Annotated in this window: 34 protein-coding genes, 1 tRNA gene, 2 pseudogenes and 1 riboswitch (2 of these 38 only partly in view); of the genes and pseudogenes, 11 read left to right on the top strand and 26 right to left on the bottom strand. The window is 57.3% G+C overall.

Annotated elements, in window-relative coordinates; translation table 11 throughout:
• From infB to A3224_RS04035, 4 genes are all read right to left on the bottom strand, one after another.
• Positions 1-340 carry the beginning of a translation initiation factor IF-2 gene (gene infB, locus A3224_RS04050; protein WP_067151840.1) on the bottom strand. 2,489 nt of this gene lie to the left of the window's left edge, so the window shows 340 of its 2,829 coding nt (coding positions 1-340); the start codon lies at positions 338-340; its stop codon lies beyond the left edge, outside the window.
• 137 nt (positions 341-477) lie between these two features.
• Entirely contained in the window at positions 478-1,983 is a 1,506-nt protein-coding gene (gene nusA / locus A3224_RS04045; protein ID WP_067151838.1) for a transcription termination factor NusA, read from the bottom strand.
• Positions 1,984-2,037: 54 nt separating this feature from the next.
• Positions 2,038-2,502, bottom strand: a complete 465-nt coding sequence (gene rimP / locus A3224_RS04040; RefSeq protein ID WP_067151837.1) for a ribosome maturation factor RimP — start codon at positions 2,500-2,502, stop codon at positions 2,038-2,040.
• Positions 2,503-2,736: 234 nt separating this feature from the next.
• Positions 2,737-2,813, bottom strand: a tRNA-Met gene (locus tag A3224_RS04035).
• A gap of 648 nt (positions 2,814-3,461) precedes the next feature.
• Here A3224_RS04035 and A3224_RS04030 point away from each other — a divergent pair.
• The 3 genes and pseudogenes from A3224_RS04030 (at position 3,462) to A3224_RS16760 (ending at position 7,755) form a co-directional block, all read left to right on the top strand.
• The gene (locus tag A3224_RS04030; protein ID WP_067151835.1) at positions 3,462-5,558 is read left to right on the top strand and encodes a TonB-dependent receptor; all 2,097 of its coding nucleotides are present in this window, start codon (positions 3,462-3,464) and stop codon (positions 5,556-5,558) included.
• Positions 5,559-5,561: 3 nt separating this feature from the next.
• Complete coding sequence (locus A3224_RS04025) at positions 5,562-6,701, top strand: PepSY-associated TM helix domain-containing protein (protein WP_067151833.1); 1,140 nt, start codon at positions 5,562-5,564, stop codon at positions 6,699-6,701.
• 367 nt (positions 6,702-7,068) lie between these two features.
• Positions 7,069-7,755 (top strand): annotated as a pseudogene (locus A3224_RS16760) (IS5 family transposase).
• 324 nt (positions 7,756-8,079) lie between these two features.
• Here A3224_RS16760 and moaE read toward each other — a convergent pair.
• From moaE to A3224_RS03985, 7 genes are all read right to left on the bottom strand, one after another.
• A complete protein-coding gene (gene moaE / locus A3224_RS04015) occupies positions 8,080-8,532 on the bottom strand; it encodes a molybdopterin synthase catalytic subunit MoaE (RefSeq protein WP_067151830.1) in 453 nt (150 codons plus the stop codon).
• A gap of 4 nt (positions 8,533-8,536) precedes the next feature.
• A complete protein-coding gene (moaD, locus tag A3224_RS04010) occupies positions 8,537-8,782 on the bottom strand; it encodes a molybdopterin converting factor subunit 1 (protein ID WP_067151827.1) in 246 nt (81 codons plus the stop codon).
• Entirely contained in the window at positions 8,775-9,266 is a 492-nt protein-coding gene (gene moaC, locus A3224_RS04005; RefSeq protein WP_074903614.1) for a cyclic pyranopterin monophosphate synthase MoaC, read from the bottom strand. The genes moaD and moaC overlap by 8 nt, the downstream gene beginning before the upstream one ends.
• Before the next feature lie 4 nt (positions 9,267-9,270).
• Positions 9,271-9,813 carry a molybdenum cofactor biosynthesis protein B gene (gene moaB, locus A3224_RS04000; protein ID WP_067151820.1) on the bottom strand — a complete coding sequence of 181 codons (543 nt, stop codon included), beginning with the start codon at positions 9,811-9,813 and terminating at the stop codon, positions 9,271-9,273.
• 35 nt (positions 9,814-9,848) lie between these two features.
• Positions 9,849-10,403: a molybdenum cofactor guanylyltransferase gene (gene mobA, locus A3224_RS03995; RefSeq protein ID WP_067151818.1), complete on the bottom strand. Its 555-nt coding sequence runs from the start codon at positions 10,401-10,403 to the stop codon at positions 9,849-9,851.
• A 59-nt stretch (positions 10,404-10,462) separates the two neighbouring features.
• Positions 10,463-11,440, bottom strand: coding sequence for a GTP 3',8-cyclase MoaA (gene moaA / locus A3224_RS03990; protein ID WP_067151815.1), 978 nt, complete (start codon positions 11,438-11,440; stop codon positions 10,463-10,465).
• Positions 11,429-11,572: riboswitch (molybdenum cofactor riboswitch) on the bottom strand. It overlaps the preceding gene by 12 nt.
• Positions 11,573-11,650: 78 nt before the next feature.
• Positions 11,651-12,859, bottom strand: a complete 1,209-nt coding sequence (locus A3224_RS03985) for an alginate export family protein (protein WP_067151812.1) — start codon at positions 12,857-12,859, stop codon at positions 11,651-11,653.
• Between the two features lie 578 nt (positions 12,860-13,437).
• Between A3224_RS03985 and A3224_RS03980 the strand changes: the two genes are divergently transcribed.
• The 4 genes and pseudogenes from A3224_RS03980 (at position 13,438) to A3224_RS03960 (ending at position 19,453) form a co-directional block, all read left to right on the top strand.
• Positions 13,438-14,913, top strand: coding sequence for a NarK family nitrate/nitrite MFS transporter (locus A3224_RS03980; RefSeq protein ID WP_067151809.1), 1,476 nt, complete (start codon positions 13,438-13,440; stop codon positions 14,911-14,913).
• Positions 14,914-15,351: 438 nt separating this feature from the next.
• Positions 15,352-16,221 (top strand): universal stress protein, encoded by an 870-nt coding sequence (locus A3224_RS03975; protein ID WP_067151806.1) that lies wholly within the window; start codon positions 15,352-15,354, stop codon positions 16,219-16,221.
• A 344-nt stretch (positions 16,222-16,565) separates the two neighbouring features.
• Positions 16,566-18,842 (top strand): annotated as a pseudogene (locus tag A3224_RS03970) (ribonucleoside triphosphate reductase).
• Positions 18,839-19,453: an anaerobic ribonucleoside-triphosphate reductase activating protein gene (locus A3224_RS03960; protein WP_067151797.1), complete on the top strand. Its 615-nt coding sequence runs from the start codon at positions 18,839-18,841 to the stop codon at positions 19,451-19,453. The pseudogene A3224_RS03970 and the gene A3224_RS03960 overlap by 4 nt, the downstream one beginning before the upstream one ends.
• 118 nt (positions 19,454-19,571) lie before the next feature.
• Here A3224_RS03960 and A3224_RS03955 read toward each other — a convergent pair whose 3' ends face one another.
• The 8 genes from A3224_RS03955 to A3224_RS03920 form a co-directional block, all read right to left on the bottom strand.
• Complete coding sequence (locus tag A3224_RS03955; RefSeq protein WP_067151794.1) at positions 19,572-20,450, bottom strand: U32 family peptidase; 879 nt, start codon at positions 20,448-20,450, stop codon at positions 19,572-19,574.
• Between the two features lie 10 nt (positions 20,451-20,460).
• Entirely contained in the window at positions 20,461-21,456 is a 996-nt protein-coding gene (gene ubiU / locus A3224_RS03950; protein WP_067151791.1) for a ubiquinone anaerobic biosynthesis protein UbiU, read from the bottom strand.
• 70 nt (positions 21,457-21,526) lie between these two features.
• Positions 21,527-21,916: a ubiquinone anaerobic biosynthesis accessory factor UbiT gene (gene ubiT, locus A3224_RS03945; RefSeq protein ID WP_197463044.1), complete on the bottom strand. Its 390-nt coding sequence runs from the start codon at positions 21,914-21,916 to the stop codon at positions 21,527-21,529.
• A 299-nt stretch (positions 21,917-22,215) separates the two neighbouring features.
• Complete coding sequence (locus A3224_RS03940) at positions 22,216-23,025, bottom strand: peptidylprolyl isomerase (RefSeq protein WP_067151785.1); 810 nt, start codon at positions 23,023-23,025, stop codon at positions 22,216-22,218.
• A gap of 15 nt (positions 23,026-23,040) precedes the next feature.
• Complete coding sequence (gene narI / locus A3224_RS03935) at positions 23,041-23,736, bottom strand: respiratory nitrate reductase subunit gamma (protein ID WP_067151782.1); 696 nt, start codon at positions 23,734-23,736, stop codon at positions 23,041-23,043.
• Positions 23,733-24,473, bottom strand: a complete 741-nt coding sequence (gene narJ, locus A3224_RS03930) for a nitrate reductase molybdenum cofactor assembly chaperone (protein ID WP_067151779.1) — start codon at positions 24,471-24,473, stop codon at positions 23,733-23,735. Before narJ ends, narI begins: the two co-directional genes overlap by 4 nt.
• 12 nt (positions 24,474-24,485) lie before the next feature.
• Positions 24,486-26,033 (bottom strand): nitrate reductase subunit beta, encoded by a 1,548-nt coding sequence (narH, locus tag A3224_RS03925; protein WP_067151776.1) that lies wholly within the window; start codon positions 26,031-26,033, stop codon positions 24,486-24,488.
• Positions 26,030-29,791 (bottom strand): nitrate reductase subunit alpha, encoded by a 3,762-nt coding sequence (locus A3224_RS03920; RefSeq protein WP_067151773.1) that lies wholly within the window; start codon positions 29,789-29,791, stop codon positions 26,030-26,032. The genes narH and A3224_RS03920 overlap by 4 nt, the downstream gene beginning before the upstream one ends.
• Before the next feature lie 352 nt (positions 29,792-30,143).
• Between A3224_RS03920 and A3224_RS03915 the strand changes: the two genes are divergently transcribed.
• Together A3224_RS03915 and A3224_RS03910 are read left to right on the top strand one after the other, a co-directional pair.
• Positions 30,144-32,042 (top strand): histidine kinase, encoded by a 1,899-nt coding sequence (locus tag A3224_RS03915; RefSeq protein WP_067151770.1) that lies wholly within the window; start codon positions 30,144-30,146, stop codon positions 32,040-32,042.
• Positions 32,043-32,270: 228 nt separating this feature from the next.
• Positions 32,271-32,543 carry a hypothetical protein gene (locus A3224_RS03910; RefSeq protein WP_067151767.1) on the top strand — a complete coding sequence of 91 codons (273 nt, stop codon included), beginning with the start codon at positions 32,271-32,273 and terminating at the stop codon, positions 32,541-32,543.
• 93 nt (positions 32,544-32,636) lie between these two features.
• Here A3224_RS03910 and trhP read toward each other — a convergent pair whose 3' ends face one another.
• On the bottom strand, positions 32,637-33,941 hold the full coding sequence (gene trhP / locus A3224_RS03905; protein WP_067151764.1) for a prephenate-dependent tRNA uridine(34) hydroxylase TrhP: 1,305 nt from the start codon (positions 33,939-33,941) through the stop codon (positions 32,637-32,639).
• A gap of 288 nt (positions 33,942-34,229) precedes the next feature.
• Positions 34,230-35,843: an MFS transporter gene (locus A3224_RS03900; RefSeq protein ID WP_067151761.1), complete on the bottom strand. Its 1,614-nt coding sequence runs from the start codon at positions 35,841-35,843 to the stop codon at positions 34,230-34,232.
• A gap of 193 nt (positions 35,844-36,036) precedes the next feature.
• On the opposite strand from A3224_RS03900, the gene narL reads away from it, so the two are divergent.
• Together narL and moeA are read left to right on the top strand one after the other, a co-directional pair.
• Positions 36,037-36,690, top strand: a complete 654-nt coding sequence (narL, locus tag A3224_RS03895; protein WP_067151758.1) for a two-component system response regulator NarL — start codon at positions 36,037-36,039, stop codon at positions 36,688-36,690.
• 81 nt (positions 36,691-36,771) lie between these two features.
• Complete coding sequence (gene moeA, locus A3224_RS03890; RefSeq protein WP_067151755.1) at positions 36,772-38,010, top strand: molybdopterin molybdotransferase MoeA; 1,239 nt, start codon at positions 36,772-36,774, stop codon at positions 38,008-38,010.
• A 59-nt stretch (positions 38,011-38,069) separates the two neighbouring features.
• Here the strand turns inward: moeA and A3224_RS03885 are convergent, their stop codons facing one another.
• The 5 genes from A3224_RS03885 to A3224_RS03865 form a co-directional block, all read right to left on the bottom strand.
• A complete protein-coding gene (locus tag A3224_RS03885; protein WP_231902453.1) occupies positions 38,070-43,106 on the bottom strand; it encodes an OmpA family protein in 5,037 nt (1,678 codons plus the stop codon).
• Positions 43,107-43,216: 110 nt separating this feature from the next.
• Complete coding sequence (locus A3224_RS03880) at positions 43,217-54,763, bottom strand: DUF11 domain-containing protein (RefSeq protein ID WP_156481419.1); 11,547 nt, start codon at positions 54,761-54,763, stop codon at positions 43,217-43,219.
• Positions 54,764-55,163: 400 nt separating this feature from the next.
• Positions 55,164-56,543 carry an AgmX/PglI C-terminal domain-containing protein gene (locus A3224_RS03875; RefSeq protein WP_067151749.1) on the bottom strand — a complete coding sequence of 460 codons (1,380 nt, stop codon included), beginning with the start codon at positions 56,541-56,543 and terminating at the stop codon, positions 55,164-55,166.
• Between the two features lie 9 nt (positions 56,544-56,552).
• Positions 56,553-57,086 carry an ExbD/TolR family protein gene (locus tag A3224_RS03870; protein WP_231902452.1) on the bottom strand — a complete coding sequence of 178 codons (534 nt, stop codon included), beginning with the start codon at positions 57,084-57,086 and terminating at the stop codon, positions 56,553-56,555.
• Positions 57,083-57,671, bottom strand: the 3' portion of a protein-coding gene (locus A3224_RS03865; protein WP_067151744.1) for an ExbD/TolR family protein. It continues 2 nt past the right edge of the window; the window shows 589 of its 591 coding nt (coding positions 3-591); its start codon straddles the right edge of the window (only 1 of its three bases is visible, at position 57,671); it ends in the stop codon at positions 57,083-57,085. Before A3224_RS03865 ends, A3224_RS03870 begins: the two co-directional genes overlap by 4 nt.

Genomic DNA, 57,671 nt, shown 5'->3' with positions numbered 1-57,671 from the left:
TGGCCGCGGCCTGTTTGGCAGCCTCGGCCTCCAACTCTGCCTGCGGGCGCTTCACATAGGTGCGTTTCTTGCGTACTTCCACATTCACCGTCTTGCGACCGGCGCCAGAGCCGGTTTTCAGAGTGGTGGTGGTCTTGCGCTTCAAGGTGATCTTGCGCGGGCTGGCGCCCTGCTCCCCGTGACTACTTTTCAGGAAATTGAGCAGGACCTGTTTTTCCTCGTCCGACACCACCGCATCCGCGCTAGTGTGGGGCAAACCCGCTTCCTTCATCTGCTTGAGCAGACGATCCTCGGTGGCTCCAACCGATTTGGCGAGTTCGCTAACTGTTACTTCGGCCATTCTCTCTCCTAAAAGTCTCGATCGGCGGGGTCTATTCTATCGGTTTCCAAGCAGCTCTCGTGGAGCCTGCCCCGCCGGCAATACATTTTGCGCCCATCATACCGCCAGCGGGGGGGTGTCCCTCAGGACTCTTGCAATTATTCTGTAGTTTCGCCGCTGTCATCGGCAAACCAAGGTTCACGCGCTTTCATAATTAACGCTGCCGCGCGCTCCTGGTCCATACCTTCGATGTCCAGCAGATCGTCCACGGCCTGCTCAGCCAAATCGTCCATGGTGGCAATACCGCGGCTAGCCAGCAAGTAGGCCAAGTGGCGATCCATACCCTCCATATTCAACAGGTCTGCCTGGGGTTCGGCGGCATCCAGCTGCTCCTCCGAGGCCAGGGCCTGGGTTAACAGGGCATCTTTGGCACGGGCACGCAGTTCCTCGGCAATTTCCTCGTCGAAACCATCGATGGCGAGCATTTCCTCGATGGGGACGTAGGCCACTTCCTCCAGTGTGGTGAAGCCTTCCTCCACCAATACACCGGCAACATCTTCGTCAATATCCAGGCGATCCATAAAGGTCTGCATAATGTCGCTGGATTCTGCTTCCTGCTTGGCCTGCCACTCTTCAATGCTCATCACATTGATTTGCCAGCGGGTAAGCTCCGACGCCAAACGCACATTCTGGCCGCTGCGGCCGATCGCCATAGCCAGATTTTCCTCGGCTACCGCCACGTCCATGGAGCCCGCATCCTCATCCACAACGATGGACTCGATCTCCGCCGGCGCCATGGCATTGATAACAAACTGGGCCGGGTTTTCGTCCCACAACACAATGTCCACACGCTCGCCGGACAGTTCGTTGGACACCGCCTGCACGCGGGCGCCGCGCATACCGACACAGGCGCCCACAGGATCGATACGGCCATCGTTGGTGGTCACGGCTATCTTGGCGCGCAGCCCCGGATCGCGGGCAGCACCTTTTATTTCGATCACCTGTTCGGCGATCTCCGGCACTTCGATGCGGAACAGCTCGATCAGCATCTCCGGGCAGGAGCGGCTCAGCATCAGCTGCGGGCCCCTCGCTTCCGGCTGGATTTCCTTCAGAATGGCGCGCACCCGGTCACCGAGACGGAAAATTTCACGGCCAACCAGCTGATCGCGCGGCAAGCGCGCTTCGGCATTATTCCCCAAATCGACGGCGATAAAGTCGCGCGTCACCTTTTTTACAGTGCCATTGACCAATTCGCCGACGCGGTCGCGATACTCCTCAACCACTTTGGCGCGTTCGGCCTCGCGCACCTTCTGCACGATCACCTGCTTGGCAGTCTGCGCCGCTATGCGACCGAATTCCACGTTCTCCACTTTTTCGCGGTAGATGTCGCCGGCCTTCAGTTCGGGATCCTTTTCGTGCGCCTCTTCCAATGTAAACTGAGTACCCAGTTCGGCCAGGGTATCGTCATCCACCACTTCCCAGCTGCGGAAGGTCTCATAGTCACCTGTCCTGCGATCGATGATGACCTCGATAGTGGAATCCTCGTCGTAGCGTTTTTTGGTGGCCGTTGCCAGTGCCGCCTCGATGGCCTGGAAAATGACTTCCCGGTCCACGCCCTTCTCGTTGGATACCGCCTCGGCTACCAGCAAGATCTCTTTGTTCATGCAGCTGTGCCTCTAAATCGCCTGCTTCAGGCTCCTAACAGGTTATTTGACAAATCACTTGGTAAATTGGGGGATGACATTTGCCTTCTCGATACTGTCGATCGGCAAAAGGTATTCGTTCTCACTGTCCACGCGCAGCACTACTTCGTCGCCCTCGACACCGACCAGCAAGCCGCGCCATTTGCGCTGGCCATCCAGCGGCAGGCGCAGGCGCACTTCTATCTGGGCGCCAGCAAAGCGCTGGTAGTGCGCCAGTTTATACAGCGGTCTGTCCAGACCCGGGGAAGAGACCTCCAGGATGTACTTGCCGCTGATAGGGTCTTCCACGTCCAGCACCGCGCTCACCTGGCGACTGACTTTCTCACAGTCTTCCACGGTGACACCATCTTCAGAATCGATATAGATGCGCAGCAGAGCATTGCGGCTGTGCGTCTGGTATTCGATACCCCACAATTCACAGCCCAGGGACGCCACCACTGGCGCAAGAAGCTCTTCCAACTGTTCGCGCTTACCCGCCATTCAGTCTCCACACAAATCGGCAGGGACTGCCGATTCGCTCAGCCATCGGCCGCCCCGAAAGGGGTGAAGTGCAAAATGCACTCCACAAAAACAAAAAATGGGCCAGCGGCCCACTTCGAGTCGGTATCTGCCTGTTTCCCGCAGATACGAAAAAGCCCCTGACCGGGGCTTTGACCGCCTGCGGGAGCGAGCCCTGCTCGCGAATGCCTGCCCGGCAGGCTCCCACAGCAAATTTGGTAGCGGGGGCAGGATTTGAACCTACGACCTTCGGGTTATGAGCCCGACGAGCTACCAGGCTGCTCCACCCCGCAACAACTCTGGAAAACGAAGCCTGGTTTTCTTCGTTTTCCTGCGGTGGGTCACCCCAACCGCTTGAGAGGCTGCGCATTCTAGAGGCGACACTCCGGTGAGTCAACCCTCAGTTGGCATTTATTTTTACGCGGTTCCGATTCGGGAACTTCTGACTAATTCTCCCTCAAGATTTAATGTCCCCAGCAAGCGGGTAATTAGGGAACCTCTGATTAATTCGCGTGGACACTATGGTAGCTTCCGGGGCGCTCAGGCAATAGGACGGACATTTCGAAATCGCCGAATACGGGGCCGAGAGCCACAGCGGTTAACTTGTGCATTTTCAAAATGCCGCCCCATTACCGCCCCCCTTACTAACTGCTGGACTGACACCTATCAGGCAGGGTTTCTTTATTAGGCGAAAAGAGAACTGACAGAAGACCCAATGAGCAGTATAGAAGGATGCGGGAAAGCAGCCACCCAACCCCACACCACAACATTGATAAGCATTATCATTTACCTTAGTATCCGCCCAATTCGCAACTTCCCCCAGGAAGGAGCCTCTTTAAATAACCGGGAAACCATTACTCAACCACAGCGTTCACGCGGGTTAATCGGATTTCCCAAACGAGCTCCTCTCCTGCTCAAATGCCAATCCGAGAGTACCGAACATGCGCAGCACAAAACTCACTTTGACGTTGGCCATCACCTTCGCCGCCACAGCGGCCCTGGCAGAAGATAGGCGGATTGAAGAAGAAATCGTCGTCACCGCCAGTCGCACGGAGAAACCGCTATCCAGCATTCCCAACACCGTGACCCTAATTGACGGACAGGAGCTAAAGCAGCAGATGGGGGTCACTAACGACTTATCCACCATTCTCGGCAATTTGATTCCCAGCTTCTCCCCTAGCCGCCAGAAAATGACCAGCTCCGGCGAGAGTCTGCGCGGACGCAAGCCACTGTATTTGATCGACGGCGTACCTCAATCCAACCCACTGCGCAATGGCGGCCGGGACGGCCACACTATAGATCCGCTGATGCTGGAACGGGTGGAAGTCATTCACGGCGCCAATGCCATCCACGGTATGGGTGCATCCGGCGGGATCATCAACCTTGTGACCCGCACTCCCAGCGAAGAATTCCAACAGAGCCTGCGATTCGATTCCTCTCTACAAACTGAGTCAGTAAGCGACACCCTGGGCTATAGCGGCAGCTACAGTATCTCCGGCAAAGTGGACGCCGTAGATGTTTTGGCCAGCGTGAGCTACCGCGATAGCGGTATCAACTACGACGCCAACGGCGAAATTGTCGGCTTCGACAATACCCAAGGCGATACCATGGACAGCGACTCCATCAATGCCTTCATCAAGACCGGCTACAGCTGGGGCGACCAGCGGGTACAACTGACTTTCAACCACTATCTGATAGAGGGAAATAACAACTGGCTGAGCATTGACGGCGATATCGACGCGGGCATCCCGACTACAGCCATAGAGGCGGACGTACCGGGTAAATCACCATCCAACGAAGTCACCACCATTAACTTGCAATACACCGACGAAAACATTTTGGGGCACAAACTGCGTACCCAAATCTTTGTGCAGGATTTCGCCGGCACCTACGGAGGCACGCCGAGCAGCACCTTCCAAGATCCCGCCTATGGGGATTTAGTGTTCGACCAATCCCAGAACAACTCGGAAAAACACGGCCTGAAGCTGACCTTGATCAAAGATGGTATTGCTGGCGCACCGGTGAGTATCGCTTACGGTGTCGACCTTCTGGAAGATGAGACTTGGCAGCAGTTGATCCTGACCGGACGCGCCTGGGTGCCACCCACCCAGTACGAGAGCATTGCCCCCTACGTTCAAGCGGAATTCTCAGGGGGCGACCGCCTTACCATCACTGCCGGTGTGCGCCACGAAATTTCCGAACTCAAAGTAGACGATTTCACCACACTCTACTCATACAACGGTGGTCAATTTGTCAAAGGCGGCAATCCAGAGTTTAGTGAGACACTCGGAAATATCGGCGCCACCTATACCATCAATCACGCCTGGCGCATCTATGCCAACTACTCTGAAGGCTTCTCCATGCCCGACGTCGGACGGGTACTGCGCGGCATCGACCAACCCGACCAGGACGTGGAAAGCTTTTTGGACCTCCAACCCATCCTGACTCAAAACGAAGAATTCGGCATTGAGTTCAATTCGGAAAAATTTGCCGCCCAGCTGGCCTATTACACGTCTGACTCCGACTTCGGACAACGGCTGGCGCTGGGCAGTGACGGTATTTACAGCGTCAAGCGCGAGCAGACCGAAATCGACGGCGTGGAGTTACGTGGGCAATGGTTCGCCACCGACAGCGACATACTTGAAACCCGATACGCATACACCGAAGGTCGTTACGACTCCGATGCCGACGGCAAAGTGGATACCGACCTGGATGGCCGCAATATCGCCCCCAACCGCATCAACCTAAGCTGGGTACGCAATTGGAATGAAGTATTTAGCACTCGCCTGCAGGCCAACTGGTTACTGGACCGCGACTTTGAAAACAAAGCCGGCGAAGTAACTGCGAAGTTCGACGGGTACACCATCATTGACGCAAGCGCGCAACTAGAAGCACTGGGTGGCGAGTTTTCAATGGGTATCCAGAACCTGACAAACGAAGACTACTTCACCTATTACTCCCAGACCGCGGGCAATGATATCCGCAACTTCAAGGGCTTAGGCCGCAACGTGAATCTGTCTTACTCCAAGGTTTTCTGACCCGTGAGACGCGTTTTTTTCATTTTGCACAAATACGCAGGCCTGACCTTGGGCCTGCTGCTTTCAGTTATTGGAATTACCGGCAGTCTACTGGTATTCGATCACGCGCTGGATGAAAAACTCGCACCGGAAACCGTCACCTTCAAACCCTCACAACATCCGGCCAGCTACACGGAGATACTCGCCGCAGCGCAGGCGGCAGTCCCCGGCAACCCGGAGCCCACCCGCCTGATGACACCGCGTCAACCCGGCAGTCCATTTGTAGTCCGCTTCCCAAAACCCGAGGGTGCCCCCGGCCCTATTGAAGTCAGCGTTTCTCCCACCGATGCGGAAGTGTTGGCAGTGCGCGGCTGGGGCGAGTACCCCATGACCTGGATATACCGCCTGCACTACACGCTGCTAGCCGGCGACACTGGCAAAAAAATTGTCGGTTTTATGGGAATTGCACTAATACTTTTCTGCATCAGCGGCCTGGCGATCTGGTGGCCGCGCCCAAGCAGAAACGGAAAGCGCTGGAAACGCGCCTTTACCATCAAACGCGATGGCAACCGCTTCCGCTTTTATTTCGATATCCACAAAGTATTTGGAATCTACCTACTACCAGTGTTACTCGTGGTCGCCTTTTCGGGAGTTACCATTGTATTTCCCCTGCAGGTGGAAAAACTGGTGGGCTGGGTAATGCCACTGGAGCCGCGTGGCGTCTGGGGCCAATCGGAAAGTACCGGAGCTCCGCCACTAGACCCGGACAGTGCCGTCGCCATAGGTCGAAAGATTTTTCCACAAGGTGAGTTAAAACGCATCTACCTCCCCCTCGATGCCAGTGATAGCTATGGGCTAACCTTCAGGCAAGATGGCGAACCCTGGACCACTCACGGCACCAGCTTTATACGTATCGACCAGTACAGTGGCAATATTCTCATGGTATATGATTTCAACGAACTACCCGCCGGAAACCAGTTTCTCGCCTGGCAGTTTCCGCTGCACAATGGCGATGCCCTGGGGTTGTTCGGGCGCTGGCTAGTGCTGATCGCTGGTCTGTCGCCAGCACTACTATTCACTACCGGCATCTATCTATGGTGGAAAAAGCGGCGGCCAACCAAACTGACTAAGCGCTCCGTTATTGCTTTATTCACATCGAGCTGACCCCGACACAAACAGCGATATAACTTGCACCTGCACACATCACACCCGCTTTTTCCTCCACCCACCTCTTTCGCGGAGAGCGCTACTCTCACGTTTCAAACCTGATCGTTACTTAACAGGGGGCCAAAGATTCAATACACCTTCTCTTTGCCCAGGAAGGGTAAGGGGGTACGACCGCACCCACCTCAAAGACACTGAACGGGTTCTCCCGCGCAACCGATTTACTGCGTTGATAACCGCCTGAAAGACAGTAATTGCAGAGCCTTGAGGGAGATCAATGTTTAAACTATAGGCGGCATGGTCAAGTAAAAGCGGACATCCCGTTAAGCTAGGTCCCGTTTACACAAATTGTTATATAGTTTGCGTAATGGAATTCACAAAGCAACAATTCAAAATAATTGAATACTTACTGCCAATCCCTCTTGGCAGCGTGAAAAATATCTAAGCTGCGGCTCTTAAATGCCATTCTCTACGTGGCTGAGCATGGCTGTAATTGGCGCGCCCAGCCTAAATGGTTCAGTCGCCGACATAGTATCTAAATGCAAGCGAATCGATGAACCAAGCAGGGTGTATTGGATCGGGTATTTCTTGCGATTCAAGAAAATGACGTGATTAATATTCAGGTTGATCATGTTTCCCCCAAATCCACGGCTATAAAAGTACATCCAGGCGGCACAGACACATTAAAAAAACGGCCATCAATATATCGGCAAATCACGAGGAGGATGACCATCAAAATTCATATGGTTGCAGCAATCCACAATAGGCCGTAGCGTTTTCTCTTTCTCCAGGGCAAGCGCGCGATGCTCCAGAAGGGAGAATACTATGGCTGGGAAGGAATCAAAGTGATCATGGATATGGCCTATGAAGGAGATAAAACTCGACAGTTGGTATTTGCCCCTGGAATGGAATCCCTCGCCCCCAAAAGTGATCCCCTGAGCATCTGGGAATATGATCGTGAAATATACAAAAAAATGAAGTGGAGAGGCTATTCCGTCGACTGAAAGGATTCAGAAGAATTTTCTCTCGTTTTGGCAAATTAGGGAACCTCTGATTAATTCACTTCCTGACGGTAAAAATTATTTGGAGCTAGATGAGAAGCTCAGGTGATAGGATGGCCATTTCGAAACCGACAGATACAGGGAGGTATCCGTCGGAGCTACAGGGAAGTACTCGTGCGTTTTCGAAATGGCCATCCTATTGCCTGAGCGCCACGGAACTAACCAAAGCGTTCACGCGAATTAATCAGAGGTTCCTTAGATGTCTTTTCAAGTTATTTATCCATTTTACTTGGATAGTAGATACGCTGATTAGTGTAAACAATCTCTAGGGTCGCTATTACAAATTCAATAGAGCCTTAAAAACTTCCCAGCACAGGCTACCCCCACTTCTCCATCTCCCGTTTATCGCTTTCCCTGGCCGCCACCCAGCGGTCTCCGGTTTCGCTGGACTCCTGTTTCCAAAACGGCGCCTCTGTCTTGAGACGGTCCATAATGTACTGGCAGGCGGCAAAGGCCGCCTGGCGGTGGGGACTGGTCACGCCGACGAAGACAATATCGTCCTGCAGGGCGAGGGGGCCGACGCGGTGGAGCAGGCGCACCCGCCCCAGCGGCCAGTGTGCCCGCGCATCGGCGGTGATGTCCTGCAAACTTTTTTCTGTCATGCCCGGATAGTGTTCGAGCTTCAGCCCGCGGACGGCCGCCCCGGCGTTGAAGTCCCGTACGGAGCCGACAAACATTACGCAGGCGCCGTCTCCGCGGTTTTCCCGGCGCAGTGCCGCAAACTCCTCAGCTACGGAGAAGGCGCCTTTGCGCACTTCGATAAAATCCATCGGCTTACCCTCCGGTTACCGGAGGGAAGAAAGCCACCTCATCACCATCGGCAATTCGAGTGGATGCCAAAGCCATTTCCCGGTTGACCGCGGCCTGAAGGTCCGCAGCTTGCAGTGGCGCCTGCCAGTCGGGAAACTGTTCGCCGAGATATGTGCGCAATTCGGACACACTGCCGGAATAATTTTCCAGCTTGTACTCGGCCGTTCCCAACTGTTCGCGCAGACTTGCAAAAAACAGAATCTTAATCATGCCGCTCACCTCCGGGGCGCCAATGCCCCCGCTTACCGCCATTTTTTTCCAGCAGGCGCGTGGGGCCGATTTCCATCGCCGGGTCCACCGCCTTACACATATCGTAAATTGTCAGTGCCGCTACCGCCGCGGCGGTCAGAGATTCCATTTCCACGCCGGTGCGTCCGGCCAGGCGGCAGTAGCTGCGCACGCGCACGCAGTGGGCCTCCGGCTGCAGTTCAAACTCAATTTCCACCTTGGTCAGCGCCAGGGGATGACACAGGGGGATCAAATCGGCGGTTTTCTTTGCCGCCTGAATACCGGCAATACGCGCTACTGCCAGTGCATCGCCTTTTTTGTTGTTTCCCTCTGAGAGCAGGGCAAAGGCCTCGGCACTCATATGCACCGCGCTCTCGGCGCGGGCACTGCGTTCGGTCACGGCTTTGTCGGTGACATCCACCATGTTGGCTTCACCGCGCGCATTTAAATGAGTTAAACGTTGCACGGCTTCACCCCCTAGAGGCGCAGGGCATTTGTGCAGGGCGAATATGCGGCACAAAATTGCATGGGCGGTGACGCGCATCCAACTGTTCGAGCAGTATGCCCTCCCAAGCAGTGCGGCAGGCGCCTGTGGAACCGGGCATACAACAGATCAATGTGTGATTAGCCAGGCCCGCGACGGCCCGCGACTGCACGGTTGAGCTGCCGATGTCTGTGAAGGAAATGTGTCGGAACAGTTCACCAAACCCCTCCACGGTTTTATCGAACAGCGGCACCAGTGCCTCTGGCGTGGAATCGCGTTCGGTGAACCCGGTGCCGCCGGTAACCAGTATCACCTGCACCTCCGTATCGGAAATCCACTGCGATACCGTCGCGCGCATCCGGTAGATGTCATCCGGAACCAGGCACCTGTGTACCAGCCTGTGCCCGGCGGCCTGCAGGGCATCGACCAGATATTGGCCCGAGGTATCAGTGTTCTCGGTGCGGGTATCGGAGACCGTCAATACCGCAATATTGAGCGGCTCAAAGTTTTCTGCAGCGTGTCCAGCCATCTATTCTTCCGCCTGTTGAGTCTTGTGAATCGGTTTTAAAGAATGTTCCGCGCGCGGATGGTGCTCAAATGGCCCCGCGCTTGGGCCCCGTATTCCGGCTGAACATGCGCCGCGTACTCAGCCGGCGTATTGATATTGGCAAAACACTGCGCAGTGCCGGGTATTGCCAGTCGCTGCGCGCCGCATTGCCGCAGCAGTGCGCCGATGGAATTCGGTCCGCGTTTGCGCACCGCGGCATCCAGGAACTCACGCACTCCGGTATCCAATGGCAACCACAGCGGAAAATAAAAATCGCCGAAATAACTGGCTCGGCCACTGCGTTGCCCCGCCGCCAGCAGCTGCGCCAGTAGTTCGCCATGCAGCAGCGGCATATCCACGGGGATTACCAGCAATGCCCCGCTGTCCACGGCGCACGCGGTGCCGTAGAGGCCGCCCACGGGCCCCATGCCGGGTACCGGATCGGGAATACCGCCAGGGCGGTTGCCACTGATTAATACCTGCGCCAGCGGAAGCCCGCGCAGCAGCGCAACGGCGCGCTGTAGAAAGTGCTCACCGCCCGGCAGTGGCAGCCCGGCCTTGTCCCGCCCCATTCGACGCGACCGTCCGCCGGCCAGCACAACACCGCAACAATCCAACACCCGCGACACCGTCAACCTCCCAGCATCGCCAGATTGCGGGTCGCGCCAGTGAAGCCTCGGTCCAATTGATGACCGGCGCTCTTGCCGCACACTGCGCTGCGAATCAGCGCCGCCAAATCCCGGTGGTCGCCACTGGCAATCGCGCTGCGCAAATCTATCCCCGCCTCGGCAAACAGACACAGATGCAGGGCGCCCTGCGCCGACATGCGCAGGCGATTGCAGCCCGCACAAAAATCCCGACTATAAGGCATGATTAAACCGATGCGGCCAATATAGTCCGGGTGTGTATACTCTTTTGCCGGCCCGGCGTCGCGCCCCCGCGGCAACAGCTCCCAGCCGGTGTGCAACAGCCATTTTTCAATATCGCGCCCGGCCACATGGTTACTGGCAAAAAAGTCGCGGTTGTCTCCGGTGCGCATCAGTTCAATAAAACGCAAGCTGACGGGCGTTACCTTCACCCAGTCGAGAAACTGCTCAAATCCAGCCAGATTGTGCTCGCGCAACAATACCGAGTTGACCTTGGTTGACACCCCCAGCTCCAATGCGCGATCTATGCCGCGCAGGACATTCGCCAGCTTGTCGTGTCCGGTAATCGCCCTGAAGCGCTGCGGGTCCAGACTGTCGACGCTGACGTTGAGCTGGTCCAGACCCGCGCGCTGCCAGGCATCGATTTGTGAGGCCAGGCGGTAACCGTTAGTGGTGATGGCAACACGGCGGATACCATCCACATTTACCGCGGTTTCAATCAACTGCACCAAGTCTTTGCGCAGCGAGGGTTCGCCGCCGGTGAAACGCACTTTCTCGGTACCCAGGGAGGCAAAGGCGCGAACAACGGTGTTCACTTCAGCGACACTGAGCGGCTTCTCCCGCGCAATCGATTCACCGCACTGGTAGCCATCCGGCAGACAGTAATTGCAGCGGAAATTGCAGATATCGGTCACGGACAGGCGCAAGTAATAGAATCTGCGCCCATAGTTGTCTTTTAACATTAAACGCCTTTCCAAAGCCGGGAGGCAGGCCGGTTTCCCGGACGGCCCTGGTGTTGGAAAAATTTTCCAGCCACGGTTCCCGTTCCATACGCACAGCGCTTAGGTTGAGGGAACTCGGTGTTTAAACTGCGGGCAGTGTAACAGCGGAGCGGAAGATTGCCCGGGGGCAAAAGTGGTACTCCTTACGGCGTACCGCGCCCGTCCCACGGATCAAAAATCCGCGACCAGCTGTAGCCACAATTTGTCGGTATCGCTGCCGTAGTCCTCGGCACGGTAAGAGGCAAATTTCACCAGTGCCGACAAATTTTTGCTCAGTGCGCGCTCATAGCTGAGATCCCACTCACTCCCCCAATCACCAGATCCCTCCGCCGCACTAAAGCGGTGATAGGTTATCCCCAGCCGTCCGCCGGCCAATCCTGCGTTCGCGCCCAGATAAGCATCTTCCACCCCCTCGGCCGGCGTTGTGAGGAATTGGTCGGCGAACCCCTGGAATTTGTGCAGGGTTGCCAGCGGCGTGGCAAAGCCCACACCGTTGTCGCTGCCCAAAATCTCGTAACCCAGCTTGGCATTCACTGGCCCCAGCGCTGTAGACAGTTCCGCCAGGTAATAAGTCGCGCTGTAGTCGAGGCTGCTCTCGCCGCTTTCGCTCTGGCGGGCATAACTCAGGCGCGTTCCCAGTATCCCGACATCTGCGATATAGGTGAAACCGAGTGTTCGGCTGGAATTGTTTGTCGCCTGGTCCAAGTCAACATCCAGAAAAAAAAGATGCAGTTTTTGCTTCTCCGCAAAGGGATAAGTGGCATTGAAAAGATGAATGTCGCCATCCCAGCTTCCCTGATCGCTATCCTCACCAAAAATGCGATGAACTCTGTAGACGTAGCTGTAATCGATTTGCAGAGATTCTGAATTGCCGTAGCGAAAGCGGTATCCGTCAAACGTCTGCTCGTTCTGACGCCAGCCGACCCCACCTACAAAACGCTGATCGCCCAGGTTAATACGTTGACGACCAGCGGTAATGTCGTAGTTGTCGCGCGCGTAGCGAAGATAAGCCCGATTTACTTCGGTTCCCTCAGGATCAGCCACCAGTGGATATTCTGAGTTGCCATTAGTGGTGGAGTTATAACTGTCACTGCCAACGGCGGAGACATCGTCCATTTCAACGCCGATGACAAGGCCCCGATAGATTCCGCTTGTCCAGCTGAGACGGCTTCTCAAGGTCGATGCATTGGCCTGATCATCAAATCCCGCCTGATCGACACTTTCCAATCGGTAGCGCAGACTCAACCCCAGCTGGCCATTTTGCAGCGCATCGATCAGTGTCTGCGCTTCCCGGTCGGCGGCGAGCGGTTGCATTGCAGCAGTCAAAGTGGCGCAAAACAATAGCGCGCGGTTAGTATTGGTAGCGTTACCGGGGAGCATATTTTCTTCCTCTGGGACAGTATTTAGAAATCTCTGTTGAATGCACTTTCTGAGGGAAAGTTTTTTCAAGCGCCGACCGGAAACTCAAGTGATAAATTGCCTGAGTGCTCCAGGAGCAATTACAGCGTTCGCGTTACTCTTTAGAGGGGGCGCAACCTTTGCCCGAAAGTTACACCACGCACCATTTTCCGGGTACTGGCCAGATGGCGTACCACCTGCGCCCTGCCCGATTATTATCCGCGCCGAAGAGAGCAAATACCGAAAGATCAATACCTAAAAATCTACCTATAAAAACCTCATTACCTGTACCCACTAAGATCCGCTACTCCTATGGAATTATGCGGAACCACAGAGCCCCAGCGTCAGCAGCCAATGCTCAACGTAATTGAGCGCCCTGAAGCCTCAAAAGCGCTTGTGCAATTTCATCAGAGACCACTTAACCGCCCGGGGTAGATCCGATTTTCTGCACGCTTCCCCGCCCTCCCATTACCACTTTTACCAACTTTTCCAGTAACGGGGCCCGCTTATGATGGACTGCCGAGTGATTGGCAAAAACTACTGTGTTAAGAGGAGCTGTCATGCGTTCACAAAGCGGCCTCAACCTTTTCAATTGGCGCGACCCGAAAATTAAAACACTACATATCACTTGGGTTGCTTTTTTTCTAAGCTTCGTCGTCTGGTTCAGCCACGCACCGTTACTGGTATTTATCCAGGAGGCATTCGACCTCAGCAGCCAACAAGTCAAAGCGCTGCTGATTCTCAATGTGGCGCTGACGATACCCGCGCGCATTATCGTGGGCATGATGGTGGATAAATTCGGCCCCCGCTCTGTCTACAGCGCCCTGCTGATGATTTCCTCGGTAATCTGTATCGGCTTTGCCACCGCCGATAGCTATGTATCGCTGGCACTGTTCCGTTTTTTACTGGGCTTTGTCGGTGCCGGATTTGTTATCGGCATCCGCATGGTGGGCGAGTGGTTCCCAGCCAAGCAAGTGGGCCTGGCCGAGGGAATCTACGGCGGCTGGGGCAACTTTGGCTCCGCTGCAGGCGCAATGACCCTGCCGGGTATCGCACTGCTGATCGGTGGTGAAAACGGCTGGCGCTACGCCCTGGGCCTCACTGGTGTCATCGCCGGTCTATACGGCTTCCTCTACTACCGTGTCGCGCGCAATACCCCCGAGGGCGCCACCTATTTCAAACCGAAAAAAACGGGCGGGCTCGAAGTCACCAGCAGAAAGGATCTGTACCTTTATCTGTTGATGAATATTCCCATGTATTTGGCATTGGCATCTCTGGGCTACAAACTGTCACCGGCCGGCGTGCAGCTGTTGACCTGGCAGACCACCTATGTGCTTTGGGGATTACTGGTGCTGCTGTTTGCAGTGCAGTCCCGCCAGATCTGGCTGGTCAACCGGGAACACCTGCGGGCCGGTGTTCCGGAACTGGAAAAATATGAGTTCAAGCAGGTCGCCATCCTCGATCTGGCCTATTTCGTTACCTTTGGCTCTGAGCTGGCGGTAGTATCCATGCTTCCTCTGTTTTTCCTGGAAACCTTCGATGGGCTGAATGCGGTACAGGCTGGTTTGCTGGCTTCCGGCTTCGCTTTTATGAACCTGGTATCGCGTCCCACAGGCGGTCATTTCAGTGACAAAATGGGCCGCCGCAACAGTTTGATGTTCCTCGTCGGCGGCCTGGCCGTAGGTTATTTGGTACTGAGCCAAATCGACAGTGACTGGTGGATACCGGCGGCGGTGATCGCCACTATGGCCTGTTCCTTCTTCGTGCAGGCCGGTGAGGGCGCCGTTTTCGCCGTGGTGCCGCTGGTCAAGCGACGTATGACCGGGCAGATTGCAGGCATGGCCGGAGCCTACGGCAATGTGGGTGCCGTGGCCTATCTGACCGCGCTGTCGTACGTCGATTACAGTACTTTCTTCTTGATAATTGCGGGCTCCGCCGCGCTGGTATTCTTTATCTGCGCCTTTATGGATGAGCCCAAAGGCCGAATCGCGGAAAGATTGCCCGACGGGACAGTGCATCTGATCAGCGTGGAATAAGCGGCAGCTAGCGCGCTAGCCGGGCAATACGCTGATTCAGGAATCTCTGCCTTTTATATGGGAGCTACAGTGGACTTCGGCGCGCTCACCATAGTGTGCGCATTTCGAAAACGCACGAGTACATCCCTGTAGCTCCTGTCCATTTATCCGACAGTTTCGAAATACCCATCCCATCACCTGAACGTCTCATCCGGCCTCAAAGTATCTTTATCGTCAGCTTGGACTTTGTCAGAGATTTCCTGATCCCTGTCAGCATCGCTGCCTTGAACCCTCTGGTAATGATCTGGATCAAGCACCATACAGCAGCTAGCGTTAGATTATGGAGGTACTGGCCACCCGATATGCCCCGACGGGTTCAGGGTGCCCGGGCAATGACGCAGGCTTTGCGCATTATCGCAAGGGGCACCGCGATAATGCGCCCGTTATAAGGATGAAACCGTGAAAAATATTCTCGTCATTCTCGACAAACCCAAACACGAACAAATCGCACTGCAGCGGGCCTTAGCGCTGGCCAAGGCAACGGGCGCGCGCCTGCATCTGATCAGCTTCGTCTACGAACCACAGCTGACGATGGCCGGTATGTATGAGGCAATGGATGAGTTAATGCACACGATGCTGGGCGAGCGCAAACGCTGGCTCGCAGAACTGCGGGAGAAATACCAGCTTCCAGAGGACACCGAGACACAAGCAGTTTGGCACTACAACATCGCCTCCTGGATCCTGGAGATCTTAGAGCGAGAATTCTACGATCTGCTGATCAAAACCGCGCAGAAACAATACGGCCACGGCGGCTTTGGCTCTATCGACTGGCAGCTGATCGAACACGCGCCAATACCTTTGTGGCTCGCCGTCTCCACGCCGTGGATCAAGCGGGACCGCCTGCTGGCGGCCCTGGACCCGATGATGAACACCCCTCTGCACAGAGAACTCAACCAACGGGTGCTGACCACCGGCGATCATTTGGCTCGACTGTTAGGGGCGGAACTAGAGCCAGTGGCCTGCCTGCCAGGCGCCGGTGTCCTCGAGGAACTGGGGCTGGCCACGGGCCGAAACACCTCCGCGGAAGCGCGGCGCGCGGCGCAGGAACATCTGCAGGCAATCATCGCCAATAGCGGCGCGACTTGCGGTGAGCTGCACCTTGTGTCCGGGAAGCCGTCGCGAGAGGTCAACCGGATCGCAGACCGTCTCAAGGCGCGTCTGATGCTGGTAGGGCGCGGGGTGCGCAAGGGCGCCGCCGGTTTCCTGCTCGGCAATACCGCCGAACGCATTCTCGCCAAATCCAATACCGATGTAATGGTTGTGCCCTAAACCGGCACTCAACCGCCAGTGCAATAGATGTCCCTCATCTATTGCATTGGCGCCGGACATTACCAGCGCAGAAGGGGTAGTAAGTAAACTCCGGATTTATCCGGACCCTCGCGGTCTCCCCCGCCAAACAGGGCCATCCCCCCAGCACACAATCCCCCGGTGGGGGTAGACGGCTGCATTTCTGAGGGTATCCAGCACTGTCCATGGCACCTTCCCAATGCTTGTTCAGGCACAAAAACCACTATATGTTGTGAAAATATAAATCATCAACACCACATATAGACACGCAAGCTCAATCCGGCGCTCCTCCCGAGTGCCGACAGACGGTTTAGCCAGGAGTCCCAATGCCCGCGTTTTCCCCCTCCGATCTACCGGCAGCAACCCACTATGCCAGTGAGGCCAGCCATCTGCTCGTACACAAACGCGACGGCCGCACAGTGCGTTTTGACCGCGCGCGGATCGCCAGCGCCATTTTGCGCGCGGGACGAGCCACCGGTGCCTTCGGTGCCTCAGAGGCGGACCGGCTCACCGATCAGGCCGTCCAAGTGATCACACACCGTCACGACGGCAGTGCGCCGGTGGATATCGAAGAGATCCAAAATATCGTCGAACAGGTCCTGATTAGCAGCAACTATCTGGACACCGCGCGCGGCTATATTGCCTACCGCAGCCGCCACCAACAGATGCGCGAAGACCGCCAAACGCTGGTGGACGTCACCACCTCCATCGACGAATATCTGCAGCGGGAAGACTGGCGGGTGGCCGCCAACGCCAACCAGGGCTATTCCCTCGGCGGACTGATCCTGAACAGCGCCGGCAAGATGATTGCCAACTACTGGCTCAACCACGTTTACACACCGGAAATCGGCGCGGTGCACCGCGAAGGTGATCTGCATATCCACGACCTCGACATGCTGTCCGGCTATTGCGCCGGCTGGTCGCTGCGCACGCTGCTGCAGGAAGGGTTGAACGGAATACCGGGCAAGGTCGAATCGGCACCGCCAGTACATCTGTCCAGTGCTATCGGCCAGATAGTGAATTTTCTCGGCACCCTGCAAAACGAGTGGGCGGGCGCACAGGCGTTCAGCTCTTTCGACACCTATCTGGCACCGTTTATACGCAAAGATGGACTCAGCTACCGCGAAGTGCGCCAGTGTATGCAGGAGCTGATTTTCAATCTCAACGTACCCTCCCGCTGGGGCACCCAGACGCCCTTTACCAACCTGACCTTTGACTGGGTATGCCCGGAGGATCTGCGCCAACAGGTACCCGTTATTGGCGGGCGCGAAATGCCATTTACCTACGGCGATTTACAGGAGGAAATGGACCTGATCAACCGCGCCTATATCGAAGTGATGACCGAGGGTGACGCACGCGGCCGCGTCTTTACCTTTCCGATCCCCACCTACAATATCTCAGCGGATTTTCCCTGGCACAGTGAAAACGCGCAGCGGCTATTTGCCATGACCGCCCGCTACGGGCTGCCCTACTTCCAAAATTTTATCAATTCCGATCTGAGCCCCAATATGATCCGCTCCATGTGCTGCCGCCTGCAGCTGGATCTGCGAGAGTTGCTCAAACGCGGCAACGGCCTGTTCGGTTCCGCCGAACAGACTGGTTCCCTGGGTGTGGTAACCATTAACTGCGCGCGTCTGGGTTATCTGCACCGGGGCGACGAATCCGCTTTGCTAGCCGCTCTCGACCGGCTGCTGGAGCTGGCCCGCGACTCCCTGGAAACCAAGCGTAAAGTCATTCAGCGGCATATGGACGCGGGCCTTTTCCCCTACAGCAAACGTTACCTGGGCACCCTGCGCAATCACTTCTCCACCATTGGGGTCAACGGTATCAACGAAATGCTGCGCAACTTCAGCGGCGACCGCGAAAGTATCGTCACCGCACAAGGCCGGGCAATGGCGGAGCGACTCTTGGATCACATCCGCGCACGCATGACGGAATTTCAGGAAGAAACCGGGCACCTGTACAACCTGGAGGCGACACCAGCCGAGGGCACGACCTACCGTTTCGCCCGCGAAGACCGCAAACGCTTTCCCGATATTCTCCAGGCCGGCAGCAGCGATGCCCCCTACTACACCAATTCCTCACAGCTGCCGGTCGGTTATACCGATGATCCCTTCGAAGCATTGGCACTACAGGAGTCTCTGCAGGCGCGCTATACCGGCGGCACAGTACTGCACCTGTATTTGGGTGAACAGCTGCCGGACGCCGACAGCTGCCGCAAGCTGGTACAACGGGCGCTGGAAAACTACCGACTGCCCTATATCACCGTAACACCCACTTTCTCCATTTGTCCGCGGCACGGCTACCTGAGCGGCGAACACGAATTCTGTCCCCGTTGCGACGAAGAACTGCTCGCGCAAAAGCGCTGTTGTACCACCCACTGAAAACACTCAAAGGAGCCTTTTATGAACGAGCCAATCACCGTTTTGCGAGATGACGAGCGCACCCGCTGTGAAGTCTGGAGCCGCGTAATGGGATACCACCGCCCCGTCTCTTTCTGGAACCCCGGCAAGCAATCGGAACACCGTGAGCGGCGCTACTTTGTCGCCATCGACAGTAACGACAAAGTGCCGACCGGGAGGACGGAGGCAGCGGCACAGTGAAGGAGCAACTGCGTGTCGGCGGCTTCACCCCCTTTACCGCCATCGACTATCCGGGGGCACTGTCGGCGGTGGTATTTTGCCAGGGATGTCCCTGGCGCTGCCGCTACTGCCACAACAGTGGATTACTGCCGCCCCGCGCACCCACGCCCTACGCGTGGGAGCAATTACTCGAATTCCTCGGCCGCCGCCGGGGAATACTCGACGCGGTGGTCTTTTCCGGTGGAGAGCCGACCGCGCAGGCAGCGCTGGACAGCGCCGTCAACGATGTGCGGGCCCTCGGATTCAAAGTGGGCCTGCACACCGCGGGCATGTATCCGCGCCGGTTGCGCCAACTGCTGCCCAGGCTGGACTGGGTGGGATTGGATATTAAAGCACTGCCGCAAAACTACCCGGCGATCACCGGCGTCGCCGCAAGCGGCGACACCTCCTGGGAGAGTGCCCGGCTACTTGCCGCGGCCCAGGTGCCGTTGCAGGTGCGGCTCACCCGTCATCCGCGGCTGACCAGTGAGGAAGAATTAAATGAAATCAGAAAAAAACTGCTGACACTCGGCATTAATGAATTGGTAGTGCAGCGCTGCAATACACAGTACTGTCTGGACAGCAGACTGTAACCCGTGTTTATCCGGTGCAAACACTCACGGATCTGTCTCCGGGAAAAAACGCTCGAGTGATGGAGTAAAAAAACCTCTGATAAACTCACACGGGAGCTGTAGTGAATTTTCGGCCCTCTCACCCGCGGCTGCGGGCAATCAGTTCGAGTCCCGGCTGAGCCCGCCAGTAGCCGTCTACCCCTTTCTCCAGGTCTTCCCGGCAGGGCTCGCCGCGGCGGGCGCCGTCGAATGCCGACACCACCCGCGCCATGTCTTGCCACTGCGGAGAAAGGCGCAGGATATCCACCCCGAGTTCCTCCATTTCAGCATAGTGATGCAACAAATTGACCGGTTCGGCGGACATTGTCTGAATGCCGTTAATTAGAAACAGCGCTTGCTCTTCCTGCGAAGCCAGGGGCAGACCAGCGGGAAACTCAATGCAGCGGTATCCACAACTGTCCTTGTCAAGTCCGAGGTGGCGCGCGGTAAAGCAGCGGGCTGAATACGCGAGCGGCATATGGCCGTAGGCGAATACCTCCACTTCGGGTTTTCTGTCACAGGCAGCCAGCACTTCTCCTAATTGGCGTGCGCTCATTTCCACCGGCACAGTCCAGCGCACCATACCCAGTGACATCATCTGCGCCAGCGCGTGCTGATTGTAAATGTTGATCGCGGGGCCACAGACAAAAGTCAGACCCGCCTCCGACAACAGCTGCACCGCCGACATATCGTTGGCCTCCACCAGCAGCTGGCCGTTATCGCAGATTTTACGCACCCAGTTGAGGTCGGCATTGGACTCCAGCAGTGTCAGCGTAGACAGCACTATCTGCTTATCCGACAGCGCCGCCAACTCCCGGGCCAATTGCAGCCAATCCGCCGCGCGCAACTGATGGCGCTTCCCGCATACCACCTCCCCCAGATAAATAATATCCAGCGGTGTGGTCAGCATTTGCGCATAAAACTGCTGGATATCCCCCCGCGGCCAATAATACTGCACCGGTCCCAAAGCGAGCTGCATAACGCCTCCTTTACTGCCAAGGGCGATCGTACGCGCCCAGTGTGGTTTGCTTGCCCTCGGAGTTTTTTGCCAGAGTCGCGCGCCAGCGCTCCTCGATGGAGAAATCCCCACCGCGCCGCAATACTTCGTCTATCGCATCTCGCCAGGTGCGCACCACCTGCGCCACATATGCGGGACTGCGCTGCCTGCCCTCCAGCTTGATCGCGCGGATACCGGCGGCCCGCAGTTCCGGCAACAGCGCCATACTGTTCAAGCTCGTCGGTTCTTCCAGTGCGTGGTGGCGCCTGCCCTCCACGATAAAACGCCCTTTGCACAGCGTGGGATAACCGGCGTTTTCCCCCTCGGCGAAACGATCGATCAACACCCCGTTCAGCCTCGTTTCCAACCCCTGCGCACCGTCTCTCCACTCCACAGCCTGGGCCGGCGAGCAGACGCCGTTCAAATTGGGCGACTCCCCGGTGACATAGGAACTCAAGTGACAACGCCCCTCGGCCATAATGCATAGACTGCCAAAACCGAATACCTCCAGCTCCACTTGAGTTCCAGCCGCCAGCTGCTGCACTTGCTTCAGAGACAGCACCCTGGGAAGCACCGCGCGGCGGATGTGGAACTGGCGGCGATAAAATTCCAGCGCGGAGACACTGGTTGCCGACGCCTGTACCGAAAGGTGTAAAGGTATAGCGGGATACTTTTCCGCCGCGTAGCCCATAAGGCCGATATCCGCCAGAATTACCGCATCGGCATTGAGGCCGGCAGCCCGGTCAACTGCCGCTTGCCAGCGTGAAAAACTGCGCGGTTGAGCATAGGTATTGATGGCGACGAACAATTTTCGTCCCCGGCTGCGTATACGCTCGAGCGCCCGCAACGCATTTTTGTCATTGAAATTCAAACCGCTGAAATTGCGCGCGTTGGTTTCATCATTGAAACCGATATAAACGGCATCCGCGCCGTTATCCACAGCAGCCTCCAGTGCTGGCAGGCTACCGGCAGGGCAAACGAGTTCCATAACAATGTCATTTCAGTTTTGAGGATGGATAAAAAGCAGCAGCGCCGCTGACGGGCTTACCCCGGGAAATTCAGGCTTGAGAGAGAGACGCCAGCTTGTCCGCCATAACCGTCAAGCATCGCTGCAGCCACCCCGGGATACGGCTTCGGTCCAGTGCATCCAAGCGGTTCTTCACCGTCAAACCGATTTCCGTCTGCCCGCGGATCATCAACCGGCGATGAAAAAATAGGGTATCCGGATCTTCCCGCCCGGCGGCAATCGCCAGAAAGTCACCCGCTGTCGCGGCAATGGTGGAATCGGCCTCGGCCGCCGCAGAAGCGCGGACAAATCGCCCTCCCCGCTTGCCGATACGGAAATGCACCTTTAAATCTGTCACTGCAATTTCCAACACGCGACCGTCCAGAAAATCAAACAACCCCTCATCCAGTTCTTCTGAAAGCTGCCGGTTGAGGAGTTTCACCAGCGCAACCTCTCCCGGCCATCGCGGGAACAACGGCAGAAATTTGCGGCCAATTCTGTAGCCACCATGTGCGATAAGGTTACCGACAGCTGGCATATTCGGACTCCATACCCGCATCGATGTGTATTGAGGATTCTCTGATTAAGTCGCTTGGCGACAGTAATGAGACCTTTTCCCAAAGATCACTACCGCCCCATGTACTTTAATCAGCGGCTCCTTAAGCTGATGTGTGAGATTACTTCGGTGTGCCCGAGTCGTCGAACGCTGCCCCGTTCCGGGACCGTTGATTGGCCGCGCCCTCAATTGAGCAGGCGGATGCCACCGATATCCGCCGAACGAACCAGATCATTGAGGTAGTTCGCAATCATTTGCCGTCGCAGCTTTTCCCGCAAATAGCGATCAATGTTTTTTTCTACATAGGAAAAATCCAGCGGTCTTCCCTGTTCGAGCTGTTCGACATAGATCAAGTGCCAACCGTATTTCGTCCGCACCGGGGATTGCATCAGACCGATTTCACCGGCGAAAACAGCTTCTTCAAAAGGCGCCACTGTATCGCCGGGGCCAACCTGGCCGAGACTGCCGCCAGCGTCGCGGGACGAGCAGTCCGAATGCCGGTGTGCCAATTCCGCGAAACGCAACAGCGGGTCGGGTGCTTTGCGGATATCCTCAAGCAACGACTCGGCGAATTTCCACTGCCGCTCTTGCGCCACCTTTTCCCCGGGCTTTACCAGCAGCAGAATATGGCGTACCTCCGCCAGCGGCTTTGAGGTAAACCGCTGCCGGTGCTCGGTATAATAGTCGTAGCGCTGCGCCTGGGTCGGATCGACCTGTGGCACCTCTCTTTCGAGCAATCGCTCTACCGCGGCATCAAATACTTCGCTGTGGATGTCTATATCCTTTTCACACAGCCCACATTCGAAGGCCCGCTCTCGCAACAGGTGAGCCAGTACCAATGCCCTGGCGGCAGCGTAGATTGCCTCCCGGGATGTGTCCGCAGGATGGTACTGCATCTCGGCATAGATCTGTGTCTGCGGGATCTCCCTGCCGTTCACCGTTACCGGGCCGACAAGGGGCCGATCATCTGCATCACTGGCCAGAAGTGCGCTCATGTTCGCCTCCTATACTCACAGGCCGCCGGCAGCCTTGGCGCGCACTATTTGATAGTTGCGGCGGAAGTACTGCACCGGAATACTCCACACATGCACCAAGCGGCTGAACGGAAATACCAGGAATAAGGTCAGCCCGAGAAAAACGTGCAATTTGTAGATCACATGTACCTCGCTGATTGCAGCAACTGCCCCCGGTGCATTCAGCGTGACGATCGATTGTGCCCAAGTCATCAGCTTCAGCATTTCCGCGCCGTCCATATGACCCGCGGATACAAAGATACTGAGCAGGCCCAGAATCAACTGCACATACAGCATCAGCAGAATAACGATATCCATACGCGAGGAAGTGGCACGGATACGGGGATTCGCCAAGCGTCGGTGCAGTAATATGGTCATGCCGATAAAACAGATAACACCAAAAAGTCCTCCGGCACCCATCGCCAGTGCCTGTTTGGTAGATGCCTCTACCCCCAACAAATGCCAAACCGCTTTAGGCGTCAGCAATCCAACAAAGTGCCCGGCGAGAATCGCCAGCACCCCGATATGGAACAGATAGCTGCCGAGGCGCAGCTTTTTCTTTTCCAGCAGCTGGCTGGAACCGGTGCGCCAGGTGTACTGATCCCGGTCGTAGCGGATAAGGCTGCCCAGCAGGAAAACGGTAAACGCTACAAACGGATAAATTCCGAAGAAAATGGTATTGAAATAGTTCATTGTTTACTCCCAAGCATCAACGACTTATCCGGCGCGTGATTGCCCGCATCGACCCAGGTAATTGCTTTATCATCTTTGAGCTGCGCCGCGCTGGGGCGAGAAATGCCCTGCTCGCAGGCACTGCCCTGGGCAGAGGAAAAACTGACAGCCTCTTCTTCCCAGATCTTGTCCAAAACTTCCGGGGTATCGTCCCGTGCTTCTCCAGCCACCTGCCGCGCAAGGCCATCCCGATCGACTTCAACCTCGCTTAAATCCAACAGCGCATCGACCAGTTCCGCATAAACCGACTCCCTAGCCCGCAGACGCGTGGCAAGCAAAGCGAGAATATGAGCGATCTCCTGTAGCCACTCCCGCGCCGCTTCCTCCTGTGTGGCGCAAAACTCCAGGTAGGCTGGTAGATAGTCCGGCAACTCACGTTCGGCAAGCGCCAGGCCCGCACTGTGGTAGCGCTTCATCAGGTCCACCATAGCCTGGCCGCGATCGCGGGATTCGCCGTAAACATGCTCGAAAATATGCAGGGATACCGCGCGCCCGCGTTCGAACAGGCCTTCATACTCACTCTGCCAGTCGAGCAGCTCGCGGCGCTCGTAGTATTCGATAAAGCGCAGCAACCGGTCGCGCAAGCGGGGACTCAGCGCATCGCTTTGACCAATAAAGTGGATAACCTCCGGCAGATGCGCAGCCAATGTTTCGTCCGGGTAGTCCAGCAGTCGAGATATCAATCGAAGAATTTTCATCACCTTCTCTCACTAATCAGCAACTTTCGCTGGGATGATTTCGCGAACCGTTTGTTTTTTACCCCCAAAGATATTTACGGGATAATTGCCGGTGCTACAGCCGTTACCGAAACTGAAACCACAGGCGGATTTAATGTCGTAGGCGCTTTCCGCGTAGGACTTATAGCTGGAAGGCACCACAAAGCGGTCCTCGTAATTAGCCAGCGCCATGTAGCGGTACATATCCTCCACCTGCTGTACCGTCATGCCCGCCGCTTCGAGCAATTCCCGATCCTGCACACCGTCGACATGAACCCCGCGCATATAGGCGCGCATTACAATCATGCGTTCCAACGCGCGCGCCACTGGCGCTTCATCACCGGCAGTGAGCAGGTTGGCCAAATACTTCAACGGTATCCGCAGGGTGGAGAGGTCGGGTATCTCGGCATTCATACCGACGGTTACCGTTTCCACCTCACCCGCCTGAACGGCATTTTGAATCGGGGACAGCGGCGGCACATACCAGACCATCGGCAGAGTGCGATATTCCGGGTGCAGGGGCAGCGCCACCTGCCAGTCAATGGCCATTTTGTAGACCGGCGATTGCTGTGCAGCATCGAGCCATGACTGCGGAATACCTTCCGCGCGCGCAGCCTCCTGTACTTTGGGATCGTGTGGATCGAGAAAAATATCGCACTGGGCGCGGTACAGGTCTTTCTCGTTCTCGACTGCCGCAGCTTCCGCGATGCGGTCGGCATCGTACAGCAGCACCCCCAGGTAACGAATGCGCCCGACACAGGTTTCGGAGCAGACAGTGGGCTGACCGGATTCAATGCGCGGATAACAGAAGATGCACTTTTCGGACTTGCCGCTTTTCCAGTTGTAATAGATTTTTTTATAGGGACAGCCGGAAACGCACATACGCCAGCCCCGGCATTTATCCTGATCGATCAGGACTATGCCGTCTTCCTCGCGCTTATAGATAGCGCCACTCGGACAAGACGCCACACAGGCGGGGTTGAGACAGTGCTCGCACAGGCGCGGCAGATACATCATAAAGGTGTTTTCGAATTCACCGTATATATCCGCCTGTACCTGCTCAAAGTTTTTGTCTTGTCTGCGCTTGTCGAACTCTGTACCGAGGATTTCCTCCCAGTTGGGACCCCAATCAATTTTTTCCATGCGCTGGCCACTGATCAGTGAGCGCGGCCGCGCTACCGGCTGATGTTTTTGCTGCGGCGCCTTGTGCAGATCCTGGTAATCGAAATCAAAAGGCTCGTAGTAGTCATCAATTTCCGGCATGTGCGGATTGCCGAAGATATTCGCCAGTATGCGGTGCTTGCCCCCTTGGCGCGGTTCCAGTTTTCCGTTCTTTTTGCGAATCCAGCCCCCCTTGTACTTTTCCTGGTTTTCCCAGTCCTTCGGATAGCCGATACCGGGCTTGGTCTCAACATTGTTGAACCAGGCGTACTCAACCCCTTCGCGGGACGTCCAAACATTTTTACAGGTCACCGAGCAGGTGTGGCAGCCGATACACTTATCGAGGTTCAGCACCATGCCGATCTGGGCTCTCACTTTCATTGCACAGCCTCCTCCGCGGCCGCCGCCGCTTTAACGTCTTCCCCGTCGAGCCAGTCGACCTTGTTCATCTTTCTCACAATGACAAATTCATCCCGGTTGCAGCCGACGGTTCCGTAGTAATTGAAACCGTAAGACTGCTGCGCATAGCCACCGATCATATGTGTCGGTTTCATTACGGCGCGGGTCACAGAGTTGTGGATACCGCCACGTGTGCCGGTGGTTTCCGCACCGGGTGTGTTCACAATGCGCTCCTGGGCGTGATACATCATCGCCATGCCATCGGGCACCCGCTGCGAAACCACGGCGCGGGCGGCAATAGCGCCGTTGACATTGAAGATCTCAATCCAGTCGTTGTCTTCGATACCCGCCTGTCTGGCATCCGTCTCGCTCATCCATACGATGGGACCGCCGCGGGATAAGGTCAGCATCAGCAGGTTGTCGGAATAGGTACTGTGAATACCCCACTTTTGGTGTGGCGTAATCCAGTTCAAAATAATTTCCCGGTTTCCATTCGGCTTTTTGTTCAATACCGGTGCAACGGTTTTCAAGTTGATCGGTGGCTTGTACACGCACATGTTCTCGCCGAAATCGCGCATCCATTCGTGGTCCTGGTAGAACTGCTGACGGCCGGTGATGGTGCGCCAGGGAATATACTCGTGGACATTGGTGTAACCCGCGTTGTAACTCACGTGCTCGTCTTCAAGGCCGGACCATGTGGGCGAGGAAATGATTTTGCGCGGCTGGGCGACAATATCGTTAAAGCGGATCTTTTCTTCTTCTTTCGGTTTTGCCAGGTGCGTGTGGTCGCGCCCGGTAATTTCACCCAACGCCTGCCAGGCTTTTACCGCCACCTGTCCGTTGGTCTCCGGGGCAAGGGAGAGAATCATCTCCGCGGCATCCACCGCCGTTTCGATTTTGGCGCGACCGTCGCGTTCCGATTCCTCCCGGTAGGTGCGGTTCAGTTTTTTCAGGAAATCCACTTCCGCTTCGGTATTCCAGCTAATCCCCTTACCGCCGTTGCCGATTTTCTCCAGCAGCGGTCCTACTGATGTGAAACGGTTGTAGGTGTTCGGGTAGTCGCGCTCCACCAGGATCATGCTCGGTGCGGTTACCCCCGGCACCAGATCGCACTCCCCTTTCCACCAGGCTTTAACGGCAAATGGCTGGGCAATTTCTCCCGGGGTATCGTGGTGAATCGGCAGGGTCACCAAGTCCTTTTCCACACCCAAGTGACCTTCGCAGAGATCGGAGAAGGTTTTGGCTATCCCCTTGAAAATTTCCCAGTCGCTGCGCGCTTCCCAAGCCGGGTCCACGGCTTTTGTCAGCGGGTGGATAAACGGGTGCATATCGGACGTATTCATATCGTCCTTTTCATACCAGGTGGCGGTGGGCAGAACGATGTCGGAATAAAGGCAAGTGGTGGACATGCGGAAATCCAACGTCACCAGTAGATCGACCTTGCCCTCGCGCGGCTCATCGTGCCAGGTGATGTCTTCCGGCTTTTTGCCGCCGGCTTCTCCCAGATCCTTGCCCATCAGTCCGTGCCGGGTACCGAGCAAGTGCCGCAGCATATACTCGTGTCCTTTGCCCGAAGAACCCAGCAGGTTGGAACGCCAGATAAACAGGTTGCGCGGGAAATTCTGCGGGTTGTCCGGGTCCTGGTTGGCAAACTTCAACTCGCCGCTCTGCAGCTGTTGCACGGCATAGTCTTTCGGGTCCATACCCGCGGCTGCCGCTTCCCGGGTCAACTGCAGCGGGTTGACTCCCAGCTGCGGTGCGGACGGCAACCACCCCATCCGCTCTGCGCGGCTGTTGAAGTCGATAATGGAACCACTCCACTTATCCTTGTCGGCCAACGGCGAGACCACTTCGGCCATTTCCAGTTTTTCATAGCGCCACTGGTTGGAGTGGTTGTAGAAGAAGGAGGTACCGTTCATATGGCGCGGTGGTCGCTGCCAGTCAAGCGCGAACGCCAGAGGTGTCCAGCCGGTCTGCGGGCGCAGTTTCTCCTGTCCCACATAGTGGGCCCAGCCACCGCCACTCTGGCCGATACAGCCACACATCATCAGCATATTGATCAGGCCGCGGTAACTCATATCCATGTGATACCAGTGATTCAGCGCCGCGCCGACAATAACCATAGAGCGCCCGCGGGTCTTATCGGCGGTGGTGGCGAACTCCCGCGCGACCCGGATCACCTCTCCCCGGGGCACGCCGGTCACGCGCTCTTGCCAGGCCGGGGTATAGGGTTTGTCTTCGTCGTAACCATGTGCGCAATTGGGGTCTTGCAGTCCCTGCTCCACACCGTAATTGGCTAAGGTCAGGTCATAGACACTGGCCACCAGGATGGTTTCGCCATCAGCGCCGCGGATCTTTTTCACCGGCACAAGGCGTTCGATCACATCGTCGTGGCCGGTGTTCTGGAAATAGTCATACTCGTGTGCGGTGCCGCCAAAATAAGGGAAGGCCACAGTGGCAAGGGTATCGGCGCAGTCTTTCAGGCTGAGTTGAAGTGTCACGTCGGAACCATCGGCACCGTCGCGCTGCTCGATATTCCATTTCCCTTTTTCCCCCCACCGGTAGCCGATGGAGCCATTCGGCGATACCAGGCGCTCGTCTTTGTTGAGCGCCACGGTTTTCCACGCCGGGTTATTGTCCTGCCCCAGGTTGTCCACCAGATCAGACGCGCGCAGGAAACGGCCCTGGATCAGCCGGTCACCCTTTTTCTCCAGAGTGACCAGCATCGGCATATCCGTGTATGTGCGCACATATTCGGTGAAATAGGCACTGGGCTTTTCCACGTGAAACTCTTTGAGAATCACATGGCCAAAAGCCATCGCCAGAGCCGCATCAGTGCCCTGGCGCGGTGCCAGCCAGGTATCGCCAAACTTGGAGCACTCGGAGTAATCGGAGGTGATCACACAAGTCTTGGTGCCCTTGTAGCGTACTTCACTGAGAAAATGTGCATCCGGGGTACGAGTCTGAGGGACATTGGAACCCCATACGATGAGGTAGTTTGAGTTGTACCAGTCGGCAGATTCCGGCACGTCGGTCTGCTCACCCCAGACCTGCGGAGAAGCTGGCGGCAGGTCGCAGTACCAGTCGTAAAAGCTCAGGCAGTTGCCGCCGATCAGCGACAAATAGCGGGCACCGGCGGCGTAGGACACCATGGACATGGCCGGAATTGGTGAGAAACCGGAGATGCGGTCGGGACCGTAGCGCTTCGCGGTGTAGATATTGGCGGCAGCGATCAGCTCGTTGACCTCGCTCCAGTCCGCGCGTACAAAACCGCCCATACCGCGGCAGGCTTTATATGACTTCGCTTTTTCTGGATCCTCGACAATGCTGGCCCAGGCATCCACCGGATCCGCATGCTCGAGCTTGGCCTGACGCCATAGCTTCACCAGACGCTTGCGGATTTTCGGGTACTTGAGCCGGTTGGCGGAGTACATGTACCAGGAGTAGCTGGCGCCCCTGGGGCAACCCCGTGGCTCGTGATTAGGCAAATCGGGGCGCGTGCGCGGATAATCTGTCTGTTGAGTTTCCCAGGTGACCAGCCCGTCTTTTACGTAAATTTTCCAGCTGCAGGATCCCGTGCAGTTCACCCCGTGGGTGGAGCGCACAATCTTGTCGAACTGCCAGCGGCGGCGGTAACCATCTTCCCAACTGCGGTCATCATCGGTCTTTTCGCCATGGCCGTCGGCAAAAGGCTCCCTTTGCTTTTTGAAATACTTCAGTCGGTCCAGAAAGTGGCTCATACATTACTCCGAGACATAGACGCCGGTATGTGATTAGCGGATGGAGCGGAATATAAAAGCTGCCGGGAGTGAATACACCGGGGAAAAATCGACTTCAAATTGCCGTCTACCCCTTTTGGGGTAGAACAAAATTTCTCTTTTCCGGTTAAAGTGCGACGGTGTCTGGCGCGAGGAAAAATTTTCCTCCCGCGCGCGCGCCGGGCGCGGGCAGCCGGCTTTTTGGGAGTACTACCAAGTAACCACTGCTTTACTGGCGTAAACGCGGTTACCGTGCAGGTATACAAATGTATCAAGGGTTCCCCAATGAAAATTCCATCGGGCATAATGTGTCCGCAACAGCGAGGGGCTTGCCATGGCCAAAGTATTGAAGCGCGTCCGACAGTCCATTGTCTTCCGTATCGGCGGTTTGCTTCTACTCACGGCGGTAATCGCCATCAGCTCCATGGTGGCCTCCTATGTGATCTCGGACGCCGCTCAGCACGATGCCGAAGCCATCAACCTGTCCGGTTTCGTGCGTGCGCTGAGCTACAAACTGACCGCTGCGGCACAAAGCGGTGACACCCAATCCACACGGGAAATGACGGCGGCGCTGGACAAGCAGCTGCAAAAAATTTCCACCATCTCCAGTTTTCCACTCTCAGACGCATCCACCGAGGCAGACAATTTCCGCGCCGTACAGCAAGAATGGCAACAGAAGATACGACCACTGTTGAATGACGTCGCCGCCGGAGAAAGGGCGATCGCCAGCCGGGAGTTGCTGGCCTTCACAGACGCTTTCGTCACCAAGGTGGACAGGTTGGTCCTCGACTACCAGCGTATCGCCGAGCAAAAAGTGAAATTCTTGCGATTGGTGCAACTGGCTTCTCTGTTCGCCACCATCACCCTGGTTTACTTCTCGGTGTTTACCCTGTCGCGCTCCGTGGAGCAGCCTCTCAGGGAACTCATCTCCAGCTGCCGAGAAATCGCACGCGGCAACTTCCGCCCGCGCTTGACCCTGCACAGTGAAGACGAACTCGGTCTCCTCACGCAGACGATCCGGCGTATGAGTGAAGTGATCGACCAAACGCACCGTCAACTGGAAGAGCGGGTAAAGGAAAAAACCAAGCAGCTGCGCAAAAGCCACGAGGTGCTCGATTTTCAGTACCGCTTGGCGCGACGCATTAGCGAAGGAACGCTCGTAGGCGCCGAGCTGAAACCGTGGCTGAAGGAATTCAGCGAACTGACCGGACTCAACGACCTGGACCTGTGCCTGATGACGCCCCGGGGAGAAACGCCCTATGAACATTTAATCCACGGCCGGGGAAACCAGAGTTGCACCGAGCGCGACTGTTATAATTGCTCGCACGCCTGTGGTCCCTCGGAGCGTGCGAATCAGCGCCTTTACCGATTCCCCCTGGAGGCGGACAAGCGCAACTACGGAGTCCTCGTTTGCAGCCTGCCGCGCAACCAGCTGCTACACCGCGAGCAGCAACTGCGCCTCAGCGCCTTCGCCGATGCGATCACCACCGCCATTACACTCAAAGAGCGCGGCCAGCAGGAACGCCGCGTGGCACTGATGAACGAGCGCGCCATTATCGCCCGCGAGTTGCACGACTCCCTGGCGCAGTCGCTGTCCTATCTGAAAATTCAGGTCGCGCGCCTCAATCGCTGTACTCGGGGGGAAAACATTGATCGCGCACAAATCAGCGAAATTTCAGAAGAATTGAAACAGGGGCTGGACGCCTCCTATCGCCAACTGCGAGAACTGCTCACCACCTTTCGCCTGCAGGTATCGGAAGGTGGACTGCACAATATCCTCTGCCGCTCCGTGGAACAATACCGCGAACAGCACCCGGAAATCGCCATCGAACTCCACTACGAACTGGAAGAAATTCCCCTTACTCCCAACGAAGAAATTCACCTGCTGCAACTGGTGCGCGAGGCATCGCAAAATGCCGTTTACCACTCCTGGGGCGACCGCGTTTCCATCAGTCTGTTGCCGGGAGAGGGACAGCGAGTTTTCGCCAGCGTCCGGGACAATGGTAAAGGTATCAGCGATGCACCGGAGAAGCGGAATCATTTCGGTATGTCCATTATGCAGGAACGCGCCAGTAACCTCGGCGGCGAACTCATTATCCGCCGCCGCGAAACCGGGGGTACAGAGGTCAGCTTTTCATTTATCCCCGAATACGCACGCGCGCAGCAGACACAAGAAAACAACCAGACTCAAGCAGATTTGCACTTACTTTTCGCTTCCCGGACAAATCGGTGAGATTGTTGCACCTCTGATCTTGGAAAAGGATGTTTTGGGAAAGCGGCCATTAAACGTGGAGGGTATAACAGTTTTAAAGAATCGATGACGGAGCTACAGGGGCGCACCCGCGCGTTTTCGAAATGACACCCCATTGCCCGAGCATCCCGAAACCCGCTACACGGCTCATACGAATTTATAGGGGTTCCTAAAAGCAATCAGAGCCCCATCAAAACCGTTGGAAATGCCTTGAAACCCGATACCGTCACCGCAATGCGCGGGCTGATCACTGAAGTCCGCAATACAATGCCATTCAACCTGCCCGCCGCCGCACTCTGCGCCGGCCCCTGTCGCGGATGCCCGAAAAAACTGCTCGAATACCTGGACCAGGAACTGGAAGACTGGGAGCAACGCCTCGACAATGGTGAAAAACCCTCCCTGGGCGATGTTTCCAAATTCGCAAAAACCTGCCGCCGTATTCACCAGGCGCTGGCGGCCAACCAACTGGTGGAGCCCCTTTGAAGCGCAGCCGGGTTTCTCTGTGACTGAATCGCGCGTATCAGAGATGGAAATTTTCAGCGGCCTTTTGCGCAGCAAGCGGCCGCCCGTATCTGATCAGTCGATATAGCGCATCAACATGCTATAGCCGACATGCTCGGCAGGCAGTTCCAGCGGCAGGCGCATGCGCACCACGTGGCCGGATCCCGGCGCCACATCCAGAGATTCACCGCGCTCGGACTCCAGCACTTCGAGGCGGAAGCTCTGGTTGCCGCCGGGAGTAACCAGCTCCAGCTGATCGCCGCGCTCGAAGCGGTTTTTTACTTCGACGGTCATCCAGCCATCTTCCAGGGCCAGTGCCTCGCCGACAAACTGTCGGCTGGCGTTGCTGGATACGCCCTTTTCGTAATTCTGGAATTCGCTGGGCACGTGGCGGCGATAAAACCCCTCGGTGTAACCGCGGTTGGCCAGATGTTCGAGACTGGCCATGAGTTCGAAATCGAACTCGCGGCCAGCCAGTGCGTCGTCGATCGCGCGGCGATAGACTTGGGCAGTACGCGCAACGTAATAGTGGGACTTAGTGCGGCCTTCGATCTTCAAGGAATGGATTCCCATCTGCACCAGGCGCTGCACATGCTGCACCGCGCGCAAATCCTTGGAATTCATGATGTAGGTGCCGTGCTCGTCCTCGTACACGGGAATCAGTTCACCGGGACGGTTTTTTTCCTGCAACAACATGGGCTCGGGGTGCCCGCTGGACGGGTCCACCTCCACTGCGGCAATCAGGTCGCCGGTCTCCGTTTCCCGCGCCGGATGGGCATTGTATTCCCAGCGGCAGGCGTTGGTGCAGGCCCCCTGGTTGGAATCCCGGTGGTTGATATAGCCGGACAGCAGACAGCGCCCGGAGTAGGCCATACAGAGCGCGCCATGGACGAAGACTTCCAGCTCCATCTCTGGACAGCGCATGCGGATTTCTTCAATTTCGTCTAGGGACAGTTCCCGCGAAAGGATGACCCGCTCCAGCCCCTGTTGCTGCCAGAACTTCACCGTGGCCCAGTTGACTGCGTTGGCCTGCACCGAGAGGTGTACCGGCATGTCCGGCCAGTGTTCGCGTACCAGCATAATCAACCCTGGATCGGACATGATCAGTGCATCCGGTCCCATTTCAATCACCGGCTCCATGTCGCGGAGGTAACTGCGCAACTTGTCGTTGTGCGGAGCCACGTTACTGGCCACATAAATCTTCTTGCCCTGGCTGTGGGCTTCTTCGACTGCCGCCGCCAGATTCTCCATCCGGTTGAATTCGTTATTCCGCACCCGCAGGCTATAGCGCGGCTGGCCCACGTAGACCGCATCAGCGCCGTAGGCAAAGGCAAAACGCATGCTTTTCAAAGTCCCGGCCGGGGAAAGGAGTTCAGTCATGGCTTACTTCCGCGTGGGAGGGGGGAGTTGATCCCGCCTCGTTATTGCTTCTTGCGATGTTATCCACACAGCCGCACGGCTGCGGGCTGCAATTGTACCCCAACTTTCTGAGATCACACGGGCCAACGCAGTCAAAGTACGCACAAGCCCCCCGCTCCGGTAGGCTGCGGGCGGCACGGCGATGAATAATCAGGGATTCCCCGACAGTCCCAGTGCGACAGACATATTTTCCACGCACAAAAAAGGGGAGTACCGACTCCCCTAAGCCGCAACACACAGCGGAAATTGTTATGGATTATAGAACTCGCCGTCCTTGCGCAAATAGAACCAGTAGTTGATCAACAGGCACACCGCATAAAACAGGGCAAAGCCGGCCAGCGCGTACTCCGGGGTTGTCGCCTTGATCTGCTCGCCGAACACCTGAGGGATATAAAAGGCTCCATAGGCCGCAACCGCCGAAGTCCAACCCAATACCGGGCCCGCCTGCTCTTTTGGGAATACCATGGCGATGGTGCGAAAAGTGGAGCCGTTGCCGATGCCTGTGGCCGCAAACAGGGTCAGAAAGAGCAGGAAGAAAGGCAGAAAATATTCTTCAGGTGTGGCGGAGGCGTAAGCCGCTTTCATGTAATAGGCGACACCCAGCGCACTGGCAACCATAATCAGGGCACAGATTTGTGTCACCAGAGCGCCGCCGACGCGGTCCGCAATCCAACCGCCCACGGGGCGAATCAGCGCACCGATAAACGGGCCCATCCAGGCGTACATCAATGAGCTGGGACCGCTGGGATTAATAGTATCGTGCGTCATCACGCCATCGACCATCACGTGGCTGTATCCGAAGATCACTTTGATGGCCAGGGGAAACGCGGCGGAAAAGCCGATAAAGCTGCCAAAGGTCATGGTGTAGATCACACTCATCACCCAGGTATGCTTATTATTGAAAATACGGTACTGGCGATTGAGACTGCTGCGGATATCACCGGGCAGCATTTTCAGGCCGTAAACGGTACCGAAAATCACCATCAGTAAGACAATTTCCTTGGGCAGCTGCCAGCCCGCTCCATTGGCACTTTCCGGCAAAATCAGCCACAGGCCGATCAGGGCGGTGCCCAGGCCAATGCCCAACATCAAGGTGATTTTGGCAAAGCTGGCTAGGGGACTGCCGATATCGGGGGAGACTTCATCGGTGCGGATATTGTCCATACCAAACCAGGTTGCCACCACGAGGGGGATCAGCAACAACAGCCAGACAAAACCCGCATTTTGAATCCAGGATTCAGAACCCGCCGGCACCTTACCGATCAGAGACCCGGATGCACTCACCAGAACCATTGGATCGCCACCCATAGCACCAAATGCGCCGAAGGTCATAAACAACGGCACGATGATCTGCATGGTGGTCACGCCGAAATTGCCCAGGCCGGCATTCAGTCCCAGTGCCAGGCCCTGCTTTTCCCGGGGAAAGAAAAAACTGATATTGGACATAGAAGAGGCAAAGTTTCCGCCACCGAATCCGCTGAGCAATGCCAGCAGCTGAAACACCCACAGCGGCGTGTCCCTGTCCTGCAGGGCTATGCCCGTACCCAGGGCGGGGATAATTAACAGCGCGGTGGTGAACACAATGGTATTGCGCCCGCCGCACAGGCGGATAAAGAAACTGCTGGGAATCCGCAGCGTGGCACCCGTCAATCCGGCGATGGCCATCAGCGTAAAGAGTTCGGATTTGGCAATTGGGAATCCCAGGTTGAGCATCTGTACGGTAATGATTCCCCAGTAGAGCCACACGGCAAATCCGGACAGCAGGCTGAGGATGGAAATCCACAGGTTGCGGGTCGCTATTTTTTTACCCCTGGATTGCCAAAACTGGCTGTTTTCCGGGGTCCATTCATAAATGTCAGACACAGTCTCGGCTCCTGATCGGTTAGCTATTCTCGACTGCGACTATGGACAGTGGCGGACGGCCGCTCAATTACCATCAATAAGTACCCCTTTTTCATCCTATACCTCCTAAGGGGTAGTCGGCGTTTGCACCCATTTTCCTGTGCTAGCATGTCCGCCAGACACGCCCGTAAACCCATTGAACGCAGGAGTACTCATGTCCAACCCGGCAAGAGTGATGATGGTCGATGATCACCCTCTGTTCCGCAAAGGACTGATGCAACTCTTCAGCCTGGAACCGCGCCTGGAACTGGTGGCGGAAGCCAGCAGTGGAGCGGAAGCGGTGAAGCTGGCCGACGAGTGTGACCCAGACCTGATTCTGCTCGACCTGAATATGCGCGGCATGGACGGGTTGGATACGCTGCGGACCATGCGCGCGGCCGGCGTGTCCGCGCGCATCGTGATGCTGACCGTGTCCGACAACAACGCGGATGTCGTTGCCTGTATCCGCGCCGGCGCCGACGGCTATTTACTGAAAGATATGGACCCGGAAGACATTCTCGAACAGGTGCTGGCGGCCACCCACGGCAAAATGGCCATCAGCCAGCGCCTGACCGAAATTCTCGCCTCCGCATTGCGCAAGCCCGACCAGTCCGGTGCCGATACACTCTCCACCCTGACAAGCCGCGAGTACCAGATTCTGCAATTGATCGCAGACGGCCTGAGCAACAAACTCATCGCCCGCGAACTGGATATCAGCGATGCCACTGTCAAAGTGCACGTGAAACACCTGCTGAAAAAACTTGGGATGCGCTCGCGGGTGGAAGCCGCGGTGTGGATGGTCAATCAGAAGCGGGCCGAATCCCGCTGATGCCGATAAATGCCGGGCCGCGCTCGCGGCCCCGCGGGCGACGCCTCGAAAATCACACGCCTTACCCCTGCAGGAATCCCCATGACTGACTGCTGTACTCAACCCGGCCTGATTCCTATCGAAACAGCCAGGGCGACCTTGTTGCGAGATATGATCCCGGTGGAGGACACTGAGACGATTCCCCTGGCGCAGGCCTGCGGACGAGTACTGGCCGCGCCTCAAATTGCCGGTATCAACCTCCCGCCCTGCGACAATTCGGCGATGGACGGCTACGCGCTGCGGTTTGCAGATCTCGAGGACGGCAAACCGCTCCGCTTGGCCGGCAGCGCCTTCGCCGGCCGCCCCTTCAGCGGCGAGGTCGCGCCCGGGACCTGTGTGCGCATCATGACCGGTGCCGCCCTGCCCGCTGGCGCCGATACCGTGGTGATGCAGGAACAGGTTGAGCGACAGGGAAAATCCGTCTTTGTGCACGGAACCTTGCGCCGGGGTGAGCATATCCGCCGGCGCGGAGAAGATGTGGCCGAGGGGGACGCGCTGCTGGATGCCGGCACGCGGCTATCGGTGGCCCGCATCGCCCTGCTCGCTGCCGTCGGTATCGGTGTGGTGACGGTGCACCGACGCCCGGTGATCGCCCTATTTTCCACCGGGGATGAACTGCGCCCGCCGGGGGCCACACTCGGCAACGGCGAGATCTACGACTGCAACCGCACCGCACTGCTGGCCGCGCTGACGCAGCTGGGCGTCGATACGCTCGATCTGGGCATACTGCCCGACGACAAGGCAATTATCCGGGAAAAACTGGCCCGCGCCGCCCGCGATGCCGATGCCATTATTACCTCTGGCGGGGTCTCGGTAGGCGATGCCGATTACACCCGGGAAGTACTCGAGGAAATGGGGCGGGTCAATTTCTGGAAAGTCGCCATGAAGCCGGGTAAACCCTTCGCCTATGGCCACCTGCAGGGGACGCCCTTTTTTGGCCTGCCCGGCAACCCGGTGTCCGCGCTGATCACCTTCCAGCAGCTGGTGGTGCCCGCCTTGACCGCGATGCAGGGCGGCACCTGGTGTCCACCGGTACCGCTGCGGGCAAAACTGGGGAAAGCGCTGAAAAAGAAACCGGGGCGCACCGACTTCCAGCGGGGAATTTATCGCCGGGACCCGGCGGGCGGCCTGAGCGTCGAGCCGGCTGGCAATCAGGGCAGCCACATTCTCTCCGGCCTCGCGGAGGCCAACTGTCTGATCATTCTGCCGCGCGACAGCGGCAATGCCGACAGCGGCGATAGCGTTGCGATAGAACCACTCGGGGTGCCGCTGGCTCCCTGAGTGGGCCCCGCTCCGGAACCGGTTGCGGCGACCAAAGCGGGGCGAATTACTCGGCGTTTTTACAGCTTGCCGATCATATTCAGGAAGACGCCCTGACTGTCGTAATCCAACTGGGTCAGATCATCGGAAAAGTCGGTGAAGTTGTACCCCACCCCTACTTTCAAGTGGTCGCCCATATGCCGGTAAAGGCCGACCAGGGCACCACTTCTGCGGTCCTGGGCATCCGGTAGGTCAAGCATGCGCCCTTCGATCAACAGGTCCCAGCGATTGACGAAGTGCCAGTCGGCGCGCAGCACGTACAGGCTGGCGCGGCTGTCGAAGAACTCCGGGTCCACGCGGTCGAAACTCAGCTGGCCGAGACGGTAGGCGTACTTGGCACCGAGCGTCCAGCGACGGCTGATATCGTAGCTGGTGTCGACGGAAAAAATATGACTCTTCTGAATAAATTCCGTCGCACTGTTTTGCACCAGCACCTGGTCCTGGGTTGGCACATTGTAGAAGTAGGTGTACTTCAGCAACGTATTCCAGCGGTCGTTATTCACCGGGCGGTAGGCGTAACCCATTACCGCCTCAGTGAATTTACCGTCGTAAAATTCGCCTTGGGAGCTTTTGCTGTCGGAATAATTCAGCTTGCCCACCAGGCGCCAATCCGGATTGATCTGGTAACTGAAGGTGTTTTTCAGCAGCCAAGTGTCGCGCTCGGATTCGGTGACAGTGTCTGCGTCCACCGGTGTCTCCATCGCATCAGTGCGATATTCAACCGCTGAGGCAAAGCGAACATCTCCGCTGCTGAAATTCGTATTCACCCCCAGCGCGCGGCGGTCCGTCCGTGCGCCGGTGCGCGGATCTTCCAATGTGCCCGCTTCGACGGAGGTGCCATAGCTCCAGCGGTCATTGGGAGCAAGGTCCATCCCCAAGGCGTGTGTCAGGCCGGTGGAAACATCGCCGTGACTGTATTGCTCCTCGCCGTAAATACTCAGACTGTCGGAATAGCGGCTGCGGAAGCCCGTACTCATATTGCCCTTGCGCGCGCGCACGCCGGTGTCGGTGCGCTCGTTGTCGAGGGTGTAATTCAGGTAGAGGCTGGTCCTGTCGGTAATCAGGTAGTCAGAACCCAGGCGCGCGGCGGTACCGGTATCGCCGCCGGACAATTCACTGTCCAGCATCAGGCGCTCATTGACACGGTAAGCGCCACCAAAGCCGATGCGGTTGTTTTCCTCCCGGGTACCGGTCACTTCCATGGTGTTCTGGACGAAGCCGAAAGCACTCCAGTTTTCCCCGGAGTCGTAGCTGGCCTCCAGGGCCATGTCGGTCCTGTCACCCTGTGTTTGCGTGGCCGGCACCACCGGTGAGAAATCCTCGCGGCTGTCGCTGCGGGCTCCGGCTTCGAGACGCCAGCGGTCGCTGAGACGCAGTCCCACCATCACATCCACCGCACTCGTATGTAAGCCGAACTCCTGCTCGCTGTTATCGGCTTTCACACCGAAATCGAAGCGATCGCCGACAGGCACATTGAGGCTGGCGCCGTACTGGGTGGTGTCATAGTTGACCAATTGTCCCGGGGCGGAAAAACCGGCCTCCCGCTCCTGGTGATAGAAGGTGCCCGAGCCACGCACACCCTCGAAGAAATCGCTGAGCTGCAGGCGGCCTTCAAACTTGGACGCGCCCGCCTTTGCCTCCGGGTCCAGCAACTCCTGTTGATCAAAGCTGTAACCGCCGTCGTAAGAATTGACGATATCCTGGTCGCCGCCCTGGCTGTCCGCCACTTCGATCTTCAACCAACTGCCCGCGCTTTTGCGCAGGGTCAGGTCCACGCCCTGCAGGGATGTCTCGTAGCCCTCTTCTTCCTGTTGGGAGGCGCTGAAACCGAGTTTTACATGGTCGCCGAACCAGTAGTGAGCGCGGCCGCCGACAGCGAGGGTATCCAGCTCTTCAAAGCCCGGCGTGTACTCGTAGCGGGCCACCAAATACTGCGGGTTGCCGTTGTAGGCGCCGTCCTGAATCAACAGGTTGTCATTGGCCAGCGCCGACAGGGGTTTATTCAGTAATACCCGGCCCTGGATATAGTCGATGTCGTAATCGACTACCGCGGTCAGGTTTTTAACCCCCAGAACCAGGCCGGAGTCCTTGTCCCGCACCTCGATCCGCAACCGCTCGGAGCCGCTCAGAATATCCTGGTGGCGCAGGAAATAGAGGGAACCGCCGGTGCCGCGAAACTCTTCGCGGGCGGCGATAGTTCCCGGCTCGGCGGCAAAGGCATCCAACTGAAAACGCCGCTCGCCAAAGCTGGTCATACCGTCGCTCTCGTAGTGGCCGCTGGCACCGTAGAGGGCACGATCGATATGAGCCAGTTCGTTGTCGGTGTACGCCGCTTTGAAATTGCCCCACAGGCCGTAGTCGTCGTACTTGGACAGTTTCACATAGAACTTGCCGGAAGTGGGCGCGTCTTCGACCACGGTGGAATCATCGCCGAAGGTGGGGTAGTAGAGATCGCTGTCCAGGCGGCGGAAGAGCGCGTCCGGAGATTTTTCCAGGAAATTACTAAACAGCTCGTCCACCGGCCCCTCTTCGGTGTCCGCGCTGGCGGACAGGCGCCAGCCGTCACCGAAGCCGCCGCTGGTGTAGAACGCCAGGCGCCCGTCGTAGCTGACGGAGTTGTCGTAGTGGGTCTCGTCGCCGGTAACCAGCTTGGCGGGGCCATTGGTTTTGTCGTAGCCGATGGTCAGATCGGCGATACCAACGGTAAACCAGTCACTGTCGGTAAACTGCAAGTCGCGCAGAAACAGTTCGCCGTTACCCTCGGAATCCAACACTGCCACTTCCACCGTGTGGGTGCCGCGATCGAAAATCTGCTCGGCGACAAACCGGCCCTGTTCGTCGACCGGCACTGGATTGCCCCCCAGCCACACTGTGTGGCCTGAGGGGATACCGGCGCCGTTGACGAGTACTGTGTTGCCATCCAGGGGAATACTGCGCCGCGCCAGGCGATTTTCCCCATAACCCACCAACAGCTCCTGTTGCGGATCGGCGTCTTGCCACACTTCGTCCAGGCTGTCGACTATCCACAGCATCTGCGGTTTTGTTTCGTCGTAGCGCCCCTTGTCGTCATATACCCGCAGCAGGTACTGGATTTTTTTCAGCGGTCCGCGAAAAGATTCGAAGGCCGCCTCCCATTTGCCCTCGCCGTTTCCATCCAGTTCTACCACCGCCAGCGGCACATCCCGCGGCGACTGTTGCTCCTCAAACAGGCGCACTTCGGCGCGCTCGATAAATGCCGGATAGTTGCTGTAACTCTTAAAGCGCACAAGGCTGTCGGCAATTTCCGTGTCCGGGTCATCGGCGTAGCGGATACTGCTGGGCCAGGCGGTTACATTCAGCCGCGGCTGCATTTTTTTGTTATCGAAACGGAAGCGGATATTGGCGTTTTCCAGAGCCACGTCCGTACAGCGCTGCAGGTCGGCGGAATTTTTGTAGGGATCGTACTCCGGGGCGCCGTCCACGGTGATCCGCATCAGATTCAAGGCGTAGGGGTTGTGGGTTTTGGCCTCGCGCTCAATGCGCTCTATTTCCACCAGGTCCTTGTCCGCCAAAACCGCCAGCTCGTCATACAGCACCTGCACTTCCACGCGCGCGCCGTCGGGTGCGATAAAACCTGTGGCGACCACATCATCGGACTGCACATAGCCGCGCCCTTCGAACTCGACCTGTTCGTCGCTGAGGTTCAGTTGCCGCTGGACCTGTTCCATAGCACGGCGCGCACGGGCGGCGGAGAGTCCCACATCGTCACCGTAAACCATCGCTTCGCGGCGCTCCATGCGCTCATTGTCGCTGTAGCCGATAAAACTCAGGCGCACATTAGTCTTACCTGCCACCTCTTCCATGGCACTTTGCATACGGGCAAGCTGTGCTGAGGTGACAACCGGATCCCCATTTTGGAAGCGGATGGGTTCAATGGCACCATTGGGGGATTCGTGTGCAATGGTGATGGTTTCGGCTGCGGCTGCCTCGGGGCAAGCCTGCACATCGTCGAGCGGCGTTTCCAGCGGGTCGTCGTACCAGAATTCCACTTCCACACGGCGGTTCAGTGCCCGGCCTTTGGGGGTATCGTTGGCGGCAATCGGCTGCGTATCGCCCTTGCCGCTGCTGGTTACCATGTCATCCGGCAGGTTCAATTCGTCGCGCACCGCCAGTGCAACCCGGCGCGCCTCGGCACGGGACAGGGCCATATGATCGCTGTACAACTTGGCTGGCCCTTCCGGCAATGGCAGAGAATCCGTGTGGCCGACAAAGTGAATCACCAGATTATTTTTATCCGCCAGGTTGACCATTACCTCGCGGATACGGCGCACGAAAGCTTCGGGTAAATCTACCTGCCCCGGCTCCAGTCGCAGCGGTGTCACCAGGTTTTTCAGCCGCGCGCGCTGCACGCTGCCGGCGGTGTAGTGCAACCGGCAGACGGTTTCCTGGCGGCATACTTTGACGCGGTTTAACGCCAGTGCCTGGGCGCGGATATGCTCGGCCATGGCAACTTCATCCAGGGCGTCATAGCGGGCCTGCACCTGCACGCGGCGATTCAGTTCGCGCCCGGCACTGGTAATGTTGTCCGCAATTGGCTCTTCGTCGCCCCGACCTTCAAAGGCGATCATCTCTTCCGGCAGCGCCAGCGCCTCCTGGAAAAATTTCGCCACCCGCTCGGCGCGGGCGCGGGTAAATTCCCGCTTGTCTTCAAAGTCCGCCACCTGCTTCGGACTCATCGGGCCGCTGTCTGTGTGCCCGATAAAGAGCAGTTTCAGATTGGGCTTGTCTTCGAGCTCCTGCAGTTTTTCCTTCAGCGCCTCGACAGAATCCCTGGGGATTTCGTCGTCCAGCTCGCGGAATGTGAACGGCTCGATCAGGTTTTCTTCCACAACGGGTTCCGGCGGCTCGGCAAACAGTGTCGCATCCTGGAGCCACTGACGACGCGGCTGGCCGAGCAGCATGGACTCGGTATTGCCACCGATCGCTTTTTCCTCGTATGCGCTTTCCGCCTCCTCTATCTGTGGTGACAAACCGGGAATTTTTTTCCACACCTGCCACCAGGAAGCGGGCGCTTCCACAATTTCTCCGTCTTCCTGCGCGCACACGGGAAGCGCGAACAGTAAAGCGAGAATCCAGATTGGGGGAGCCGTTCGTTTTCCTCTCATCATTCCAATTTCACCAGAGGACATTATTGCAATCCTCCCCTGCTGGGCGGCGCGCCGCGCCGCCAGAAAATTTCAGTTTCAATAGTCAGCTCGTATTGGTCGTATTCGCTCGCCCAGGCGTCTGCAATCCGCGCCTTGATGGCCGCCAGGCGCGCGTCCACCAGATCCGGGTTTTCGTTTTCCGCCAGATAGGCCAGGCGCAGTACCGAGGGCGCTTCACTCAGTTTTTCCAGCAGCAGGTCGACGCGGGAGTGCCACTGCGGACGCAGTTCGGTTGTGCCGGGTTCAAACACCGCCTCGGCCATATCCAGGCGCACCACCCGGTGCAGGCTGGCACCGAAGTTGATCTTGACCGCTTTACCGCGTGTCGCGCGCACCACGCGCGGGTTTTCCGTGGTCAGGCGGTAGCCGCTGGGCAGGCTGCGGTCGTCCAGTTTCATAATGAAATTGGAGCCACGATTTTCGTCCGGTACTACCGCGCAGGTGATATGGAAACGACCGTAGGCATCGGTGGTGGCATTCAGGCCCGTGGCAGTGACAACCCGCGCACCGGGTACACCGCCCTCTCCCGGATCCTGATAGCCGTTCATATTTTTGTCGTCGTAGACCTTGCCAATCACATCCGTGCAATCGAAGGTTGGGTCCGGCACCACGCGCACCGTGGCGGATGCCTCGGCGGATGCTACTTGGCCGGACAGCTGGTTGAACATGCGCGCGCGGTTCACATACTCGCCTTCGCTGACACCGGAGCCGACCACCAGCAACAGTTTCATTTCCCGGGTCTGCTCCGCTTCTACGCGCAGGTCCGACCAAATCAGCTGCAGTCCGTTCACTTCCGGCTCCAGCGGTTCCCCGTCGAGACGCGCGGAGCCGGAGACGTATTTGAAGCCGGCGGGGAAGAAGTCCACCAGTTGCAGGTCTGTCATGGGCACTGGCAGGGTATTGCCGAAAGTGATTGTGTAGGGCACCAGCTGGGCGCGAGTCACGTTCAACAGCGCCGCCGTTTTAGTAATCGTCAGCGCACCTTCCAGCTGCGGGTCCACCGGAATATGGTTATTAAACAGCTGGCTTTCACCCGGAATCCGGTCGTCGTCCAGAGTCAGGCGCAGGTAATAATCAGTAGCCTCGTCGCGCGCATCGATATCCACTGGCGGCGGCAATTCGGAGAGTTGCACTTCGCAGTGCTCAGCGGTGCCGGGGATTTTGTCCGCGCTGCTGCCGAGGCAAGCCGCCACATCAAAGCCGGCGGTATCCGCACTTGTCTGCGCTGGAATAATCTGCGACGGCCCACTGACAAAGTCGTCACCCGGCGCCTGTACCTGTATCAGATAGTCGGAATGGGCGGGACAGGCGGGATCACTAAAGTTGATATCGAATTTGTAGTAACCGCCGGGCAGGCTCACCTGGTTCTGTTGTTTTTCGTCGTCGAAGCAGCGTGCCGGCAGCGCTTGGCCACTGGAGGCGCGCAGCATCGTCAGGGTGGCGCCGGCCAGGGGCTGGCGCAGCACCGAGTCGTAGACGGTGCCGTTGGGCGTAATCGGCAGATTCAGGTTCTGCGGGTTGGCGCCAGACTCCAAGAAAATTGCGCTGATATGTTGCGGCCCGTCGGTGTAATCCGAGCTGGTGTTACCGAGAGATGCGGTATTTTCACCGGCATCCGGCGCGGTGAACCGCAGCTCGTAGCTGGCACCATCCACAGCATCCATTTCCATGTAATTGGGCACCAGGCCCTGGAATTGGAAATACCCCTGATCGTCACTCTGCACCGTCTCCAACAAGGCGTTGTTGAAGTACAAATCCACGGTCCAGTTGCTCAACAGCGATTCGTCCGCATCCAGGCGCTCGTTGAAGTTCACATCGTGCCAGAGGTAACCGCTCACATTGGCGATACCGGGCGTGCCGCCCACATCGATGGCGACACTGGCCTGGTTGTACATGGGGGGATCATTCCAGCGCACCTCGGCGGTGTTCAGCACCCGGTAACCGATCTCCAGGTCTTCCGAGAGCTTCGCCTGGAAGCGCAGGGTAGCCATTTCATTGGGTTGCAGCTCGCCGTAGAGCGCGGAGTAGTCCGCGCTAATTACCGTATCGACCACGGTAATTCCGTCCGCCTGGCCGTTCAGCTGCGCAGAGTCCTCCACATAAGTGAGCACATTCTCACCCGCCACCAGCAGGTCGTCGGTAATAACCACATAGGTGGCGGGCACAGCGCTGATATTGGTGACGGTAATCAGATATTCGAGTATGGCGCCCGCCTCCGCGGCGCCGCCGCCGACCACAGCGACTTCCTTAGTGATCGCCAGTTGCTGCGCATCGCCCACCACCACAAGGGTGGGCTGGGCGCCGTTGGCCGGGTTGCCGTCGGCGTCGGTCAGGGTCAGCGGCAGCTCCTCGCTGTAGACACTGCCCTGGTTGCTGATGATGGTTCCCCGCGGCGTATCGGCATTCACCATCACGTCGAAGGTGACCGTCGCTGTCTGCATGGACGTAATCACGCCCTCATCGGCACCGGGCAGTGGCGGTGTGAGGTCGGCGGAGGAAATGGGCAGGCCGGCATCTAAGCGCGACATACCACCGGCGTTATCCGCCACCACCATGCCGTTAAGGGTGGTGCTGCCGGCCACGTAGGTGGTGTTGGCGGGGATGGGGTCGGTCAGGGCAACCCTGGTGGCGTCCACCCCGCCCATATTGGTAACCGCAATGGTGTAACGCAGTACATCACCGGGATCGACAACACCCGCGGACAAGTTATCTTCGACGATTTCCACGGTTTTAAGGGCGATCAGCAGCGGCAGGTCGCCGACGATGTCGATCGTGGGGTCATTGGGCGTATCGGTGGACGGATCGTCTGAGGGCACTTCATCAAAAGCGCCGCTGCCGGCACCGGCGCCATTCACATAGCCCTGGTTGGAAATCACCGTGCCGTCGTTGACATCGTTGATGGTGACATCAAACGTAACGACAACCGGCGCCGCACCTGCGGCCGTTGCACCGACAAAACCTTCCTCCGCTCCCGGGGAATTAATCGACATTCCCGCCGCCAGGGGCGTGCTGCCATTGACATCGTCCACCATCGCACCGTTCAGGGTGGTGGAACCAGGCACGTAGGTGGTATTGGCCGGCACCTGGTCACGCAGCATGGCATCGACAATATTTTCATTGCCGGTATTTTCCACGCGGATGGTGTAGCGCAATGTATCGCCGGCCAGCAACAAGTCGGGGTCGCCTGTGAGATCCGCGGAAGTTTTCTCGACTACCAGTAGCGGAGCCGATTCAATGAGAATCTGTGTCGGGTCTTCATCGCCGACGGTGTCCGGATCATCGGCACCGTTGATATTTGGATCGTCACTATATTGCAGCGCCTGGCCGGGCAGCTGTACCTGAGCCTGGTTCAGCACGGTGGTGCCGCTGTCGATTACAGCCGCTAAAGTAACTTCATAGATAATTTCCAGGGTCTCGCCCGCGGCCAGTGACAAGCCGCTGACATTCAACAGCCCGCTACCATGCGTTCCCCCCATGGCATCGGTGCCGCTGGTGTCGGCCCCCATCGGAACCGAAACAATCTGCAATGTGCCGGATTCGTACAGCGGCAAGGCATTCAAGCGCCCCAACTCATCGGTAATCTCGATATTCTCGACATCCAGATCGTTCAGGTTGGTCAACGTCAGGGTGTACTGCAATTGGTCGCCGGGCGCCGCCGTGGCCGCCGGAGTCAGACCACTGGTCAGGTTTGCCACCGCTTTGTGGAAGGAAATCCTGGGGACTTCCGCCGTCAAGGTATAGGCGTCTTCGTGGTCTTCCACCGAAGGCGTACCATCCGGCGGGTCATTGGTAAAGCCCGGGTCATAAACACGCGCGCCGGTCTGTGTGCTCTCCAGACTGTACCAGAGGGTTGCGCCCGCCACATTGGTCAGGGACGCGTTGTGCTCGGTATCCGCATCCAGGTAAGCGTCGTAGCTGATGCGCAAATGGTGCTCGGGCAGCAGTACGGCGTTGGCACCGCTGCCGGTCAGGGTAAGGGTACAGTTGTCGGCATCGAAAACGGCGCTGTAGTCCGTGGACTCCGCCAGTACACTCAATACGGTACCGCCGGCATCGACAATTTCTACTGCGGCGATTTGCGGCGGCGTCTGACAGAGACCGCCCTGGTCGGTATCGGGCAAGAGATCGACAACCGTAATATCCCAGGCTTCACCGCCGCCTTCGTTGCGCAGGTCCAACACAAAGCGGCCGGGCACACCGGATTGCAGCGTGCCACCGTCGGGTCCCTGCTTGTCCATGATCAACTTGGGCTCGACGATGGTAAGTTCAACGGAATTGCCGCCGCCGACAACCGTATTGCCGCCTTCGCTATAGCTGTAGTCGGCGCTGTTGACGATAACGGTACCGTCCACGGCGTTATCCACGTCGGCCACCCGCGCCACAATTTCCAGCTCGGCACTGGTACCCGCGGTAATCACACCGATATCAAAAGTGAGATCCGTGGGGCTGGCCGGTGTAATAGGTGCACCATTCAAAGTAGCGCTCTCGAACACCATGATGTCACCGAGGCCGTCGAGTGTGTCGGTAACCACCACATCGGTGAGCGAGGAAGTTGGCACCGGCGTCTGCGGAATGGTGATGCGGTAACGCACTTCTTCGCCAATGGTCGCCGTGCCGTCATCGGGGGAAATCAGTTCTTTGAGCAGCGGGCCGGCATTTGCCTCCGCGGTGGTCATCACAAAGGGCGCCGCTTCGGGTAGTGCCGCGTATTGGCGGCCGGAAGCATCCGGCTGCGACCAGTGCTGGTTGATTGTGAAGGTATTGTCCCAGGTTTCGCCGCCGCCGACTTCGGACTGAAAACCGATGTCGTAATCAATGTACAGACACTGACCCGGCGCAACAGGTCTGCTCACTTGGAACAGCATGTCCTCACCGGGATTTTGCGGCGCGGTATAGGTGTAATCGGTCCCGTCAACCAGCGGCTCCAGGTTGGTGCCGTCGAAAAGGTAAAGCGCGAGATTTTCGATGGAGGTCTGATCCATCTGCGGCGCCAGGTCGTCGGTCAATTCAATACCGTATGCGGGGGCTCCACCGCTGTTGCAGGCTTGCAGGCGGAACTGCATAACGTCGTTTATCAAATCGACAACGGTATAGGGGTTGGGCTTGCCGCCCCTTTCCGATTTCACCAGTGGGTCGAACACCGGCTGCAGTACAGTAATGGCCGCTTCGTCCTGAAGATCTGTCGGCGTGGGGTGGCCGTCGGAGCCGACATAACTCAGCAGCGCCCGGTTGCGCAATTCGATACTGGCATCCCCGGCGAGCGCGGGATCATCGACGACTCTGGCAATGTACTGAATTTCAAACGGTGCCGGATTATCGCGCTCCACATCGCCGAAACGCCATTCCACGGTACCGGTCGCCGGCAGTGTCGGCAGTGTCACCGACGAGCAGGTGTAGCCGTCATCACAGCTGGTGCTGACTATTGTTTCCAGTACCAGTCCGGCGGGCAGCTCGTCGGTCACTACCAGCTCCTGCGTCATTCCCGGCTGCAGCCCTAACTGCAGGCTGTAGGTCACCGTATCGCCGATGCGAACACTGGCGTCGTTTTCCGGATCGTAGCTGTCGGAGACCACCGTTTTTGTCAGGAAGGTATTGTCTTCAGTGACAATAGAGGCTTCGCCATAGGTGCAGTAATCATTTCGGCCACTGGCAACACCGCCGGCGTTGCCGATACAGTCACTGTCATCGCGCTCGTACGGCTGGGTGGGGTCCGTTTGATTCTGAGAAGTCCAGCCGACCAGCACGCTGTTTTCGATTACACCACCGAATGCGCCCTGCACGCTGGCCTCGTAAGTCAGCGTAACGGCGCAACCGAGTGGCAGATCCAGGCTATCATCGCCCCGGATGCGGCCCCAGGCCACGGAACCGTCCGGCTGTGTCTGTGGCTGCAATTGGAAACTGTCCACGGCCGCACAACCTGCGCCCTGCAGCGTCAGGTTGATGGAGCCAGTATCCAGCACCAGCTCGGGCGCCAGGCTGTCGACAATACTCAGGTCATAAGCTGCGCTATTGGACGCCTCGTGGCTGATTTCCAGGGTGTAAACCAGCGTGTCCCCCCCCTGGGCATTGACGTTGCCATTTTTATTGGCGACTGTTTTTGCAACTTTTAGGCGCGGTTCGGCTGCGGTGACAGGGGCGGTCGCCGGCGGCTGAAGCTGCTCGGTGCTGCCATCCTGGCCATTGGTGTATTCCAGAGTTGCGCGGTTACTGAGCTCGTCACCGTCATCTGTCGCGTCGTCATTATTGATCCGCGCCCAATAGCGGATGCGAATCTGTGGATTCTTGTCGTTCGCGGCGCTGTCGTCCTCACTGGCGGTATCGACAGTGCCAATATTCCAGATAACCGTATCGGCGCTGTCATTTGCCGGCACGCCCAATAGCGAACAGCCGGAATCAATGGCCGGGGCACTGACCGGGCCAGCACCGCTATCGATTGCCTCTATGTCCCGATACTCGCACTCGAGGGGGAAGTTTGCATCAGCGGTATTGAGTACATAACTCACCGTGCCATTGTTGAGGTTATCTGTAACCTCCACGCCACTGGTAATGCCTTCCGGCAAATCAATGACCAATTCAAAGCGACGGTGCGATCCAATCGTACGGGATTCCGGGCTGTTGTCCGCGGTAATATCGGCCTTTGTAAACTGCAGCCCCCATACCGTAGTGGAGTCCTGCGCATCGGTTTCGTAGTCATTGACATCCCCGGCGACACCCGGAAGATCACCGATACGCATCCCGTCTTCCGCGCCATTGTCACCGATCAGCCCGCTCGCGTTGAGGGCAATATCATTGCCCGGCAGCGACTGCCAGCGTGCTTCGATGGTGTTCATCAGCTCTTCGTGCGGCGCCACAGTGACACCAGGCTCTTCCGTTTCGCCGACGACGCGCACCTTGTAACTGAAAGTCACTGAGCCGCCCACAGGAATGGCGTAGGGGGCCGCGGTGTCATTGCGATTCCAGCGGAAGATGGGCGCGTTCGTATCCCCATCCAGGAAATCGACAACATCTACACCGACTTCACTGCCCTCGACATAGCGGTATTTGGTTCCGCGCAAATCGTTAAGCACCCGCAGATCGTAGGCGGTGGCGCTGGTTGCGGAGTCCGGGTTGGTGGCAGTGACGGTGACGGTGACTATGTCATCGGCATCGACTTCTTCGACGGAGAATTCCTTGGTCAGCTCTATGCGCGGGCCGCGCACGTTCAGGCTGATCGGATCGAAATTCGCTGGCTGTTGCAGGTTGCCCGCGGCGTCCTCGTAAGTCATCTGCGCGACACCGCCCGGGTTGGTCAGCGTGGCGCCATGCGCGGTGATGCTGTTGTTTTCTACCCTGGCCACAAAGGTCAGGGTAATGGGGAAGAGGCCGTCGAAGTCTCCGTATTTGCTGGTGTCATAGTCGAGCAGATACTGGTCGCCATAGCGCCACTCCACAATATTGCCGCTGCAAGTGGTCCCCTCTTTTGGCGTCGTGGGACCGTCACCGGTGTACCAGTTGGCATCCGGATCCAGAGCGCTAAGGTCTACTTCTTCCACTTCCACGCAACGGAGTCCATCCGGAAGTTCGTCGCGGAAGGTGAGATTCCGCAAACGTGCGGCAGGTACTGTGCCGACCAGACGGAAGCGCACTTCCTCACCCACAACCACATCAACACGGTCATCAGGACCGACTATTGGCCCCAAAGCCATATCCGGATCAGTGGCAATACCGGCGTTGTAAGTGGAAGTTTCCACCACCGCCTTGGGCTCTGAGTCCACCCCGATAATGGTCATGCGGGCCGCGTCGGAACCGCAGTAGTCGCTACCGTCGACACAATAGATACGCGCACCACCGTGGGCGCGGTTATCCGCACGCGGCGGTACACTGCCGTCCGCCCCCGGGTGGTTGACGTTTTCAATACGCGGCGCGGTTTGATTTCCCGCTTCTGCACTCAAACTGTCGTAGCGGAAAATATTAGCGGTGTTGTCGAACATCTGATTCGGCACCACCGTGCGGTGCGGGGTGACCCGGTAAAAGAGTTCAACACTATCGCCAGCATCGATTTGCTTGAGCGCATCCGAGTGATCGTAAGAGAAAGTGATGTACGCGGACTCACCATTTTCCTTACAGTGAATATCCGCATCGGGATTACTCGGGTCATACTGGTAATTATTGGCACCGATATTGTCGATACCGACCAGGCCGAAATCCCCTTCCGGCGTATTGTTCAAGTCATCCCGATCAAAAGGCCAAACACAGATCTGCGGGCTATCGAGAATATCGGTAATCACCACATCATAGGCGGGCGCGGCTGTAGGGCCGTCTTCCTGACGGTTTTCTACCGTGATACGGTAAACGAAGTCATCGAACTTACTGCCGCGGACATTTTCGTCTTCCCAAACACAAGCGCTGAGATTCTCCCCGGCCTGGGTGAAATTACAAACTTCCTTGGTGATATGCAGTTTGGGTTCAGTGATTGTCAGCTGAGCAGTCCAGTCCTGCCACTGTGGATAACCGGGATAATCTGGATTACATGCCTGGCCCGCACCGAATTGCGGATTTTCCCAGTCATCCCCTGATTTGTAGCAGACGCTTTTACCACCGGAGCCATCGTTAGCAACAACCTCGCTAAAAATCTCACCCCCATCGTTATCTGCGTAAGTAACCTGGAAGCTCGTGCGCCCGTAGTCAACACTCTTACCGCCGTGTTGGTTGGGGCTGCTAACCTGGTCCTCCTGCTCGTTGCGCAGACGGGTGGTCATATTGGCCAGGAACCAGTAATCCTTGCTGGTTACTTGTGTACCGCCAAATGTCCAGCTCAGGCTGTTGGCCGGGCCCTCTTCCAGAGGCGCGGACGGAGAAAACCCGCTCGGGGTTATGACACCTCGGCACACAGAGCTGGGGGAATGAGGCAGACCGCTGGTGGAACAGACGTCGCTGATTTCCTCTTTGCGGATATAGTGCTGGCGCCCGGTGTTGCTGTCGTCACCACCAGCGTGCAGCGGAAGGGCATCCGCCACAGCGATGGAGTCAACCGTAATATTCCAACCGGGAGTTTCAAAACCGAACCAGCCGCCGGCATAAAGATCAAAGTCACACTCTTCGCCAACCAAAATATGTGGAGGGCTGTTTCTGCCGTCGCCATCGCTGCCACCGCGATTCGGCGCTTCTTTACAGGACCCAGGTACATAGCGCTTGAGCAGGTTGAAACCCAGTGCCCTGCCGCGCACAGCGTCCAGGGTATAGTTATTGGCCAGCTGCTGGGAGGGGGTGGTGCCGTCAACGCCATTCAGGTTGGCTGGTGTGGGATAAACCAGCGCTTCGCCGCTGCTGGCCCAGTCGCTTTCCTGACCGGGCTCCGCAAGCGTAATCTGCCCGATCACGTCCGCGCGCATGGTCAGGTCATCGCCCACGTTGTGATTTTTACTCAGCCAAAATTCTAACGTTTCACTGGCCCCACCGGCGAGATCGCCGACATCACAGGCGTAAACTTTGGCACTATTAGGCAGGGGATTGCCATCGCTATTTGGATTCCCATCATTCCACCACGCGGGGGTGTTCCACAGGGGTACCTGACTACCGCTCAGGTAGGGCGGGTTTGTGGTTTGCGCACATTGTGCCGGGGCACTGTCCACATTGATGGTTTCACCAAAGGTAACGTAGAACAGATAATCACTGGCCGTATGGCCGCCGCTGTTCCAAATATTGACCCTAACCGGTGTCGAGCCCTCATCGCGAATAATATAGAGCGGGTCGGGAATACTTACATTGAGGTTTTCCGGATCGGGGGTAAATTCCTGCACCGCCTCCGGAATATCGTCGTGTTCATAGCCATTAGTGGCACAGAAATCGCCCCAGCGTACTTTCAACCGGTTGGTCAGTGTGCCCATGGCCGGAGGATCGATTCTGGAGTAGTCCGGGTCCTCACCGCTTTCATCCTGGTTATCCAGATTCGCCATGCGGTCGTAATAAGTCAGCGACTCATTCTGGTTGACCTGAATAATGCGGAAGGTAATAGTGACTTCATCGCCATGGCGAAGCAGATCCACCTGATCGGGATCGCCATTGGCCATGGTACCCAGACTGTTGTTATCGGATGTCAGGCGAAACACCGGTGCTTTCAGCCGGGCGTCCGATAAATAGCTCTGATTTCCCGCGACTGGAGTAACCCGGTTGACCCAATCCAAACGAGACACGCGTCCCGCATAGGCTTGGTAGTTACCGCGGAATGAGGAGATTTCAAACTGGGGCTCGAAATTGGGATCGAGAATATATTCATCCGGCAGTGTGTCGGTGAGTACGACCTTATTAATGGTGCCACCAGTCAGGTTCTGCAGGGTAATACGCACCATACCGCGCATTCCCACCGGTTCCGACTCGCCGTGCAGCCCGAAAAACTCCACATCGTAATTGAGCCGACCTTCATTGTTCAGTCCCTGAATACCGCGATTCAGATTTGGCTCTGACAGCACGCCAAAACGGGCGCTGTTATCGGAATAATTCGGCAATCCGTTCTCAACACCGGCACTGATATCACCGGGATTATTAATGCGGGGGCCACTGCTCCCATTGCGGAAACAGCCCCACTCCACGCCGTCAAAAGTGTTGACCTGACCGGTACAGGAATTACGCAAATAGCCCGCCAGATACAGCGTTACACTGCTACCGGCGGCGATGGAATTGCCATAACCAAAGTCCGAAAGAAGGCGGCCCGAAAGAGAATCCCCACTGATCGCATAACAGCTAGTAAGCGAGCTGGGATTCGCCCCGTTGGCCACCTGTTCGGCATCCGCTTCAGTCCGGCACAGTGCAACCATATCCATATTGGCGGCACCGGAAGGGTTCATAGTGTCATCAAAGATAACGTCGTACATCGGCGCATCGCCGCCGTTGCGAACGATTATCCGCCAGATAATGCCGTCATCCTCATGACCGTAAACAACATCCCCACTTGGACTCGCCGAATTGGAAAAAAAGCCCCTCGGCATACCCGCGTCCACATTGCGCACCGCTTTGCGCACAACGGGGCCAGGTTCCTTAATTGGCAGCTCATCGGTAAAATTTTCCGACTCGGAAGACGGACTGCCACTCCCGGGCAGAGCTTCCCAATCCCCCCAATCATTAGACCAGCCACCTTCACTATCCCGATACTCTTCTCCGGAACAATTGCCGTAAGTGTAAGTTGCACTGGCCGCAATCTGCCGCGAGATAGCGACTAGTTGCTCCTGCGCGCCGGCAATGGGACTCAGTGTGACGGTTCTATCCGTCCAGGCACCGCGAGGCAGGGAGCTGATATTCCAGGTCACAGATCCGGGCGTATAAACCTGGTCCAGTTGTCCCAGATCCAGAGTGACCTGCACATTGCTGAAATCGCGGTTCTCGTTGCGGTACTGTCGGCTACCAGTGTTTCCAGGTTGTGCCTGGGTATTATTGGCAATGCGCAGAGTCACCTCGCCGCCGGCGCAAAGCTCACAGTAACTGCTAGACAGTAACGTTATGTCCAGATCCGGTTGCGGACACAACTGTTGCGCTGTGGCATTTACAGGCGACAACAGAAACCCTATAAAGGCGAAAAAGCAACAAAAAAGTGCTCTTTTCAAGAATTTCCGCCCGCTTGCATCCGACATAATCGCCACTTATAAGCCGCCACTCTAACCATCGAAATTTCCAACCGCGGCGCACACGGCACCACCACCGGATAAATCACCCGGCGAGCGAAATTTATTGGTTGTGCGCTTTAACAGCCGTGAAGCAGATCAAAATTAGTGTTCGGGCAGGGATTTTTTTTCTGGTTTGCCAAGTGGTTCTCAGGCGAAGTTGAGGTAGTTTCTTAAGGATTGCCTGCCTATTTCGCCACTTCGCGATAAAGCGACGTTGAAGCCCAGTGAGCTGCCCGGGCTATAGGTGCCCTGCCCCTCCGGCTTACGGGTAGAGGGGCAGGTACAGGCGGCATTATGCTGCCGGCAGGAAGTCGATCGGATAGAGGATGGTGATTGTCGGCACCCCTTCCTTGGCACCAAAATTAAACCGCTTCACCCTCGCAACGATTTTCGCATCCAGGCTCGGCGAATCCATATCGCTGGAGGCAACTTCGACCAGCGACACAGAGCCGTCCGGCTCGATGGTGATCTTCAGGACCATCTTCCCTTGCAGGGCCGGATTCTCGCGCAACTCGCGGTTGTAAATGCGGTAGAGCGAGGCCTTGTAACGGTCGAAGACAATCTGAATTTCCTCGTCTGTCCGGGAAGGTCCCACACCGTCACTAAGCGGCCGGTCTTCACCCGCAAAATCTCCCTCGGTTCCGATAGAGCTCTCCACCCGGGAGAAGGCCACTCCGGCGAGCGCAGTGCCCGTACCGCCGGCGTTGCGGCTGATTTCGGCGGTGTTGATACCGCCACTGCCAGCCGTCGCCGCCGCAGTGATAAGTGAGCGCTGACTGCGGTTTTCCTTTTTACCCGCGGTACTGAGTTGCGTCTGGGGACCGAGGCGGTTGTCGAGATCATCCTCGATAAGATCCTGGAAGTTATCCTTGAACGCCAGAACACCGGCGCGCTCGGCCCGTTTGCGGGCCTCTTTCTTCTCAGCCTTGGTCGGTTTCGGATCCTGCTGCGCAACCTCCTGCTTGGGCTCAGGCTTTTTCTTCTTCTCTTCAACCTTGGGTTTTAGCTTCTCCGGCTCCGGCGGCTTGGGCTTGGTTTTCTTTTCTATCACCAGCTTGGCCAGACGCTCGGGGATTTCCACAATTTCATCATTTTCCGGCTCCGGCAGCTTCCACAGCGGAACCAGATAGCCGAGCAGCAAAGCCACAAACAGCGAAGCCAAAACACAGCGGCGGAAGCGCCGTTCATCTTCGCCCTGGGTGTGCCAGGGCATCTGCATCGGGCGGAATGCCGGCGCTTCGTACTCCCGGGTTATCTCGAATTCGAACTGGGCCTCTTCCTCTTCGCGCCGCAGGTTTTCGGCGCGCTCATCCAGTTCACAGAGCTCGTCTTCGCAAATCTCGATTTCATCGGACACCCGCCTGCGCTGCTCCTGCAGCTGTTCGAGGCTGGAATTGTAGTTGCCGATCGTTTGACGAGCGCGGCAGAGGATTTTTTCAGCCGTCTCCCCGCTGCAATCATCCGCCCAGAAAAGCGCACCGGCGCCAGCGGCTTCCAGCTGATCGAGCCGGTCACAAATTTCTCCGAGCAGTTGGTGTTTCGCACCCTCTCCGCGCAGAGCTTCCAGTTGGGCGTCGATACACTGGCGCTCCTCCTCGAGCGCCAGTATTCGCTGGCGAACTATCTGTAGTTCGTCACTGACCGCCTGTTGCTGTTGAGAAAAATTGCTCACAAACTTCCGTTAACCTTGCGATGCTTTCTGAATAACCGCCAGAGAGACCTTCGTGTACCCCGCCTCAGTACAGCTGGACATCACCTTTTTCAGCAGACTGAAGGGTATTGTTCTATCCGCGAGAATATTGACTTCCGGTGGCCGCTGCTTGACCGCCTCATCACCGGCAGCCTCCTCATCGCCGGCCTGAGCGACCAGCAGTGCCTTGTTCAGCTCAGCGATCATCGCCTGCTTAATGGCCTCGATGACGGTTTCCTCGCTGTTAATCACCTCTTCAGTGGCGATCACTGAATTGGACTCAACCAATATCTCCTCGTCTGTCACCATTAAAGTGACGGTTTCACGCGGTTTGGTTTCCACCACGGAGTCCGGCAGGGTGATGACTTTCGGCGGCTCCAGGGCTTCATTGCTGGAGGTATTGGTCAGCAAAAAGAACACCAAAATCGTGAACACATCCATCAGGGATGTGAGATTCATCCCGGAGGTTTTCTTGCGCCGGTGGCTCCGGGCCATGCGCTTCATGCGTCGACTTTCGTGTCTCACGGCGCATCTCCTATGGATATATCCGGGAATAAAACCACATGCTCCACTGCTTCCAGATCGTCCGGATCGGCCCCCTCTTCCCGCACATCGACGCCGCGCACAGCGTCCATCACGCCGACGAGGTGCTCGTATGCAATATCCGGCTCCATCAGCAATATGGAATCGGTTTTATCGGGATAGCTGCCCTTGATCTGCAGTAGAAACTGGCTCAGTTTTTTCAGATCGTAGACTTCCTCCGTAGGCGGCACGACAAGAGCCTCCTCACCCTGGAGGGGCTGGTCGATCTGATCCTGCTGCACGTCTTCCGCGGTCTCATCCCCGGCATTCAGATTCGGGAAACGGGCGATAACCTTCTCTCCATCGCTGATTTCCAGTGCTTCCTTGCGCACCACCACTTCCACCGTAACAGTGGGGTCATCCGGTGCACCACCACCCGCACCGGCGGGCATATCCAGCTCCAAAATGGTGACCCGCGAGAAAACCGCGGAAACCAGCAGGAAAGGCACCAGCACCACCATCAGATTGAGGAAGGCAGTGATGTCCAGCTCCGGAGCTTCTTTGTTTCTGCCTTGGTGCCGTCTTCTC

Source organism: Microbulbifer thermotolerans, assembly GCF_001617625.1.
Taxonomy (GTDB): domain Bacteria; phylum Pseudomonadota; class Gammaproteobacteria; order Pseudomonadales; family Cellvibrionaceae; genus Microbulbifer; species Microbulbifer thermotolerans.
Note: the sequence above shows the minus strand (reverse complement) of the source record. Positions and strands in the feature narration are given on the sequence as shown.

What these genes read in the sequence shown, in the direction of transcription:
- ubiU (WP_067151791.1), bottom strand. Translation starts at nt 21,456, where the DNA reads ATGGAACTCGTTTGCCCTGCCGGTAGCCTGCCAGCACTGGAGGCTGCT.
- A3224_RS03915 (WP_067151770.1), top strand. Translation starts at nt 30,144, where the DNA reads ATGGCCAAAGTATTGAAGCGCGTCCGACAGTCCATTGTCTTCCGTATC.
- narI (WP_067151782.1), bottom strand. Translation starts at nt 23,736, where the DNA reads ATGAACTATTTCAATACCATTTTCTTCGGAATTTATCCGTTTGTAGCG.
- trhP (WP_067151764.1), bottom strand. Translation starts at nt 33,941, where the DNA reads ATGACTGAACTCCTTTCCCCGGCCGGGACTTTGAAAAGCATGCGTTTT.
- moaA (WP_067151815.1), bottom strand. Translation starts at nt 11,440, where the DNA reads ATGTTAAAAGACAACTATGGGCGCAGATTCTATTACTTGCGCCTGTCC.
- nusA (WP_067151838.1), bottom strand. Translation starts at nt 1,983, where the DNA reads ATGAACAAAGAGATCTTGCTGGTAGCCGAGGCGGTATCCAACGAGAAG.
- narL (WP_067151758.1), top strand. Translation starts at nt 36,037, where the DNA reads ATGTCCAACCCGGCAAGAGTGATGATGGTCGATGATCACCCTCTGTTC.
- A3224_RS03940 (WP_067151785.1), bottom strand. Translation starts at nt 23,025, where the DNA reads ATGAGCGCACTTCTGGCCAGTGATGCAGATGATCGGCCCCTTGTCGGC.
- A3224_RS03955 (WP_067151794.1), bottom strand. Translation starts at nt 20,450, where the DNA reads ATGCAGCTCGCTTTGGGACCGGTGCAGTATTATTGGCCGCGGGGGGAT.
- moaD (WP_067151827.1), bottom strand. Translation starts at nt 8,782, where the DNA reads ATGATTAAGATTCTGTTTTTTGCAAGTCTGCGCGAACAGTTGGGAACG.
- A3224_RS03985 (WP_067151812.1), bottom strand. Translation starts at nt 12,859, where the DNA reads ATGCTCCCCGGTAACGCTACCAATACTAACCGCGCGCTATTGTTTTGC.
- A3224_RS03980 (WP_067151809.1), top strand. Translation starts at nt 13,438, where the DNA reads ATGCGTTCACAAAGCGGCCTCAACCTTTTCAATTGGCGCGACCCGAAA.
- A3224_RS03920 (WP_067151773.1), bottom strand. Translation starts at nt 29,791, where the DNA reads ATGAGCCACTTTCTGGACCGACTGAAGTATTTCAAAAAGCAAAGGGAG.
- moaE (WP_067151830.1), bottom strand. Translation starts at nt 8,532, where the DNA reads ATGGATTTTATCGAAGTGCGCAAAGGCGCCTTCTCCGTAGCTGAGGAG.
- mobA (WP_067151818.1), bottom strand. Translation starts at nt 10,403, where the DNA reads ATGGGGCGGGACAAGGCCGGGCTGCCACTGCCGGGCGGTGAGCACTTT.
- moeA (WP_067151755.1), top strand. Translation starts at nt 36,772, where the DNA reads ATGACTGACTGCTGTACTCAACCCGGCCTGATTCCTATCGAAACAGCC.
- narJ (WP_067151779.1), bottom strand. Translation starts at nt 24,473, where the DNA reads ATGAAAATTCTTCGATTGATATCTCGACTGCTGGACTACCCGGACGAA.
- moaB (WP_067151820.1), bottom strand. Translation starts at nt 9,813, where the DNA reads ATGGCTGGACACGCTGCAGAAAACTTTGAGCCGCTCAATATTGCGGTA.
- rimP (WP_067151837.1), bottom strand. Translation starts at nt 2,502, where the DNA reads ATGGCGGGTAAGCGCGAACAGTTGGAAGAGCTTCTTGCGCCAGTGGTG.
- narH (WP_067151776.1), bottom strand. Translation starts at nt 26,033, where the DNA reads ATGAAAGTGAGAGCCCAGATCGGCATGGTGCTGAACCTCGATAAGTGT.
- A3224_RS04030 (WP_067151835.1), top strand. Translation starts at nt 3,462, where the DNA reads ATGCGCAGCACAAAACTCACTTTGACGTTGGCCATCACCTTCGCCGCC.